Source organism: Butyrivibrio hungatei, from assembly GCF_900101605.1.
Lineage (GTDB): Bacteria > Bacillota > Clostridia > Lachnospirales > Lachnospiraceae > Butyrivibrio > Butyrivibrio hungatei_B.
This window is the reverse complement of sequence record NZ_FMUR01000021.1, coordinates 1-56,455: the sequence shown is the minus strand read 5'-3', so window position 1 is coordinate 56,455 and position 56,455 is coordinate 1. Positions and strand designations below refer to the sequence as shown.

The following is a 56,455-nucleotide window of genomic DNA, read 5'->3' as shown; positions in this document are numbered from 1 at the left end:
CATGTAAGATGAATCATAATATGCATAAATTTTTTCTCCCTGCTTACTCAGAATTATACGAATAGAATCTTCACTATCTTTTTTCAGAACATAAAAAATACATTCATACACATTATCTAAATTAAGATCTGCATATGTTATATCCTGTATTTCCGATTGAGAATGTTCTATTTTTTTTAAAAAGTCACTAAAATGAATATCTTTGTAAATCGGATCGTTTCTGTACCTGGATACTGCATTCAGAATATTGTCTTTTTCCATGATTTCTGAGTAAAATTTTGGATTATTATTCGGGAAGGTATACTTCGCATTGTCTTGAGATGGCACATATGCTGAGATAATCTCATATTTTTCTATCGGAATTACATTATCAGGCGCAAATGATGTAAGAAAATATGCATCAGGCACTACATTCCTTACAGGTGTGAAATTTATATCATATTCTCCGGTTTCCGGATCTTCATGTATAGTACTTCCGGAATACAATACTTTTGTTATGAGCATATTATCGTTTAATGAAAAAAGACGGAATTCCTCTCCTCCCATATGAGCCCAATATTGCAGTATTCCATTCCCACTTGGATATGCATATAACTCACTGTGACCAGTGGATATCTCATCAATGCACTTAACTTTGTTATCAGTATATGTGAATACAAATGCATGAAAAATAGCTTCGCAGCCTCCATAGTGTACAATTAATTCAGGTGTCGAATCTTTGTCGATGTCATATATATAATATGATCCTCCCGAACAACCATATTCATCAACTCCGCACTTATCAAGAACTTTAAGAAAATTAATATATGCCGATTTGTAATCACTATATGTAACTTTTTCCGCGTCACTAATCAAAATTTTAGCTAAACTTCCTACACCCTCCTCCGATAATATAGACTTTAATTTACTCATAGAAAAATCATCGCCTAACGACTCTTGAATAAAATCTCCACAAAACTGTTGCGGATAAAAATCGGTGTAATAATAGTCGGAATCAGTTTCACACAGAAAGACAGTAGTATAAGAATCCGATTTACCAATAACTGCAATATCTTTTTCTTCATCATTACTATAGTCAAAGCAATCTATATCCGTGATTTCACTGAAATGGTGATGCGTATTTATAGTCGCTTTTGTTTCATTATCTTTTATGATATCGATGAAGGTATATTGAGTTTCAATTCCTTGATCTATAAAATCATCATTATAAGCGCAGATCTGTACAAGACCCTGCTCAGGAACAAGCTCAGATTCTATTTCAATTAACTTAGTTTTAGAATCAGAATAAGCTTCAGATGATTTATCCTCAGATTCCGGATTTATAGGAGCTTTTTCGGCTGAAGCTCCACAACCTGTAAGCAATATAAGTATAGTCAGTGGTAATATTATGTTTATTCTCATTGTTTATCCTTAAAAAGATGAAGTTGAAGTTGCATTTCTTGTTTACAATATCTATTTATAAGCTCATCCCTCATCTCATGATACTCTTTCTCAGTCAATTCACGTTCCTGCGATGCGCTATCAGAATAATAGTAGACTTCTCCCCACTCATCATCACGGAAGCCGACTTCACAATAAGCACTTTCAATAGCTTCCAGGTTTCCGGCATTGTACTTGAAATATTCAGCGCCATATGATGAATTAGGATAAACAAAACTATGCTCAATAATGCCCTCTGCATATATTTTATAGCAATCCCTTTCGTTTCTTTCGAATACCGTATATGCTACGCCTTTTCTAAGTGTAAACATGCCGATTATATCCACATAATATGAATCATCTTCCGAACCGGTCGTTCCCAAAAGTAATTCGTCTACTCCATCTCCATCAATATCAACTTGTAAATATCCAAATTGATCGTTTTGGTTAGTAAAGGCATTATATACCGGAGATGTAACCCATAAGTACCGCGTAGCTTCATCCAAAAAAGTTTCAAAATCAGATGTTTCCATTACATCATGCAAGTAGTTTATCTTTTCAATAAATTCATCGTACGAATGGAATACTACTCCATCATTTTCTAATGTGTTTGCTGTACTCTCTTCATTGCTTGAAGTTCTCTCTGCTTCGTCTGTGATAAGTTCTGCCTTTTCACCCGAACACGCTGTCAAAATAAAAAAAAGTAATGCAGCTGTAAGTAATGCTTGTAATTTCTTACTCTTTTTTCTCAATTTATTTCTCCCACCTTACAATCACTGTACATTCAACCTAATCAACCTTTTACTCAGCTACTAAGGTCTCATAAACATCTTTATGATCGACAAAATCATCAGGATTCTTTGTCTCTGTTACAACATACTCTTTTTTACAAGCTCGGGATAATCGCTGTACTTTAGAGTAATATCACCAACAGCTGCGACAGCTCCAGTTCCTTGCCCGTCTCAAGATTAACGTTGAATAGTCTTAATAGTAAGATCCATATCAGCTAAAGATATATTATCGCCCGCCTTGTCAATTCTGAACCATTTCACATTATCCTCGGAAGCAGCTTTGATGAAAATATTATCTCCACAAATACATAATCCGTTATCGCCATGGAATGTAATATCATATTCCAATCCCGGAGTCACATCTGTTTGAGCAAGCACAGAAGCTGTATCACTTTCCACATCAGATGCATAATAAATTTTTTTATACAATATATCTGCACTTTTATCTTGCTCTGATAAAATACTCCAGTACAACTTGCCATTTTTCACGGTATAAAAGGATTCTTCTGAAAATTCATAGGGAAGCTTATTTTCTTCCATGGTATCAAGCTTTATATAATAATAACCTATCGGAATACTTTTATAATAACTATCAAAGTACTTCTGGAAAAATACTACATTTTTGTCATAGCACATCAGAACATAATGTTTACAACCACGCTGTGGAAGCTCTGTTACTGTCCCATCTTTTTGCATCACGGCATATCCATCCCCTGAGAAATCTCTCACAATAACATAGCCCACTTCATCCAATAGCCTAGTAATAGATCCATTCATATGTCTATAAGGTATACAGATGATTTCATTTTCGAGTTTATCAGCGATTGATCCCAAATCCGCTTCTTTAACCACATATTCCAGGCTGTCTTCGATAGAACAGATTAGCTCCTTATCGTCATAAGTAAAATAAAAATCTCCCTTGTAATAATCCACGTTGTCGTAGCTATGGGGAACCTTCTCTAACTCTATGCTTTTACCTAAAGTTTCATTCACGGCGTATAATCCATATCCATATTCTTCTACTTCTGAGTTATAACAAATACATATGGCAATCTTATCGGAACACGTAATAATATTTACAAAATCGCCTTTATCATCCAGTCCGAGGATTTCTTTTATTTTTTCCTCATGGAACTCCCCAACTTTTTCGCCTTTTTCATTTATTGAAAAGAATGTATCATTGGCGTCAAGATGATAGAATTCCTCCACTTCTGCTTCTTCGACAACCGATTCCTCCGTTGCGGCAGACTCTGTTCCTGAATTCTTATTTGACCTGCATCCTGCGGTTATCAATAAAATCAGAAAGGTTATACTAATAGCTGCTATGTTTTTCTTTTTCATGTTATTTCCTGTAATATTTCTGCAATCTATTTGTTAATCCTTAAAAGGATGAAACTGCAACTTTTGTTTATTATATTTACACTCAAGCTCTTCACCCATAACATCATATTCTTTTTCAGTCAATTTACGTGCATTACCATCTTTATTGGCATAGTAGCAACGGCTTCCTACATTATCATCAGAATAATCCGCGTACGAAGAAATACACTCTAAAAATTGCAATTCTCCTTTACTGTATCTATAAAATCCTTTGTCCATTGATGAACCACTACCAAACTCATTTTCTATAGTTCCATCTTCGCAAATATAGTATCTGTTTCTGCAACTTCCCTTGAAGACATGTAAAAGTTTTCTATTCCGAATAGTAAATAAATCGCATATATAATCATCACCACGCCATATATCAAGCTTAACATCCGGATCTCCTGTGCCCAAAAGAAGCTCATCCACTCCGTCACCATCAATATCCTTTTGCAAATACCACATACTTTTTGCATTAGGATCACCTTTAGCATAATAAGACAGCCCCTCTGAAAGTCCCAGATCCCATTTATCTACAATGTCATAGAGCGATTCCAGCGATTCTTCTTTCATATTTGTTTTTAAGCTTTCAACAAACTCCTCATACAAGCTATAATCAATTTCAGTTATTTCCTGCTTTTCTTCTATTTCTTCATTTTCAAGTTTTTTTATGAATTCATCAAAACTAAGTGAACCGGAAAGATCTTCATAATCAAGGGAACTATAACCATCAACTAATTTTTTGAGTTCATTATCGCTCATTTCATGATCTGACCAGTTTTCATACCATGTTTCATATGCTATATAAAAGTCCGGCGAGCTCATCTCCCATTCTTCGGCAGTAATTTCACCATCTCCATCAAAATCTTTGATGTTGCATTCATAATAGGCAACACTATCACCCGGTTCAAATCCTTCAAGCACCGGAATATACTCTTTGCAATAAGTTGCATCCGAACCTTCAACCAAATTTCGGATAATGCTTTTTCCGGGAGAATACGCATGCTCATACTCATCACCTACAAATTCCCTCAAATTGTATAACAGAAATCTGTGCGCATACCCTCCTTCATAGTAAAAAACTACATTAGTTCTGGATGAACTTATCACAAATTCAAACGGCGCTTTACCGTCTATATCAACAAGATCGTACTTTGCATCTTCATATTCCGGTCCCAATAACCTTGCAATAGCAGCATAGGCTTCTTTGTAATCACCGGCTTTGTATTTCCAGTTATCCGCATCAAACATCCCATATACTTCATCTGATATTGTGTATCCGGGCGACCACTTATCAAGTAAAGCTTCTATTCTTTTCATAGGGAAATCCTCATCTAACGTCCCCAGAATAACATCTCCCACATCACTCCATCCGGAAAATACATCGTAATGATATTCAGAAGTAGATTCATACAGAAGAATTTTGGTTTCATCCCCTGAATCACCGATCAGAGCAATATCTTTTATCCCGTCATCACTAAAATCAAAGCAATCAATATCGGTAACTTTATCCAAATAGCGATATGTATTTATAGTTTCTTTAACTTCATTGTCTTTAATTATGTCAATAAAGGTATAATTACTTTTCTTGCCATAAGCCTCAAAAACATCGTTATAAACACAAATCTGAGCATTGCCCTGATTTCGAACAAGCTCAGATTCCATTTCAACCAACTTATTATCTTTTGCTCCACATCCCATAACTATCAGTGTAAGAGCAGATGATACTGTAATCGCTGCTATAATTGTATTATCCATGGGGACCTCTTGTTTTATTTCTATCAACAATATTATGATGGTCGATATATTAAAAAATCTTTAAAAAAACTATTCTTTTTATTCCTACTAAAATCACTCACATATACACTAATTAAATCTCACCTTAATATCATTCGTTATCAAAGAAACAGCTGTTATTTCACATTTCCAATGTATCTTTTCCCAAAAAATCTTGATAAGGTATTTTGATACCAAACGGATAATCTGAATATGGCAATCCTGCGCCATTATCAGTAAAAAGCTCTTGATAAATTATCCCCTTATTGTCATAATCCTCCAGAAAATGAGAATTTACATTAAGATCAATCTGCGGAAGCTCTTTGACTGTCCCATCTTTTTGTATCATAACAGTATCTCTTTGATACTCACTTGCAGCAATAACATATCCCACTTCATTCAAGAGCCTCGTAATGGATATGTTTCTATCTTCCCTAGGTCTAATGACGTTTTGGTTCCCAACTTTATCAAAAAACCATCCAAGATCCGCCTCTTTTATCACGTATTCAAGGTTGTCTCCTATAGAACAGATCAGTTCCTTGTCGTCATACGTAAAATAAAAATCTCCCTTGTAAAAATCTACTCCGCAGGGTAAAACGTGTGAATCCGGATCAAAAAGAATCTCCTTTAAAAATGCTAATAATTGTTATGCTTTTCTTTTTCATATTCTTTCCATTATAATTTTTCCCATTATCGAAAAAAATTCTCCGGCACTTGATCTGTAGAAAAAAGCACAGATACGCAATGCCGGAGATAATAACTGTTATTGAAACAATATTGGTGCTTAAAGAAGCTTTAACAGTTTGTCTCTAACGCCCTTCATGCGCTCATCGGAAAGTCCAAAGTCCATCTCTTTGTACGTCCACGCCGCGCGTCCGATTCCGTACTTATCAAAACATCCACAGATGTCCTTGTACCACTTAAGTGCATCCTCGGGAGTTGCCTTATCTATAACTCCGTATTCTCCGCAGTAAAGCATGACATTTCGCTCATTCGCTATCTTAACTGCCTCCGCGAGATAATCATCAAAGAACTTTGCGCTTATAAGCTCCTGCTTATCATAAGCTGACATATCGCCAGTGATGTGGTCAAGCTCTCTGTCATTATTCTCAATATATGTTCCATACGAAGCGTCGTAGGGCATCCTGAAGTCATTATTCATCTTCTCGATCCAGTGGGCACCCTGATGTGTGAAAATAAGAGGCTCGTAGCAGTGGAAATTATATACAACGTTCTCATCATAAGGAGCCGCAAGGTCTTTAAGCGCCTCTATACTGTTGTTGTAATATCCGCCTACAAGAATCTTTACCTTCGGTGCGATCTTCCTGATCCTTCTGATACACTCGTATGAGATATCGTTCCATTTATCGCAATACTCTTTTTTGGTAACTTCGTTGAGAAGCTCAAATGCAAGCATATCCGAATTTTTGCCAAATCTCTGAGCAAACTGCTCCCAGAGCTTATAAAACCTATCCTGATATTTTGCATTGTCAAAAAAGCCAGATTCGTTCTCGCCATCGTCAAAACTGTAGCCAAATGTCTTATGAAGATCGAGAACTACATTAAGACCAAGCTTCTTGCATGTCTCGATTGCCCTCTGTATATAGTCAAAACCACTCTCTATATAGTTTCCGGCGTCATCTTCGACAAGCTCGTAGTCGACTGGAATCCTGATATGATCAAGCCCCCATGACTTTATAACTTTAAAATCATCTTCAGTAATGAAATTATCGTATCTTTCCTTCGTGTGATCGCACTGAGAAAGCCATCCACCAAGGTTTATGCCGTGCATGTAGCCTTTGAATTTTTTCATATCGATTAACCTCCACTTTGTATATCATACCATAGCTATTCAACAAATGGCGTAAAGTTGATCTTCTTATACGGATACTTTTCAAAGAATTCCATTTCGTAATCTCTATCAGAATTAGTTATATCATATGTCTTTCCTTCACTTTCGTAGTAAGTTCCCTTGCCGTTATCCCAATCAGTACCTTCAATTAGTTGTAACTCTCCATTGCTGTATCTGTAAATTTCATGCAAATTACTTGCTGCTCCACCGGATCCCTCATTTGCTATAATACCGTCTCCGCAAAGATAATAGCGATTTCTGCCCCATCCTTTAAAAACATGCAAAAGCTTTCCATCACGAATAGTGAACATATCATATATTTGATCGGGCCATACATCAAACCATTCTTTTTTATACTCAGAAGATTCAGGATCATTTTTTCCCAAAAGCAACTCATCTACTCCGTCGCCATCAATGTCCTCTTGCAAATATCCTGCTTTGTCACCCGAAGAATCATAAACATAATAATATAGTTCATCTGAAAGTCCCCGTTCATATGCAAAGTCATATACCGATTCAAATGAATCTTTTTTCATCTCTGTCTTTAATCTGTTTATTAAATCCTCATACAAGCTATAATCAACTTCAACTGCTTCGTAGTTATCTTTATCTGCAAACAAAGCACGATCCAGATCGTTCATCCATACCTCTGTTCCGTCTTTTATTTCCTCTGTCAGTCCCGCTCCATTTTCTCTTTCCGATATTATTTCATCAACTGCTTTGGCTGTATAAAGCTTAAGTCCCTTTTCTTCAAAATAATCCCTAAGTCTATAAGCCGCTTTAAACATGGCGGGCTTGGCAATATCTACATTAATATCGTGAATAGGTCGATCCAACGCCTTGCGATTTTCGTAATAATGTGTAAAAAAGTGTCCTCTCATGCTTCCGCAATAGATATCATCCGTCGCATCATCAGGAGTGTCATTTATATCTATCTGCCTTATCACATATTTATCCGGTGAAATCATACTCTTAGAAAATTCATTATATTCATTTGTATCTTCTGCAATATCGAGACTCTCTCCGTTATATACAATAGGCTCACTCCCGCAATTTTCACGTGTTTCATACTCTGTGCAAATGTAATTGTATTTTCCCTCAGCGTCTATATATTCTATACGACTTTCATCACTAACAATCTCTTCTTCACTTATTACGTATCCATACTCAGTTATATCAATGCAAGAAACAATGTAATCCTCCGTTACATTGTTTGCGTATACAGTCTTTAGCCGGCCGCCAATTTCCTTGATTATCAGACATTCCGTCCATTCACTTGTTCCCCTCATGCCAATATTCAGCACAAGTTCCTCATTTCCGTCTTTTCCGCAATCAATATATGCGTATTCAGCTCCTTGAAGCGTCACATAGAATTCGTCAGTAGCGTTGCAAGATTCAAGGACAGCCTTAATAGTCTCCGATAATGTAAGATCTTTTCCTTCACTATTTTTTAAAGAAAAATGTTTACCTACATCTGCACTGCAATCCATGTAGACTTTCTCTTCATCCTTAAGGAAACGCTCATATATTGCTGCATGTTCTTTGTTTTCTTTTTTAGATATATCCTCGTCACTTGAAAGCATCTCCGCTTCGTCATTAACAGGCTCTGCTTTTTTATCAGAGCACGCTGTCACTATAAAAAGACATAATGCAATCGGAATTATGCTTCGTATTTTCATATACTTATTGATTTTCATTTTCTCATTCTCACGTTCTACCTTTTACAACCGCCGCGCAAAGCATTAAGCCTGCGATTGTGCCATTTACCTTAATCTTATTGGTGATACACATATCTATAGCTTCATTAAGAGGAATAAATTTAAACTCGATATCCTCAGATGCTTCAAGCTTTTGCTCGCCTGTTTTCTTAATGTTTTTTGCCAAAAAGATATTTACAACATTTGTGTCTTTGGTAGGATAATCATATCCCGAAAGCAATTTAGTCCAATCATCCGATGTATAGCCGGTTTCCTCAAGCAATTCTCTCTTAGCGGCATCCAGCGCACTATCTCCGTCTTCTATCACACCTCCGGGAAGCTCGTATAATATTTCATCCACCGGATATCTGTACTCGCTTTTTATGAGAACATTATTATCTTCATCAACTGCCACGATCAGTGAAACACTCTTTTTCTCAAACACATAAAAATCATCCAAGCATGTCCCGTTTGGCAGCTGTACCTTGTCTTTTGCCAGTTTTACCCAGCGATTGTCAATAATATACTCTCTGTCTAACTGCTTCCACTTATCCATGTTGTCCCTCCTCACCTTCTACTTTTCTTTCTCCACAAAAGGTATAACTTTAAGCTTATGATACCTGTAGCTATGCAAAGATTCTTCATATTTAGAAGCAATGCTATCATCTTCAAAAGAATAGAAATCATCTTCCGAATAGTTTAATGTGTAAACCTCCTGTCCATCTTTATAGTAAGTTCTAGTACCGTTGTCCCAGTAAACACCTTCTATGAGTTCCATTTCTCCTTTGTTGTATCTGTAGAACATCAGTTCTCCATTGGCTGCACCGCCTGAACCATGATTCGCTATTACTCCGTCACCGCATATGTAATACCGATTTCTACACCAACCTTCAAAAACATGCAGCAGTTTTCCATCCCGAATAGTGAACAAGTCATAAATCTGATCGTTATCATTATAGTACCAAGGCTCACCACTTTCCGTAGTATCCTGGCTCGTGGTTCCCAGAATCAACTCATCAACTCCGTCGCCGTCAATATCGGTTTGCAGATATCCCGCCGTAATACCATAATCATCGTTTATGTAAGGATACAATTCATCTGAAAGCCCATGTTTCTCAACATAGTCATAAAGGGAATCCCAAGATTCCTCTGAAATCTCTGTCTTTAGTCTACAAATAAAATCATCGTATACGCCATAATCAACATCCGTTGTTTCCTGCGGTTTTTCATCAAAAAACTCTGTATTATCAAGTTTAGTCCAACTTACGCACTCTCCGTTTTTAATTTCCTCCGTTAGCCCCGCTTCCTTTTCTTTTGCCGCTATCAATCCATCAAACTCGTCAACAGTGCACAACTTAAGTCCTTTTTGCTCAAAAAACTCTCTGAAACGGCGCGCTTCCTCAAACGCATTCGAACTGCCAATATCTGCAGAAGCATCATGTTTACTCCACTTCAGGCTCTTAACATAATAATGTGTGAAACAATGTCCGGTCATAGTACCACAATATATGTCATCAGCCTTATTATCCGGAGTATCATTCAGATCGGCCCAATAAATCTTATATCCATCGGCATGAATTTTCCCCTTTGGTAAATATCCATATTTATTATCCGAATCATCCGTTTTAGGCTCATCCTCTTTTTCTCTGATGTCCAACGTTTCCCCATTATAAACAAAAGGGTATTCCTCTGTGCCAACCATTAAATCCGAAGAAATATAATGATTATTTCCTGAAGCGTCAATGTAATCCCTTCTTTCTTCATGCAAAAAATCAACAGAGCTTTCGATATACCCATACTCATTAACATTAAATTGCCTGTCATAATCAGGATTGCATTTAATATTATTTCCGTATACCGTCTTTAAGCGTCCGTCAATTTCCTTAATTACCAAGCACTCTTCAAACCATCTTGTCCCCATCATATTCACTTCAAGCGCAAGTTCCTCATTGCCATCTTTTCCGCAATCGACATATGCATATTCAGCCCATTCAAACGTCACATAAAAATCGTCAACGGAATTACAAGAATCGCGAACAGCCCTAACAACTTCCGAAAATGTCAGCTCCTTGCCTTCCGCATTTTTTAAAGAAAAGACTTTTCCCACATCGCCGCTGCAATCTATAAGGACTTTTTCTTCGTTTCCAAGAAATCTCTTATATATGTCTGCGTGTTCTTTTTCCTCTGCTGCCTCTGTGTTGCTTGCGGCCGTCTCCGCTGAATCCATGGTCTGTTGTGCTTTTTCTCCGGAGCACGCTGTCATGGTTAAAAGACATAACACCAACGGTATTATTCTGCCTAATCTCATTTTGTCTACTTCTCTTTCTCAATAATAGGTATATAATCAATCTTTTGATACTTGTACTTGGCAAAATCAAGAGAATCAAAAGAATACATTCCCGCGACTGAATCATCCACTTCAGATTCCTTTGAGCCGTCGGTGTAATACATGTGTTCCGCCAACTCACTGTCGAGACACGTATAAAGGCCTTCTATCAGTTCCAATTCTCCTTCATGATACTTGTAAAAAGACCATACTGTTTCAGATGCAGAACTTGCACCCTCATTTGCTATCGCACCGTTCTCACACAGATAATAGCGACTTCTTTCCGCGCCGGAAAAAACATGGCTAAGTTTCCCACCTCTGATAGCAAACATGTCATAAATAACACAGTCAAACGGAGATGAATACTGCTCATTGTCGTCGTTTCTGCAACTTCCAAAAAACAATTCGTCAATTCCATCACCATCTATATCTTTTCTGAAATATCCAACCGTAACATCATCGTCAGCAAGTTCCCAACTCAAAACGTATGAAAGCCCCGTCAGCTCTGGTGTTAGTCCGTTATAATTGTCATCTTCTATGTTTTTCTTTAAGCGGCTAATCAATGCATCATATGCCAAATAATCTCCATCTTCCGATATCGATCTGATATTCATAGAAAAAGAACTGCAATCAAACTTGTTCCAATTCAATAAATGCCCGTTCTTGATTTCATCTGTAAGACCGCTTTCCTTCTCTTTTGCCTCCAATATCTTCACGTAGTCCTTACGGCTGTATAACTTAAGTCCAAGTGATTCCGTATACTCAATTATTCCGCGACTGTCTTTGAAGATAGTATGATTAACCGCATCTTCCGAGGCATTGAAAACATAAGGTGAACTCTTTAAATACTTAGGAAAACTAATATGTCCGACCAGCTTACCGCAACAAATATCATCCTTTTCATTACTCTTAGTATTGTTTAAGTCCGCGCTGTCAAAAACATATCTGTCAGGATAAATCTCAGTTTTTGCAAAAGAAAAATAATCCTGCTCATTCTCTCTTTCTGCAGACCTTCTGATCAAATTTCCGTACGGAAACCTGTCGCTATCTGTCTTCTCAGTGGCAATATAGTGGTAGTTTCCCATCCCGTCCACATATTCCTTACATACACTCTCACAGTAAGGGCTATCCTTGCTTTCAATATATCCATACTCATTAATGCATATTTTCTTTTCAAAATATTCCAAATTGGAATATACCGTTTTAAGCTTTCCGCCTATTTCCTCAATGATCAGATATATTTCCCGCTCAAAATCTCCCCGGACGCCCACTCTCAAAGCTATTTCATCGTTGCCATCTTTCCCACAGTCAAGATATGCATATTCAACTTCCCCGAGGCTTACGGCTGACTCATCCACAGTATAGTAGCAATTAACGATGTTATTGATAACCTCTGACAAAACGAGTTCTTGCCCTGCATACCTCTTAAAAGAAAAGAGCTCTTCCGCGTCGCCGCTGCAATCTATAAGGACTTTTTCTTCGTTTTTAAGCAGCCTGTCATATATGGCTGCGTGTGATTCAGCTTCCGTCGCCTTAACCTGTTTTGTATTTATACCGAAACATTCCGCCACTGTTAAAAGACATAACAATGACGGAAGTATATTTTTTATCCACATATTCTTATTTCTTTCCAAATTTGTTTGACTTGAATACTAGGTTGTCTCCGGACTTAGTGAATGTGATGATTCTTTCAGGCTGCTTATACTTTTCATCCCAGTTTTCATTGTTAGGCTGATATTTGAGTGTATAAGTGTCACCTGACTTAGTTCCTGACACAAATTTACCGTCATATAAAGGCGAATCATCTCCCCACGGATTACAACCTATAAGGATTGAATCATATTTCTCATTATATGTCCAAAAAGGATAATCTTTCGGGTCAATGTTAATATCAAGTCCGGTATGATCTTTGGCATATTTAATGAGCTTATCCATTCTTACCACAGTATCCACAATAAGATCCAACTCTGTAGAACCGTAAAATTCTATCTTTTCTTCATCTGGAAGTTTGTCTTCATCTTCAGTAAGACCCTCAACTCGGTAAGCTATAACCCGATCCCATTTGATTTCTTCAGGGCTACTGTATTCAGGTCCAAGGAAGCCAAAACAATCGCTACAGGTCGCAGTAAACCTCTTTGTAAAATCGCTAAGTTCCTCATCAGATACAGGCTCGCCTTCTACCTCTGTAATTTCATCAGTAGAAGATTCTGCCTCAGCAGTTTCATCAGTTGAAGCTTCCGTTGTTTCCTCAGTAGTTTCATCAGACGCAAATTCATCTGAAGCAGTAACTTCCTCAGATGCCGATTCTTCTTTTTCACCTGAAGTCTCAGTAGTGCCTTCCAATGGAATCGGTGTACATGCGGATATAACAAAAGCAGTTGCGAGTATCAACAATGTAGTTCTTCTTTTCATTTTGCTTTTCTCTCTGTGTCTTTTATTATACAGATCAAATGTGTTCAGCCTGTTAAAAAACAGCTCACCTTATAAATATAAGATGAGCTGCGCATTTTTCTCCATATCAGAAAATCTTAATTAAATAAGCGTTTTCTTATTACTTTCCAAGTTTGTTTGACTTGAATACAAGTTTGTCACCGGACTTAGTAAATGTGATAGTTCTTTCAGGCTGCTTACATGATTCATCAAACATTTCATTACCGGGCTGGAATTTGAGTGTATAGGTGTCACCTGACTTAGTTCCTGACACAAATTTACCTTCAACTAAAGGTGTATCCTGTCCCCACGGGTTTTCACCTATAAGGAATGCATCGTATTTCTCATTGTATGTCCATGAAGGAACATCTTTCGCATCAATGGTAACATCAAGTCCGGTATGATCTTTGATATACTTAGTAAGATCCTTTTTTCTTACCACCGAATCTACTAGCTCGCCTTCTATATCAGTAAAGCCATAAAACTCCTTCTTTTCTTCATCAGTCAGATCTTCTGCTGTAAGTCCCGGAGTATAACAGCCTATAGCCTGATCCCACTTGATTTCTTCAGGGCTGCTGTATTCAGGCCAAAGGAAACCAAAACAATCGCTATTCACATCAATAAACATATTTGTAAATGTGCTAAGTTCCTCATCAGATACAGGCTCGCCTTCTGCCTCTGCTGTTTCATCAGTAGAAGATTCTGCATCTGTTGCTTCCTCAGTAGTTTCCTCAACCAAAGGCTCGTCTTCAACAGTAATTTTCTCAGAAGACGCTTCTTCTTTTCCGCCTAAAGCCTCAGTAATGCCCTCTAAAGACGGTGTACATCCTGTAACAACAAGCGCGGTTGTAAGTATCAACAATGCTCTTTTAATTTTCATAGTTCTTTTCCTCTCTTTCCAAAATCTCTTTTCATAAACCCTGTTATCTTTTAATCCCCAATATAATTAGGATGAGCAGCATGTCTCTTTCTTATTGTATCATTATTGCCATATGTCATGCTATAAACCTTATCGGTATTTGTATCAAAATCAAAGTACAAAGTGAATGTATCAAATTTGTATTTGAAACCATATCCCTGATAAAAACTATATGTCTCTGCAGGACTACCATAAGTAGCTATAATCTTATCTTTTGAATCACCAACTCCGACATTGCGGGATGTCTTTGCGCCCTGCTTATAAATGCAAAGATCGTAAGTTAACTCTTCGCCGTTATAAACAAATGTGTATAAGTTTATGTTATTCGAATCATAAACATATCTGGGTTCATCAGCTGTTGATGTATCTTTCTTTTCACACTGACCAAGGTTAGCCATAAGTGTTGACGCTCCGTCAAGGATAGAAAGTTTCTTGCCATTGTACATGATCTCAGCCTCAGAAACGCTGCCGCTATTCTGAGTTGTAGTTGCAGCTGGCGCAGGTGCTGCGTTATTTGTTGTCTGCACAGGTGCTGTAGTATTTGCAGCAGGTGTTGCATTGGCATTTGAGTTTGATGTTGTTGTATTTGTAGCAGTTGTTGCATTTGAGCTTGATGTAGTAGCCTGAGCTTTTCCGGTCGCAACTATATTCTTTGTAGAATCCGCGATATCTGACTTAACAGGATACATCTTTGACAAAGTATCATTATTATCATATGCATAGCTTACTACAGTATCGTTCTTGGTGTTGAAATAAAAGCATAAAGTATATGCATCAAACTTTACTGATATACCATAATCTTTATTCAAGCTAAAAGAGCTCTTATTGCACCCGTTATACGCATTGTTTATTTCGGCCAATGTTGAGCCTACACCAACGCCGCGTGCTGTAAGAATACCTTTTTTATAGACTGCGATATCAACAGGAAGTTCATTTCCATCTTTTATACCTGTTATAAAAATAATGCTTCCTCCATCATAGGAATAAAAAGGCTGTTCAGGACAAGATGTGTTTCTGCTCTGATACTGTCCGAGATTAGACATTATAGTATTGGTGCTGTTCAAAACAGAGTGTACTTTTCCGTTATATACAAACTCATGATCTGCAAGCTTAGCAGGAATCGCATTTGCTGCTTCGGTAGTTGCAGTTGTGTTTGAATCTGTAGTTGAAACAGTAGATGCAGATGAACCAGTAGTAGCTGCGTCAGGGGTTGTTGCCGTTGCTACGCCGGTAGTAGTTGTGCCATTTGTGGTTGTCGCAGTTGCTGTACCTGTAGTTGTTAATGTCTCAGATGAATTCAATGTTGTAGCTGCTACTTCGGTTGAAGTTGCTGTTGTTGCTACATCGGAAGAAGCTGCCGTAGCCGCATCTATTGATGATGAAGCCGCTGATGCATCCTCGCTTGATGAAGCTTCTGCCGCCTCAGAAGCAATCATTGCCTCTCTTGCTGCCTGTCTAAGTTCAGCCTCAGTCAATTCCATAGCGCTGCTTCCTGAAGAAGCCGCATCACTAGATCCGCTGCATCCTACAAGTGAAAGCATCATAGCTGAAGCCATCAAAATGGCTGTTGATTTACATTTTTTCATAATTCCCTCCACATTTCAGTCAATGCTTTTAAGCATATCGTATATATCGTATATATACAATACACAAAATAATTGACGTATATATTATGAAATCATGTTTTTTCTGTGTTCTGTTTTTATAGGGCAAATATCATGCTTTTGCTGAAATCTGTGCGTGGAATTTTATTCTGACTCCATTGGCAAGTTCTTCGGTTGCGATCAGAGATTTGCGGCACTTTCATTGACTCTGGCGGCAGATTCCTTCTTTGGAGTCATGGATTTGTAGCTCTGGCATTGACTCTATGGTGCATTTTTGCCTGTAGAGTCATGCCTTTTAGCAAATACATTCCCTTGGAGAGCTTATTTATATGACCCTACAGCTCATTTTCTGCTTATAGAGTCATGCCTTTCAGTAAAACACTGCCTAAACAAGCATAAAAAACATGACCCTACAGAGCATTTTTGCTCCGCAGGGTCATACTCAATAAATTTCATGTTATAAATGCCTAAATATTCACACAAGAATACTCGATGTATCAAGTATACATCACGCATTCTCAGATTTGATACCGTCTGTCTTGATGATGAACTTCACGCTACTGTCGGTATCATCGGAAGCACCGCCGAAGGTGCTGTAGTTCTCGCCGGCTTTCTCGATAGCTGAAAGTCTGTCGGAGAAATCAGAAAGATCCCCGTCGAATGCTTCGTAGATCTTCTTGATTCCTTCTTTGTCAAATTTAATAACTCCGTCAACAAGTTCCTGAACACCGTCATCAAGCTCGCCAGTTCCGTCGTACAATTTGCCCACTCCGTCGTAGAGCTCTCCTGCTCCGTCGTCCAGCTTTCCTGCTCCTTCATCAAGCTTGCAAGCGCCGTCGTAAAGCTTGAATGCACCGTCAACTATTGTTGCATTATTATCCGTCAATGTATCAGCGCCTTTTCTAAGCTCTGTAGAACCGTCCTTAAGCTTGCCAAGTCCCTGGTCGAGCTGAACTGTTCCGCCATAGAGTTTCTCTATGCCTGCTGCCAGCTGTGCATTTCCGTTTGCAACCTGATCCGCACCCGCAACAAGAGCATCAAGCTGAGCAATCTTCTGAAGAGTTGCAGGGTCAAGATTTATAAGCGTATCAAGATGCGCTTTTTCTATAAATGTAAGAACTGCCTGAGTCTGAGCAAGATATCCTGCATATGCGGCTATCATAGGTGTCTGCTGCTTTGCAGTGTTTATTGCACCCATTGCAGTCTCTAAAGCAGCTTTTGTAGCGGTCAGTTCTGCATCTTTTGCCTGAAGTGCTTCTGAAATTTTCTGATCAAGTTCTGCCTGAGTATATGTCTTCTCAGAATTCTGGTTCTGATTCGGATTTCCACCTCCCAGCAAAATTGCAGAATTAATTCCCTGCCCCTGCCTTACTGTCATCTTGTTGCCCTGAAGCTGAGCAGCTAAACTTGCTTTATTCTGTCCCGTTGCATCTCCGGCATTTGCTCCCTCAGTCGAAATACCAGTTGCAAATTGGCCTTCTCCCTGATTTGCTCCCGCTGCATTTCCGTTACCGGGAACCTGATCGGCTCCACTCTGATTTCCTGCACCCGATGTATTTGCAGCAGGCGCTCCTGCGTTCGCATTTCCGGAAGCAGGTACTGAACTATCTCCGCCCTGAGCACCGGTGCCCGATGCACCTGCCGAACCTCCATTAGAATTTCCCGTGCCGTCTGTATTTGTAGCAGGCGCACCTGAAGCAGTCGCCCCTGATCCATTTCCGGTAGTTGCCGGGCTTCCTCCATCCGGATTGTCCGTTCCCGAACCGGAACCATTTTCACCCGTGGTACCTGTAGAAGGCTCTCCACCGCTTAAATTATTATCGGAATCATCTCCTGTCTGTGCAGGTTCAGGAGTAGATGCCTGCCTTGACGCATCATCAGGTTCGGTAAGCTCACCGCCACCTACTGTCATAACAAGCGCAGCGTCGTGAGGCTCATTTGGTACGCTACCTGTACTAACCTGTGAAAGAGCTGTCTTTCCAACATTTATTATTGCATCAAGCTTTGCCTTATCAACGCCGAGGGTCTGGCATGCGATAGCAGCTGCCGTCGCATCGGTTCTGCTTCCGATAAGATAAGCCTGCGTAACGGAATAAGCATTCTTTATTGAAGAAAGCTGTGATGAAGCTGCCATAAGGCTTGAAAGAGAAGAAGCCATCTGAGCAAGTTGCTTTACACCGCCATTAACCGCTTCAGTTCCCTGTGCAAGAGCCTTGGCATTATCAACAAGATTTGCATCTTCCATTCCCTGTCTGAGAGCAGATGAACCATCTTTTGCAGATTTCAGGCCTTCTTCCAAAGCAGCCGTTCCGTTTCTAAGATCATGCGCACCGTTTGTATATTTAACAAGTCCGTCGTAGAACTCCTTGCTTCCGTCACTAAGTTTTCCTGTACCGTCTTTTAATTCTTTTGTTCCATCCTTGAACTCTTTTGTTCCGTCATAAAGATCCGAAACTCCGTCTCTGAGCTCGCCCGTTCCTTTCTTAAGTTCCTTGGAACCGTCAACAAGATCATTCGAACCGTCGTTTAACTTATTCATGTCATCCTTGAGGTCATCGATTTTGTCTGAATTAGAAAGATCTGACATACCAAAATCTGAAAGCACGTCAGAACTTGCCATTGTCATAGTCATACCAAGTTCAAAGTCTGTTGTATCGGCTGTTATCTCGAAGCTGTTACTAAGCTTTTTCTCAAGATCCTCATCATCAAGCTCATCCCACTTATCTTCAGATATATCAAGGCTGTCTTTTAATCCCGGAACCGCAACTCCCATAACAATATAGTTTCCGCCGTCCGAAATAACCTTTCCGTTTGAGATATCAACATTTGAGAACTTGTCACCATCGAGGATCATTCCTGACATCATTACAAAAGGAGTGAATACCTCAACCTCTTTTCCATCCACATCTACAGTCTGCTTGTCGGTATTCTCATACTCGAAGCGAATTGTGACCTTACCGCTCTTTCCCGCAAGTTCTTCGGGCTTAATTTCTTTTCCGTCAAGGCTGTATGTAATCTTCATATTTACGGGAAGCTTTTTGTCCGTAACTCCCTGATAGTAAATATCAGAACCCTTGGCCTCCCATGTCAGAGTTCCGTCGCCGTTATCCTTGAATGTCTCATCGCCTTTGACATTCACAATGTCCTTAAGCTCAGTCTTATCAGCAAGTTCAGCCGTAGCACCTGCGTTCTTGAGCCACTCGCTTACGATAATATCGTTTGCGGCGCCGCTTGCATCCGCATTGACATATACCGTCTCAACTTTTCCGGCATCGTCAGAAGATCCGATGCTCTTTGTAAGGCTGTCCGAGAGTTTGTCTTCCTCGGCAGTAGTTGATATTCCTGCGTTCGCCGCATCAGCAGCGCTATCTTTTTTTGCACCACAGGCAACCGTCATGATTGCAAGCATTGTTGCCAGGGCAAGTGATAATGATTTGATTAGTTTTTTTCTGATCATAATTCTGTCCTCACGCTATTTTATTAACACAATCTGTAATTTTATCTTGTGACTTTGCACCCGGATTCACGCCAAGTGTAGTCTTTATTATTATCTTGTCGAATATCATGTACATCGCGGGAAGCACCAGCAAAACAGTGAACATGCTGATTATCGCGCCCCTCGACATAAGTCCGCAGAGAGATCCGATCATATCAACGCTGGATATAAGTCCAACGCCAAAGGTCGCCGCAAAGAAACTGAGCGCACTGACGATTACCGATTTCATGCAGGTAGTCAGTGTTATAAGAGTCGCTTCTTTTTTATCATGTCCTGCGTTTCTCTCAGACAGATACCTTGTAGTCATCAGGATTGCGTAGTCAACTGTAGCTCCAAGCTGGATGGTTCCTATAACGACCGATGATATGAAAGGGATCACCGTTCCCGTATAATAAGGAATTCCCATGTTTACAAAAATCGCAAATTCAATTACCGCAACCAATATAAACGGAAGTGACAAAGACTTAAGTACCAGTGCGATTATCAGGAACACGAATCCGATTGAAACCGCGTTTACAACCTTAAAGTCATGATCCGTTATATCTATAAGATCCTTGGTACAAGGCGATTCTCCAACAACCATCGCCTTCTTGTCATATCCTTTTACTATGCGCTGAACCTCATCAATCTGAGCGTTTATCTCGTTTGAAGCCACTCTGTAATCGGTGGTCAAAAGAACTACTTTCCAATCATCGCTTTCGAGCGCATCAAAATATTCCTCAGGAATAAACTCTTTCGGAAATGCAGGTCCCATGATAGCGTCGGTTCCGAGCACCGAGATGATACCGTCGGTATTCTTGAGCTCTTTTATCATCTTATTCATGGAAACACTGTCGAGATTCTTATCAACAAGGATCATATACGCAGAGTTCATGTCGAACTTCTCATCAATCTCTTTTGACCCCTGTATACTTCCAAGCTTGTCGGGAAGCGTATCCGTCAGGTTGTAGTAAACCTTCGTGCGGTTGTTTCCGTAAACCGCAGGGAATATGAGTGCCAGGAAGATGATGAAGAATACAAGGTAATGCTTTGCCACCATCTTCGGTATTCTTACGAATTCGGGCAAAAGAGGTTTATGCTTTGTCTTTTCAATCGCCTTATCAAAGATAAGTATCATGCTCGGCAAAATGGTAACGCATCCGACAACGCCGAATATTACACCCTTGGCCATTACTATTCCGAGATCCGTTCCAAGTGTGAACGTCATAAAGCAGAGCGCCAAAAAGCCTGCGATTGATGTAATTGAACTTCCGACAACAGACTTAAATGTTGCGGCTATGGCATTTGCCATCGCGTCGTTTCTGTTGTCATTCTTTTCAAGTTCTTCCTGATAGCTGTGCCACAGGAATATCGAATAATCCATGGTAACTCCGAGCTGAAGTACCGCGCTCAGCGCCTGCGTGATAAAAGAAATCTCTCCGTTAAACACATTGGTTCCCATGTTGTAGACTATCGCCATTCCTATGCTCAGAAGGAAAAACACAGGAATAAGATAGGAATCCATTGTGATTGAGAGAACTATCACAGCAAGTACAACCGCCATTACAACGTATATAGGTGTCTCCGAAATTGTAATGCTCTTAAGGTCGGCCACTATAGCGCTCATTCCGCTCATAAAGCACTGCTCATTCGAAATTTTCCTGATATTTTCTACTGCTTCCAATGTTGTGTCGGCGGATGTTCCGTCATCAAATACAATGAACATCATCGTCGCATCTCCGCTGTTAAACGCATCATATACATCGCTCGGAAGCATCGACATGGGTATCGACAGATCCATCAGAGAATCGTACCAGAGCACGTTCTCAACATGATCCACCTGCTCTATCTTTGCTTTCAGAGCCGCAACATCTTTTTCCTCCATACCTTCAGTCACATACAGGACAAAAGAGCCGGTTCCGAACTGATCTAGCAGGATATCCTGCCCCTTCATAGTCTCAATGTCCTTGGGAAGGTACGACAAAATATCGTAGTTTACTCTCGTATTTATATATCCGATTGCAGCCGGGATAAGGAGCCCGATTGCAACCAAGAGTATCAGATATCTTAATTTGACAATTATTCGAGAAATCTTTTTCATACTATTACTCCATTGAAATTATTGACTATCGGTCATTTATGGTATAACACTTTTATGACCATTAGTCAACATTTTAAAAGAGAAGATTTCCCAAACTTTATTATCTTTTGCTTACTCCTCTCGTCTTCCCCCATTCAACGCAAAAATCCCCTTTCAATAACCGATTAAAATGCCTGATTATCAAAAGAGGGATTATCTGATTTTACACTTTGTTAGTTATTGCTAACAAAGCTATTCTAGTACATTCATTTTTCCATGTCAATGAATCCACTATTTTTGTCTTAATAACTTTCCTAAATTTATGTTATATTTAATTTGAAAAGAGAAAGGTGAAAAAATGGGAAAAGCAGACCAAAACAAAAAAGCAAAACTGGAAAGACTACTGAACACTTCCTTTGAGCTTTTTACTTCAAAGGGACTTAACAAGACTTCCATATCGGACATTGTAGAAAGAGCAGGGGTTGCAAAAGGAACTTTCTATCTGTACTTCAAGGATAAGTATGACATCCGAAACAGGCTCATCGCACACAAGTCAAGCCAGCTTTTCATACAGGCTCACGAAGCGCTCAGCCATGAAAACCTGACAGAATTTGATGACAGGTTAATATTTATAATGAATTATGCATTAGATTCACTTGCGACAAATAAGGGACTTCTTTCCTTCATCTACAAAGATCTTAGCTGGGCAGTATTCAAAAAAGCACTCAATACAAATGTAAGCAATTCAGACGATGAATTTGGCACCATCTACAACAAGATGCTTGAAGAATCGGGTCACAAGTTCAAAGATCCTGAAGTTATGCTTTTTTTAATCATAGAACTTGTCGGTTCAACAGGCTACAGCGCCATCATGTACAACGATCCCGTTTCTCTGGAAGAACTTAAGCCGCACCTTGAGCAGACTGTAAGAGGGATAATACGGAATTATATTGTGGAATAAAAGGAAATGATTATTTGACGATAATGAACCGTGATGGTAATATATGAATTGAAAAAGGTGCTACCGATAGACGGTTAGCCCTGAAATATAAAATGGTTAAGAAATAACCGCTCTATGTTTGCGAGGCAGAGGGCGGTTATTTTTGTGTCTTGGAATCATGCTTTCCATGCATATAACCAAGACTATAGAAAGTCGCACACAGTGCAAGCACTGCGATAAGGTCAGTGATGGTGAGCATACGCAAGTTCCTCCAACAAAGATTTCTCATATGAGATTTCTATGATTAACGGAGGTCACAGTCATCCGATTGAAGGACTAACCGCCTACCGTAATAACTGGTAGCACCAAGACCTCATTATACAGAACAAACATTCGAACGTCAACGCCCCCAAATTCAATCATAAAGCGCACCTTGTACAACAAAGTATCCGCTAATATAAAAAATCTGTCATATCTGTTTTTCATCTTCCTAAGGCTCACGCCCACATATCCTCAGCAAATCCCTTCACACGCTTACAACAAACCTCTTAAATTCACTCTCCGCATCTTCCATATATTCCAGCATTCCGCCATGAAGCTCCATGATTTTTTTAGCCACAGAGAGTCCCAATCCGCTTCCTCCGTTCTTTCCTTTCATATATGGTTCAAAAATATGCGCCTTCAATTCTTCATCCAAAAACGGGCCGTTATCGGCAACAACAACCTCAACTCCACTGCGCTTTTCGGTCATAGTGACCTTTATGGTTGTATTCTCAGGATTATGTCTGACAGCATTGTTTATAAGGTTGGAAAAAACTCTGCGCATCTGCGAGTGATCATATTTACAGATCACGGTGTCAGGTATCTCCAAATTAAGGACAAGTTTTTTCTCTTCGAATTTATAAAACATATCCGCAAGAATTCCTCTAAGAAGTGCCGCAATATTGCCCTCTTCGGGAATGATCTTATAACTTGCACTTCCAAATTTGGAGTACTCCAGCATATCCTCAAGCTGCACATTCGCAGCTTCTATCTGCTGTTCTATTACAGTCAGGCAGCGTTTTAGCTCCTCGTCAGATATATCTTCTTTCTTAAGTAATTTGGCATATCCCATTACCATCGTCATTGGAGTCTTGAGATCATGAGCTATTCCTGCGTAGAGCTGTCTGTTATGCTCATCATTTTTTTCCCTGAGCGTCTGAGCTTCTTTTAAGCCCGCTACCATGTTGTTGAAAGCTTCTTCCATCTCGCCGAACTCAAAACTATCCTTTGTTTCCAGTCTGACATCAAGATTGCCGCCACTTACCTTATTCATGCTGTCTGCGATTCTTCGTGCAGGTTCTGAAATATATTTCTTTGCGATATGAGAAATCACGCCGAATATAATCAGGATGAAAACCACACTTACAACAGTAATCTGTATATTACCCCCATCTCCAAGTCCTTCTTTACCGGACCATCCTTCAATAAATCCCTTTATAAAATCACTTATTCCGTCGAAAAGAAGCATCAACAGAATAACAATCGCGATCAAAAATCTAAGAAATGCCTGAAGTTTCCTGCTATATTCCTTTTTCATTTTTCTTCCATCCTATATCCCAGCCCTCTGATAGTGTGGATATACTCCGCGCCGTCATCCGATATCTTGCTTCTAAGCTTACTTATCGCGACCATGATGCTGTTGTCATCGGGGAATTTATCGCTTTCCCAGGCTGCCTCGTATATTCGGTCTTTGGTAAGCACATGTCCGATATTGCTCATGAAGCACTCAACCATGCGGTATTCCAGCGCTGTCAGTTCTATAGCTTCACCATTTTTATAAAGCCTCTTAAGATCAACATCCAATCTAAGGCTCCCACATACAAGTTCCACAGTCTTGCCCTGCCCATCATATCCGTAGCATCTTCGAAGTGTGGACAATACTCTTGCCGCAACTTCCATCGGGTCAAAAGGTTTAACTATATAATCATCCGCTCCGATATTAAGCCCCTTTATCCTGTCAAGAACATCGCCCTTGGCAGTAAGGAAAAGAACAGGTACATGGCTCTTTAGTCTTATCTTTTCAACAAGCTCATAACCATCCATAACAGGCATCATCACATCGGTTATTATCAGATCAAAGCTCCTTCTGTCAAACATCTCATAGGCGCTGTTTCCGTCATATGCTTCGCTCACTTCCATGCCATGCATCTCAAGACACACCTTGAGAAGTCCCGCTATCTGAGGCTCATCGTCAACTACAAGTACTTTGTATTTTTCTTTTTCCAATTTTCATTCTTCCTTTTATCAGTATTATCGTAACCAGCAGAACTGCCGTAAGAAGCACAGGCAACGTATATATAATATATCCGTTCAGATTATAGCTTAGCTGCACGCCATGCCTTTCAAAAGCATTCATGATACTCGCAGATGCGTTATGCATCATATGCGCACATATACTATACATAATATTACCACTATGCTCATAGATCAGTGCATATAATATTCCGCTGAAAAAGACTGAAAGAAATCCCTGAAGGTGGTAACCATGAAGTTCGGCAAATATCAACGACGTTAAGATTACTGCAATAGGGATATTTATTTTTTCTCTGACATAACCGTATAAGCCCTTCCTAAAAAAATATTCCTCCGCCACCGGTGCTATCAGGATTGTAACTATATGATCAAATGCTGTTTCATCAAGTACTACATCTTCTGTTACAGGAAAAATCCCGTTAAGTAAAAAACCGACAAAAGAGTTAAAAAGTATCATACCAATACAAACAGAAAAAACTGCTACCACGATCATCTTGATAAAGCTTCTGTCTTTCCTTAACTCCAAATCCTTGGATATTCCCTTTACATGCGAAAACCAAACAACAAACAAAACTGTTACAACTGTCCCAAAAGAGCCGCTGTAGTGATCAAGCTGTTCCTCAGTCAGCAGGAGCCTCCCTTCCGCAAAAACCTGAAATCCCAGTATTCCAATAAAAAACACCAAAAAATACAAAAAAATCACTCCAACTACCGAAAGCACTCTTTTCACCATTAGTTTCATCTCCTTTGTTTTGATAAAACCATGATAAATAAAATACATTTCCGTAGATTGAAGTGAATCTTAACGTAGCCTTAATTTGATCAATTTTTACAAGGCGCACTCATTCCGAGACAAGCCTTGCCACTCACACCTGCCCAATCTTCTTCATCAGCGCACAGTACTTCTTATCATATCCGTACCTGTCGCCGTAAAGCAGCGCCTTCATAAGAGTCGAATGCGCCTCCTTATCTTTTTTGCAGACCGCGGAAGCACTGTAATAATTCTTCAGATACTCGTGAATCTCCTTGTTGTCACGGTCAACGTTTACAATATACAAGCCAAGTAGCGTTTCAAAGCCCATGAAGCGCTTATCCTCCGCAAAGCCTCCCTTTTTCATAATTCCAAGATCGTCGCTGCTTCCGACCATGACGTTGGAACTAAGAACAGCCTCGTATGCAAGAATATTCTCAAAAGAGCCCTCATCTTCATACCACCTCGGAACAGGGATCTTCTTTTTTAAATTCTTTATGAGATTTATATAATGGCACTGTTCCGCAGTATAAAGGCTGTTGTACTTCTCCGAATTGGTATAGCGGGTATTCGGAAACGTGGTGTAATATCTGAGCACGCTGTCGGGCTCAATATGACCGTCCCAGATCTTTGCAAGATCCGAAGTCCTCCCCATCTGAAACGTACCGGGTATCGCACAGGAGCGCTTTCCGCCAGTGTTTCTTCCATCATACATACGCTCGTTTATAAAAAGAACTCTCTCATCAAAGATACGATACTCCGCATTGTACGAATTCATTATCTTCTTCCAGTAATTATAGAAATCAAGAAGCGTCGAATTCTTAAAAACATGGCCGGTTTCCATCTTTACGCAGTATTTTGTCTGAACCATCTTTATCGCCGTAGCGGTAAGTGTCTGCATCATGTTTATGTCGTTGATATCTTCATTCTTGGAATCATCAAGATGAAGATTAACTTTTGGCATCTTTTTCTTTTCAACAAAACAGATCCTGTCGCACAATTTCTTGATGTACGAAGGGACGGTTTCATCGTCCCAGGTTCCGAGAATAACGGATGCCCCTGGGAAAAATCTCTTTATGGAATACAGGCTCGCAACCGTGTTAAGATCAGAAGTAACGTCGATTCCGCCCGTAACAAGAAATGTGATCTCATCAGGCGAAACCTTAGTCGAAGCACCCTCATACTCTTCCGTAACCGTATTCTTATAATTTCTTACAACACTGCTCCATTTAAGGATGTTGAAATAGTCGGGATTTACTTTGTACTTCAGCTTGTAATTCATTCCAAGAGATGCAAGTTCTCTTTTTACAACAACATTGTCAAGAGTACCGTATTTCCTGCAAAGTTTAAGCCAGTCGCCGTAACTTAAGTTATACTTGTAAGCCGCCGAATTGTTGATATATAAGGCTTTGGGAAGCACAACCTTACTTATCGGAAATTCAACGCACACAAAATTGTTTGCAAGAAACTTCTCATATTCCTTTCGAAGAGACGAAGAATCATCCGTCACATTCATAAGTCCGACAAAGCCTGAAAATATCGGAATAAAGCTGTTCACATAAAAGTTATATGCGATATACTGCTCCGGCGTCAGGTTGCATCTGTATTCGCTCTTATAATCTCTTTTTCCCACGTCTTTATAAAGGTCTGCCGAAAAGAGCTTTAACAAATCGCTCCTAAGTCCCATATACCACCAGTCGGACACGCCAAAATTAAGCACTCCGCTCTTTGAAGTTGAAAGTGCCTCGACCATTATCCTTCTTGAAACAACCGACTCCGTGGTGACATACTTTGAAACTCTGTTATAGATATCAAGGAAATCAGAGCCTGTAAGGATCATATCGCTACGCATCTTTATGCAATATTTTCCGGTGCACGCTTCGATTCCGGCGCGGCTTGAGACAATTTCCCTGTTTACGTTGTTTCTCTGCTCATGCGGATATTTTCTGATATAGCCGCATGAACCCGGATCTTCGCTCTTTACAACGATATCCGCGTCAATCCCGTCCGCGCTCTCGCCCTCAAAAATTGACAGAACGATCTGCGCATACGGAAGGTGTTGTCTTATACTCCTTACCGTCTCAACCGTCGTATCCCGCACCATTCCCTGAACAACGACACTTATGTCCCTGCTGTCTATGATCTCGCTGTAATAATCAACAGCATACATCTTGTCAAATTTTCTTTTCCCGATCCCCGTAAGGAACCCCTGCTTATCAAAGCGGCACTTACGTAAAAGAGCTCTCAGTAAATATCCCGGGATATCCAAAAGATTTTTTACAAAGACGTGTGAGAGATACTTTATGTATTCTTTGGCATCATTGCAGCAATAAAAAGCATAAAGCCGCTCCCAGTCCTCATGTGTATAGCAGTTCTGCGGTGCGGCCTCTTTCCTGTAGATGCTGTTTTCAAGTGTCTTAAGCCCAATTTCCTCATTTCCGAGTATTATGAGATTGGCTGCGAAAGTCGCTTCACTTCTGTCGATATCCTCCCTGCCATATTTTTCCAGATCGTCCGGTTCATTAAAGCTGATGCTTTTTTTCACAAGTTTCATCCACAGATATGACTCGGCATCATATCTGAACGTTGACACGGAATTATCGGGATAATACTTCCACATCATATATTCTTCATCTTCTCTGGAAAAAAGCGGAACATCAAAAAGTCTCACCAGGTCCTTGGTATATCCAAAAAAGAAAATATCCGAAGGATGGTAAGCTCTTTTCATATCGGAAAAAATGTACCGCGGATTTCTCGAATAGAGCTCGCAGCATATCACCTTGTGCTCAAAAATCTTGTATTCGGTACATTCTCTGTTATATGTATTAAAAAAATCTTTGAATCCGTCATCACACAGATAGAAATCCGTTCGCAGTTTAAGCGCATAGACAGTCTTTACCTTCAAAAGACCTTGATAAGTCGACACGATCTGTCTGTTAATGTTGTTCTTGGGCGAAAAAGGTATGTTGAACTCATCAAATCCGCCCGGATCTTCGCTTAGGACAACATCATCATATTCAAGTCCGTCCACATCGGTTCCTTCCCATGTAGACAATATAATAAATGCTCCCGGGAGCATACGCCTGATGCTTTGAAGGCATATCGGCGTTTTTTCACGGTCAACCGCTCCCTGTACTACAACTGTAATATCTTTATTATCAACTAATCCCATGTCCCTTCCCAATCAATGATTCCTCAAAAGAAATCTGTACACAGATCAAGCTGCATGCAGGCACTTGCACCTTCAGCTCCCCCAAATCCGTGCATATCAGCTCCGACATTACAGAAGCTGATCCTCTTTCCATCATTTATCATCTCGTTATAAACAGGAGCAACGCCAAACTCGTTGTTTTCCCTGACATCATTGGCTATCATCCTGTATGCATATTTAACGAAGTCTGAGCCCCTCTTGAAATTATATATTCCAACGATTGCCTCGTTTGACATATCCTCTTTTTCCCTGACAAGCGTAACTTCTCCGTTCTCATCATATTTGACATAGCTCCACTTGGGCTGATTGGCCGGTGTCGTCATGATAAGTCCGTCATAGCCTCTCATTTCATCGAGATATGCATCTATATTTGTATCGATTACCTGCGCGCAGCCTGCAATCATAAGTTCATCGTCATTATCAATAAATTCTTCAGCAAGAAGCACCGTACATGCGTCTCCCTCAGTAGATGCGTCGGTAACTATGATCTCACAGTCCGGCGTTATCTCTCTGAGAATCCTGTCAAGTTCGAATCGTTCGATGTGATCTTCCCTGCAAACATAAATAAATCTATGCTCGCACTTAGGTCTGATATTCTGAGTCACATATTCGATCACGGGATGACCGAATATATCGGTAAGCGGCTTTGGAGTTTCATAATAAGACTCCGCATATCTGTTACTTCCGCCAACCATGGGTATTACTATATTAAGCATTAGTCCTTCCTTCGCTGTCTTTTATTTTTTCACATCTCCGATGCCGCGTCGCGGTATATCTTTTTCATGCGTCTGCTGCTGTCCTCCCATGAACTTTCGGGAATCTCTGCTTCGATTGGATCGTCAACAAGTCTGCAAATGCCCTCATAGATATCTTCTTCATCATAAGGATCAAAATAGATTGCCCTGTTGCCAAGTTCTTCATGCGCATGAGGCATATCAGCCACAGCTACCGGTCTTCCGCAATTAAGCGCTTCAATCGGAGATATCCCCGCACCTTCTACAAATGCCGGACAGATATATCCCTCCGACTCATTTATAAGAGCCGCAAGATCAAGTCTGTCTCTGCATCCTGCAAAAATTATCTCGTCTTCATACTCCTCAAATTCTTCGTAGAGATCGTCGTATAGATCGTCATTCCCCACGATCACAAGGCGGATATTTGTATCCCACCTGTCTTTATACATAATATAAGCGTCTATGAGTCTTAAGATGTTCTTTTCCGACCTGGTGTCACCGACACACAACAAAAACGGTGAGTAACCTATGTCGTACTTTCCCCTAACATCAAGCTCATCAAGTTCATCGTCGTCCATTATCCTGAACTCCGATGAAACCGCGTTTCCCACAACTTCAATCTTTTTCTGCGATACATCATATGTATTCGCAATGTCACGTCTGCTGATATTCGAGACTGTAACCACTTTATCCGCATGCTTTGCGCAGTACGGAGTCATAAGTTTGTTCTTCAGATACTCAATCTTATTGCCGTTGACCTTATTCTTTTCATGTTCAAAAGAAATATCATTTATGGTACACACCACCGGACATGGACTGTTAAAAGGCACGTAGTGCAGAGTGTGAAGAACATCCAGATCGTATTTATAACAAAAACTTGTTAATTCAAAAAAATTTCTTGTAAAAGCGTTATTACTTTTGAAAGGTACAACTTTAAATTTCCCCCTGTACCTTGATATATCGGCATCTTTTTCGACAAAAAGATAATACACGTCCCCCTTGTCAGGCTTGAGAGCATCCAATATCCCCCTGTAAAAACTCTCATCCTCGCTCGAATAGCCGAGCATATGTGCATCTATTCCAACTTTCATCTATATATCACCTTTTCAGATTATTTTATATTTATCATCTTTCATCACGAAAAATGTTAAGTAAAATTAGGACTTGGCAAGATTCGCACCGTAAGCTGTACATGTGGTATTGAGCTTATACAATTAGTCAGTTCTCAAATGTTTTGCTTTCACAGGCTTCATAGTCTTAACCATAAGGTCAATGGATTGTCCAAATAATTTCTTACGGCGCGAAACACTTCTGCTTGCCCAGTCGTGTCCGTCGAGGTATAAAAACTCGTTCCCCCCAAGTTTTTTTACTCTATATTTGAAATACCACATTACAAGTGCAAAAAAATTTTTCTCTCTTTCCTTCTGTGAAGCACTCTGATACTCTTTCTTTTATAAGCTGTTATTCTTAATGATTGTGTAACTTTTTAAAAAATTCATACACCTGTGAGCAAATATATGCAAATATTCAGTTTTACCAGATTGTTGGCTTTTTCTATAATCAAATTATATACAATTTGATTCACATTTGCAACATTTGTTTTAACGTTTATGAAATTTTCTTTGAGTTTTCTTCAAAAAAATCCCGAGGTAGCGCGTGCTTCCTCGGAATTCTATGAAACAACTAATTGTTAACGAACCTCTTTGAATTCAGAACCGCCCTTGCTGTTTCCGCCTGAAACCTTGATGGTACCGATCTTATTTGCACGGATACCGTCATTGAAGCAATCAGGGTTGGCAAAGCGAATACCTGTCTTTGCGGAAGCTTCCTGTGTATTTCTGTTATTTCTGATCCTTATATAAACATCCCAATTTCCGGACGCGATGTCTGAAGGAACAGAGAAAGTCCACTTATAATTCTTGGTAGCAAGCGATGTAAGGTCGTTTGCGTTAAATGAGTCAACGCTCGCAACATATGTCTTGTCGCCGTTCTTAAGGATTACTTCCGTATACTTCTTTGTAAGGAAGTTACCGAAACCAAGATTTTTCATGGAACCGCTCATTGTAAATGTGCCGTCCTTGCTCACCTCTGAAGAAAGCTTAGACTCTTTTACAAGAATTCTGTATCCCATATGATCACGCATGAATTTTCTGTATGAGTGACCGATGTATGGTGTAACATCTGCTGCGTCAAGTCCCTTAACAAGATCTGACTTGGAAACATCAACATTGTTAAGCTCACCTATAAGCACTTCATCTTCACTATTGATGTTATGAAGATATGAAAGGTGTGTTCTGTAAAGCTCTGACATGAACTCTGAACCCTTGTAGATTGGTGATCCGTGTGACTTCAAAGTTTCTTTGTCAACATATGCACACTCACCGCCGTAAGGAACTTCAGTAAGTTTCTCAAGCATATCTATGCCCTTGTCACGAGTGATATATGGCCATTCGTTTTCATCACCGAATGTACCGTAATCGGTAGATGTACCGAGATATCCGTCATTGTAAAGTCCAAGTCTTGAATTAAGCTTAAGGCTTCCGTTTGCAACAGCTTCATTAAAGCCTTCCGCATTATTTTCATATCCGTAGTATCCCATGAGATGCTTTGGTGCTCTTACAAGTACCTTGATGCTCGGATCGAGCTTATTGAGCCATCTGTCTATGATCGCATTCGAGAACTGAGGATCATAGTTGTTACATTTATCGATATCATACATTGATGAATGCATCTCGCCCCAAGGTCCGAACATTCCGCACTCAACAGCAAGCACTACATCTTTGTTCCTGTTGATGACTTCACTGAGCTGCTTAATGTGCTGACGGATAAGCTCCGTATTGTGATATACGGTAGAGTCACCTTCTTTTGTTAAGCCGGGCTCATTTCCGACTGTTTTATCACTTGAGTAGGAAAATCTAAGTACAAGTGATGTTCCGTTCTTTCTTGCATTTGAAAGTGTATTCTCAAATGCCTTAAGGAAATTCGGATGCTCGGTCAGATTCTTATTTCCGCCACAGCCGTTTGAACTGCTGTATCCATCCTTTTTGAAACTGTTTCCGCTTGAGAAATATCTCAGGTCATACATGACACTGTACATTCCGCCCTTGGGATTAAGTACAGGACATGAAGATGAGTCAACCTTAACCCATGTGTAAGGACATCTTCCTCTTTCGATGTTGTCAGCAAGTTCTGCCCCTGTATCTTCCAAGCGGATTGTAGATCCTAGTGATTCAGCTTTAACGTCTAACGATTCCGCTCCGATAGTACCGATTATCATACCGAATGTCAGAATCAAACTCATTAGTCTAGTCTTATTCTTTATCATAATCATCCCCTTTTTGTTTTTTCCGCACAGTCATTCATTTAAAGAACCACAATTAATGTCTGTGTAACTTTCTTAATAAACCTTGTTTATCTAAACAACCATGTGTAATTTCCCAACATATCATGTGTTTTAATGCTTCATACCAATGAATTATATAAGACTATCCTTTTAATTGCAACAATCACTTTAACAAATATTTTCATATTTTTTTGTGTATTATTAATGTTTACGTTCCGCACAGTTATCGCATTTCTTTCACACCTGCATCGTTTAAGTAAAAATTTTTTATATTGTTTTTACTCAAATATGGTGCATTTTTTTGTCGTATCTGTTATGATGTATATATAATGTTACATGTTTGTTACGTTTATACTTCGATATAATTAAAGAAAAACGCCATAAAAGGAGGGGTTGCAATGAAATCAGTATGTGAAGTATATAATAATAATTTTGGAATCCGTCTTTCAAAATTAAGAATGCAAAAGGGAGTTTCGGCTCGAGACATGAGTCTTTCTATAGGACAGAACGCCGGTTACATCAATTGTATAGAAAATGGCAGATCACTTCCTTCAATGAAAAATTTCTTTTTGATCTGCGATTATCTTGGTATCACACCAAATGATTATTTCAATTACCAAACTTCTTTTCCCAAAAAGTTAAGCAGTGCGGTAGATAACCTGTGTCATCTAGATGACGATAAACTATCTCACATCTCGTCAGTCATTGAATATATGGTAGCTAATTAAGTCACTCCGAAAGTAGCGCTTTTTGGAGGATTATGGGGATTAAAAAGGTCTGCGAACATCTCGCAGGCCTTTTTGAATGCACTCACTTCCCCGCCTCCCCCACCCAAACCAACAGGGCCGGGCTGCAGTCTTTTTGCTGCATTTCATCGAAATTATATTGGCCATGGGATTTGATATATGCTGCGCGAAGTTGTCTGAGCAGATGCACCTTAGAAATTCCATATGTCCATGCAGATTCGTTATACCCTCTTGTTTTTCTGAAGGTCAAATCACTTTCCTTTCTGCATGCTCCGAAAAGAACTTGCAGGACGCTCAAAAGCTAAATAGGTCATGGTCATACGGCGCGTAGCGCCTAAAACAAATAAAAGCACGATTTCCGAGCTCGTTGAGTTCGGAAATTCGTGCTTTATATTTGTTGTAAAAGTCCGCTTTGCGGACAATGACCATGACCGGATAATACATAGATGCGTCCTGCTTCAGACATTTTTCTCCGCATGCAGGAAAGTGATTTTTGACCTTTTGAAAAACAGACGAGGCTATAAAAATCATCTGCATGGACATATGGAGATTTCTTGGTGCATCTGTGAGTTTATGAAGCGCAGCATATGTTTATCCAATCCCACGGCCAATATAATGTTTTGAGATGCCGCAGCAAAAAGACTGCAACCCCGCCCCCTGTTGGGTGTGGGGAGGTTGGGCGCTTTGTGCATCAGCATTTCCAGATGTCCCTGTTGTACTCTTCTATTGTTCGGTCGGATGAGAAGAAGCCTGCTTTTGCTATATTTACGAGCATCATCTGTCTCCATCTGTCTCTGTCTTCGTACGCTTCGAATATCTCATCTTTTTTCTTGATATAGCTTTCAAGATCGAGAAGAGTCATAAACCAGTCTTTATTAAGAAGTTCGTTGTAGAGCCTCTCAAGATTTTCTTTGTGTCCCACTTTAAGACACTTCTTGCTGATAATAAAATCAACAGCTTCTTTTATCACGGGACTCTTTGTGTAATAATCTTTGGATACATAATCGGCTTTTTTATAATGCTTGATAACTTCGTCGGCGCTCGCACCAAAGATAAATATGTTATCGTCTCCGACAAGCTCGTGAATCTCGACATTTGCACCGTCGTCCGTTCCAAGTGTAACGGCTCCGTTAAGCATAAATTTCATGTTACCCGTTCCTGATGCCTCTTTTGAAGCAAGCGATATCTGCTCGGATACATCACAGGCAGGAATAAGCTTCTCGGCATATGACACATTGTAATTCTGAGCCATAACAACTTTTATGTACTTGTTCACGTCTTTGTCGTTGTTTATTATTTCCTGCAAAACAAGAATGAGATGAATGATGTCTTTTGCAATAACATAAGCAGGAGCAGCCTTTGCACCGAATATAAATGTGATCGGTCTCGTAGGCTTTTTTCCACCCTTTATCTCAAGATACTTGTGAATTATATAAAGAGCATTCATCTGCTGCCTTTTGTACTCATGCAGCCGCTTTACCTGAATATCATAGATTGATTCGGGATCGATCTCGATATTTTCATGCTCCTTGATATATTCCGCAAGCTCTTTTTTCTTGAGCATTTTTATCTCATCAAGTTTTTCGAGAGTTATCCTGTCATCCTTGTATTCAAGGAGTTTCTCAAGCTTTGTGGCATCTTTTTTAAAGCCGTCTCCGACAACGTCAGAGATAAAATCTGTCAGAGGGCTGTTACATGAAAAGAGCCATCTTCTGAAAGTTATTCCGTTTGTCTTGTTATTAAATTTATCGGGATAGATCTTGTAAAAATCTTTAAGTTCGCTGTTTTTAAGTATCTCGGTATGTATTGCCGCAACGCCGTTTACCGAAAATCCATAGTGGATGTCGATAAAAGCCATATGGACTTTCTTTTCTTTATCAATGATCTGAACTTTAGAGCTCTTGTACTTAGCTCTTACTCTCTTATCAAGTTCTTTGATGTAAGGAACAAGCTGCGGAACCACTTTCTCAAGATACTCAAGAGGCCATGTTTCAAGCGCTTCCGCAAGAATGGTATGATTTGTATATGCACAGGTCTTGCTCACCACGCTTATCGCCTCATCAATATTAAACGCCTTCTCCTCAACAAGTATCCTGATAAGCTCAGGAATTATCATTGTTGGATGCGTATCGTTGATCTGAATGACAGCGTGGTTATGAAGCTCGTGAAGGTCGTACTGACGCTCTTTCTGCTCTCTTAAGATTAAATGCGCTGCATTCGATACAAGGAAATACTCTTGATATATCCTAAGGAGATTTCCGGCCACATCCGAGTCATCGGGATACAGGAAAAGAGTGAGATTATTCTTAGTCTTTGTCTTATCGAAATTAATTCCCTCTTTTACAAGCTTTTCATCTATCGACTCTATATCAAACAATCTGAGCTTGTTGACACCGGATCTGTATCCGACGATATTCATGTTGTAAAGGCGCGACACTACTTTCTTTCTGCCAAAATAAATATCAAAAGTCGTATCTGTCTTCTCAAGCCAACTGTTTTTCTCTATCCAGTCATTCTTCTCTTCAACCTGGAGATTATCCTTAAACACCTGCTTAAAAAGTCCAAAATGATAGTTAAGTCCGATTCCCTCACCGGCAAGTCCGAGTGTTGCTATAGAATCAAGGAAACATGCGGCAAGCCTTCCGAGACCGCCGTTTCCCAGAGACGGCTCAGGCTCATACTCTTCGATCTTGGCAAGATCTTTGCCGTTTTTTGCCAATATATCTTTTATCCTGTCATAGACACGAAGATTAATAAGATTATTGGAAAGAAGTTTTCCAATCAAAAACTCCATAGAGATGTAGTATATTTTTTTCTCACCATTATTAAGTTCCGTAACATCCATCAAACGGCTCGTCATTTCCAAAAGCACATAATAAGCTTCACGATCTGTGCAGTCTTTTAACACCTTTCCAAACTGATCTTTTGCAATTCCTTCAAGCTGCTCTTCAAGATTAAGAATCAGTACATCTCGTTGCATATTGGTATGCTTTGACATATTATTATCTCCTTATTCATCCGTATTACGACACCACTTTTTATAAAACCTTACTTTTATATCTTAACTCTATAAATCCAAAAAGGCTACCGGCGCTAAAAGTACCGATAGCCTTCATATAAGTTTATATATTCATATTAATATCAGCGATCAATAGCCTTTGTTCCTTTGTGTCTCTTGATCTTGATACCGCTTCCGCCCTTGATGGTCTCTTTAACAAAAGAGTTCACGATGGCGATATAGCCCGTTCTGTTGTCCCTTGTATAATTGTCTTCAAATGATGCAAACTCCTCATCTTCATAAACAAGAGCAACAGCTTTTCCCTGTGCAGTCTTCATTATGATCGTCTCCTTAGAGCCGGACCATACATATGTATAATCATAATCTTCGCTGTCAAGGAAGTTCTGCATATCCTTTGTTATTCCGTCAATCGCATCGTCAATGCTCATGATAACCGATGAGTTTTCTTCCTCTTCAGAAGGAGTTGAAAGAGCTTCAACCTCTGCAGTAAGCGCAGAATCAAGCTTCTCTTCGGGAGTCTTGACTACCGGAGCAATTACAGGCTTAGCCACAGGTTCGCTCTTTATGCTCTTTTCCTCTTTAAATACAGGAGGAACATCATCAAATGCAAGTCTGTCTTCTTCAGCTGCTGCCGAGATCATTGCATCCATATCCAATGTATCGGTCTTCTCAGGTGAAGCCTTATATGTATCGCTGAACTTTCTGACCTTATCTGCCTCTCTGTCTACAGGCTCACTGCTTACAGAAAGAGACTCAAACGCATCTCTGCGATTCTCAGACTTAAATGCATCATCGCGAATGTCTGCACCCAATCTGTCTGAAGCGAATTTATCCTCACGTCTGTCGGAGCTAAACTTATCTTCACGTCTGTCTGATCCGAATCTATCCTCACGTCTGTCTGATCCGAGTCTGTCCTCGCGTCTGTCTGATCCGAATCTATCTTCACGTCTGTCTGAACCAAATCTGTCCTCACGTCTGTCTGAGCCGAGTCTATCTTCACGTCTATCCGCACCAAATCTGCCTTCACGTCTGTCAGAACTAAATCTGTCCTCGCGTCTGTCTGATCTGAATGCATCTCTTCCGTCCGAATCGCTGCTTACGGAAAGAGACTCAAATGAATCGCTACGCATCTCCGATCCCATTGTATCCATGCCCAATGAATCTGTATGTGCCGCAGAAACCTTGATCGGATAATCTGAATTAAATGCAAGATCATCTCCCTCAGCTCTCATTGCATCCATGTTTGCTCTTGCACGGGTTGTATAAGCTCTGGGTTCACGATCTGTGTCATCCATCTTAATCTCATCGCTGAATCTTCTTCCGGCGCCCGGATCTGAAGTCTTGGCACCAAAGCCAAAATCGTCGTTCTTGATCGCATCACTGAATTTCTCAGTCTTCTTCTCTGCGAAAGGCTTAACCGTATAATCAGACTCTTCAGCTTTTATGGCATCTTCATATACTCTGTCAGGTCTTGCCGGTGAAGGCTTAACCGTATAATCGAATTCTTCTACCTTTATCTCATCATCAAATCTTCTGTCAATTCTTGTAGCGGAAGGATCTGATGCCTTTCCGAATTCTTCCATCTTTATCTGATCGTCAAATCTTCTGTCGATTCTTACTCCCGATGATTTCTCGGAAGATGTTCTGTCAAACTCTTCCACTCTGATTTCATCATCAAATCTTCTGCCTACTCTTGGCTCTGAAGGTTTAGCTGCAGTTCTGTCGAACTCTTCGATCTTAATCTCATCATCATAGCTGGGATTTTCATCAAAATCGAAATCTTCTTCTATATCTTCGTCAAACGCAGGCTCTTCCACATGCTGAACAGGAGGCTTAACTTCTATGTCAGACCTCTCACTCTTAACATTATCCCTTCCGGAATTATTTATTTCATCGGAGAACTTAACCGTATCCTTGGGCTTTTCTTCCTTAGGCGCATTCTGAGCGGCCATCTCTTTTTCTTTTGCAAGGAACTCGCCTATATAATCGGGAATCTCTCCGGGCTTACTCTCTTCTTCAACTTCTACTTCTTTGCTATCTATAGGAATATCAAATACATTTTCAGGCATTTCTGCTTTTATTGCAGCCATCATGGCATCGATATCTGATAAGTTGACATCTTCTACTGGTGCATCTAATTTCGTGTTCGAATTTTTTAAAGACGAATTTCTCATATAATCACCACCTGACATATTTGGCATTGCTTTACTTATATTTACTATTTCTGCCCCCTCCGAGCGGTTCTCTACTCTGTCTGCTTTCATTTGAGTTCCTCCTTTGGAAGCATCTTTATTATTATTTATTTCTGAATCTTTCTGTGATGATGAAAACGTCTCGGGTTCAAAATCATCTTCATCGTCCATGTTTGCGAGAAGGCCGTCAACAAAAACCGTTGACATATCCTGTTCGTTCAAATAGTCCTTATTTCTCATGCCGTCCATGTCTCGTCTCCTTTCGAGCGTCATATATCAAACGATATTTTACCCCGTTTAAATATATTATCATTTATTTCTGTTAGATTTTACAGTAAATTTTCTATAAATTCTTGCTTATCGCGTATTCATTATTAGAAACATTTTGTGTAAAATCTTCCCCATACCAGCATATTACACGGATATTAATAGTACAACAACAAAACATTAACATTCTAACATGAACTGCCATAGAAATCAATGTTAAAACGTTAATGTCTTGTTTTATGGGCTTTTGCGGCCCTCAATATCCAATTTTTTCTATATTATAAAGCTTCTTTTATAACCAGATGTCTCGGAAGACCTCCCGCCATAATAGGCGTTACTTCTCCGAAGATAAGCGGACGGGCATATTTCTCAAACTGCTCCGTAAGGCCGCATCCGTCGGAAGTGATCCATTCATCCGGAACCATCTTCTCGTAATTTGCTATCGAATGAATATCGTATGTTCCGTAAGAACACATATACGGACATTCGCTGCTCCAGTTGTTTTCATTTCCGCCGAGCTGATACATCATTCTCTTCATTATTATCATCTTGCCGGTCTCACCCGCATTTGCTGCGTTAACCGCTTCAAAACCGCACTGATAAGCTTCTCTCACATCCGTAAGCGATGCCATATGCGATGCCGCTCTCTGGAGCGTGCTGAGCTCGACCGTTCTTGTTCTGAGTCCAAGTTCCGAAGAAAGCTTGTCTGCAAGCACCTTACATGCCGCACTCATCTGCTTGTGACCGAAAGCATCCGTTGCAACATCTCCTCCAAGCTCACATACATAAGTTCCGTCAGCAAGCTTGATTCCTTCAGATATCGCGATAAGGATCGGTTTCTTTTTATCCGAAAGTTCTTTCATATGCTTCATAAAAGCATCCATATCAAAAGGTTTTTCTGGAAGATATATCGCATCCGGTCCCGTACAGTCATCCGCTTTTGAAAGAGCTGCCGAAGCTGCAAGCCATCCTGCATTTCTTCCCATTATCTCAACGATCACGGTAGCGGGATTTCTCGTATCTGCTGCCTGGTTGTCTCGAATAAGCTCTTTTACACTTGTTGCGATATACTTGGCTGCCGATCCAAATCCCGGACAATGGTCCGTAACGGGAAGATCGTTATCTATTGTCTTTGGTATACCTATAAAACATTGGGGCTTGCCATGATCCTTGGCATAATCCGACAACTGCATTATAGTGTCCATTGAATCATTTCCACCGACATAGAACAATTTATCGATATTGTTCTTTTCAAGAACATCAAAGATCTTCTTGTAATCCGTATCGTCTTTTGAAGCATCCGATAACTTGTATCTGCATGTGCCAAGTACGGAAGCCGGAGTTCTCTTAAGAAGCTCAACATTGGTCGGATCCGACAGATATATGTCCAGATCGATGATGTTGCCGTTTACGAGTCCCTCGATACCGTGTAACATTCCAAAAACTTTTTGTGCTCCAAGTTCTTTTGCCCTTACGTAAGCCCCTGCAACAGAAGCGTTGATCGCTGCCGTAGGGCCTCCGGACTGGCCGATTATGACGTTATTCATGGTTCCCTCCCAACTATATTTATTTTCGACTTTTGACGCCTATATCATAAATGATAGCCATAAAACCACAAAAAGAACAAGTCTTGACTTTTTATCGCCTTTCTTTAGCTACCATTCCAAGCAAAATAAAGAACATAGGTGTCGCGCACACCATTGAAAAATTGGCAAATGAATATGCCATGTATGAAACAGCGGCTATGAAAGCTATTTCTCTATCTTTTTTACCCAGTCCCGTCTGTAAAAAACGCTCCACAACGCGGAAGATCATATATAGATAAGCCATAAGCCCGTGAAATCCCGTGCAGATCAGATAATCGAGATACTCACTGTGCGCAGAAGTAAGCGCAAGTCCGTTAAAGCGCGAAGCAAATTCAGCTGCGGCTTCAGGCTTGGCTGCAAGATAATCGTTAAGCGCATACATGTATCTGTTGGGACCCACACCTATAATCTTCTTATTAAGCGGAAGACTTCCGTACAGGTCAAAAGAAAGCTTCCATATATATCCTCTTCCGTTTGCAAGGTCTCCGTTTCTGCTGATAAAGAGCACGCATACCAGATAAACAAGTATCACACCGGCCACTATCCAGGGAGCGACTTTTTCATCAACAATCTTTTGATCGGGCAAAAATTTTCTTTTAAACGCAAACAGAACAGCTATAAGAGCAGATACCAGCATCATTGTGGTTCCGCATGCGATGATCGCAAAAAGAACTAGTGCGACATGTGCACCGTAAAGCACTCTCTCCAGCTTGTCTTTTGTCATAAAAAGCATGTATACCGATATGGGAACGATCACAGCCATATACTCACTGTACCAGCCATAGTTTCCAAATGTCGAAACGTACAGGCTGTTCTGCGCTTCATTTCCGCTTGAAAACATGGAAAGAGGATCGAAGCCCAATCTGTTCAAGATCGCAAGGATTGTCGGAAGCACAGATGAAGCCACGATAACATGCACTGCCCATGTGTTGTAAAAATAGTATCTGGAAATAAAGAAAAATGACAATATCATGAGGATTATGGTAAGTGCGCCCATGCCAAATCCGGGTACACCGTAGACAGATTCTTTTATAGAATCCGACAGCAATGTTGATAGCAGGACCACTCCTCCAAAGATGGCCATCGCAACATCAACCTTAGAAAAAGTCCTCTTTCGCAAACTTTTATCATTTATCTTTTGCAGATCATCTATTACAGATGTAATGACATAAAGAACAAGTGTAATACCACACAAAAATAAATAAGCATCTGTCTTATGTACGCTGATATTTTCGTAGGTACCCTTATTGTAGATCGGTATTACAAAAAACACCGAGAGCACGTAAAAAAGTGCGACGTAGTTCTTATATTTTTTCATAATCAACCCCAATTACTCATATTTCCCCACCATAAAAAGGAATAGGTCCCGCTTCATGTTTTGAGGCGAGACCTAACATTTTAGCTAGTATATAATATTACACAACTATCCGCGCTTTACAACCATTTGTTAACGTTCAACAGTATATAAACCACGAATAATAAAAATTTGCGCATCTGTTACTATCCAAGCTCAAATTATCTTGATGATTCGGTTGATGCACTGTCAGATGCCTTCTCTGATGTCTTGTTTGAAGTCTTATCAGATGCTCCTGTCGATGCGCTGTCAGATGCTGTATCGGAAGTTTTGTTTGAAGTCTTGTTCGAAGTTTTGCTTACTGTATCGCTTGATGAATCTGTAGAAGCGCTGTCTGATGCCTTCTCCGAAATCTCGTCTGATGCACCTGTCGATGCACTTGCAGAAGCACTGTCAGATTTCTTTTTATCCTTATCTGAAGCATTATTTGCTGTTCTGTCTGTCTTATTGTTTGCCGTATTGTCTGAAGCTTCGTCAGCAACCGGTACAGGTGCGGTTCCCGCAGGGCTCTTTACCACCGCATACATTACATTTGAAGATGTTGCCTGATCGACATTGGCAGTAACTACACTTGCATTGGTACTGATATTATTGAATATCTTATATGCTCCGCCCGCATAAACTGCAACGATGGAATAATCCATGCCTGCCGTCTGGAAGCTTGCAGGAATTCCGATACTGATCGTGCCTGCTGTTCCTTCGGTACTGCTTGTAAACTTACCTCCGGTCATCTTTCCGTAATAAACATTTATACAAGGGCCAACCGTTCCGCTAAATGAAGACGCAACATTACTTGCAACCGCAACAGCCGCAGTGCTCTTTGTCGCATCGGTATCAGCAACCTTTACAAAAGATCCTGTTCCCGGAACAGAAGGTGTAAGTGCCACGCCCTGAACTTTCTTTGCAAAATAATAACCGTCAACCGCTGACTTAACGCCTGCAACAGTCTTATTTACGGGAGCCGTTGCCTCTTTTATCATATTCTCAACTTCAGCCTGGACCTTCTTCTGTCTTGCCTCCTCAGCACGTTCTTCATCCGTCTTTTCTTCTGCCGAAACTGCGGCGATAGCCTCAGTAGCCGGTGCAGCAATGATTGCACCCATAAGACCTGCAACAAAAACATACTTTAAAAGCTTCTTAAAATCCATTGTACATTCCTCCTTCATTTAAGAAAAATAATAAGCAAAAAGTCAAAATAGAAATGCCTATATTCAAGATATTAATTCTCGAAAAAATATTTTTCAATTATTCAGAAAGAGTCTTTATAATGAATTTATATGAAGCTTTTAAAATTTATATTGTGTTTATAAAAAGTTTATTATATGTCAGTTTTCGCGTTTATTCACATTCTTTCTTTTTAATATCTCATATCCAAGCGATGCTATGATCAGGCATATTGCAACAGCGTTGCCAACAACCTTGTTATCCACGTGATTTGCGACATAGTATATCTCATCCCCTTACAACTTAGAACACTACTTTAGCGAATAGCGCTTCTCCTTAGTAAACAACATGGAAATGCCCACAGACATGTGCTAATCTAGTGTTGTGTCTTGCTGACTTTTGATCAATTGCGAAGTGAAATAATTTATCAAATTGCAGATGACAACTCCGCCTATCAGGCGCATTGCCACGACAACTTATACATCATAAGGAGAACACATTTTTGGAACAGATTCTGATAGTTGAAGATGATATAACGCTCAACAGCGGTCTATGCCAGGCACTTAAGGATTCCGACAGACAGCTTGTTTCCTGCGAATGCATCAGCGAAGCAAAAGAACAGCTGGCTCTCGGCATGGTCACTCTCGCAATTCTTGATATAAATCTCCCTGACGGAAACGGACTAGATTTGTTAAAAGAGATCAAAAAAAATACTCCGGACATCCCTGTTATCATGCTTACCGCAAATGACACGGACAAAGACATTGTGTCAGGCCTTGAACAGGGCGCAGACGATTACATAACAAAGCCATTCTCTCTTGCCGTACTTCGCGCAAGAGTTAATACGCAGCTTCGCAAGGCACACACCGGAATAAACACCGAAAAATTTACCGAAGCCCCTTATGACTTTGATTATAAGAACATGCTCTTTTCATGCAACAATCAACCTGTAGAGCTTTCAAAGACAGAACAGAAACTCCTTCGAATCCTCACCGACAACGCCGGCATGACTGTCAAAAGAGATACTCTGATAGACAGACTCTGGACAGTAGATGCAGAATATGTCGATGAAAACGCTCTCTCCGTCACGATAAAAAGGCTCAGAGACAAGCTCTCTGCTCAGGATAAGATCAAAACAATATACGGAATCGGCTACAGTTGGGTGAAACAGAATGGATAATATAATTCTTATAATCGGTATCTTCTTGATTCTCGCAGCCTGCATTATCGCAGTCACCGAAAGGCTTCGCTCCAAGAGAATACTTGATTCTATAGAAAAAATGCTTCATATGGCAATGAACGGTGAATTCCCCGCAGAAACCTTCGATGAAGGAAGGCTCTCCAAGCTTGAATCGGAGCTTGCAGCTTTTTTAAGTTCCTCTTCTATCTCCGCAAAAAACATAGAAAATGAGCGTGACAAGATAAAGTCACTAATCTCAGATATCTCTCATCAGACCAAGACTCCTATCTCAAATCTCATATTATACAGCGAGCTCTTGGAAAACAGCGAACTATCCGGCGTTGATCGCACAAATGCCGAAGCAATACATGCACAGGCCGAGAAGCTGAGATTCCTCATAGACAGTCTCGTCAAACTTTCAAGACTTGAAAACGGAATACTTGCATTGGAACCGCAAGAGACACCTCTGGCACCTATGCTTAACGAAATTCTTCATCAGTTTAAAGAAAAAGCCGCAGCCAAGAATCTGAAACTGGAACTTTCAGAAACTTCCGCAAGCGCAGCTATCGACGGAAAATGGACACACGAAGCCCTCGCCAATATCGTTGACAACGCCATAAAATACACAGATAACGGCAGCATCAAAATAAGCGTCACTCCCTACGAGATGTTCGTCCGCGTAGATATCAAAGACACCGGCATCGGCATTTCCGAAGAAGAACATCCAAAAATATTCAAGCGCTTCTACCGTGGAACTGAAGTTAAGCAAAAAGAAGGCGTAGGAATCGGACTCCACCTCGCACGTGAGATTATTTCCGGCGAAGGCGGCTACATTAAGCTGTCCTCCACTCCAGGCGAAGGATCGACATTCTCAGTATTCCTGCCTCGGTAATAATCTAAATAAACAATCATCCGCTGCCCTGTGTCGCCGAAATACCGTCTGTTACTTCATCTGAAAACACAATATTTACCGGAGGAATTGTATAAAAATATTCTTCACTTCATGATAATATCCCTATCGAAAAACGCAATCCGCGAAATATAGACAGGGTAAAGACTGCTATTTTCTCTGTCTAAAAGTCCCATCTGCCGAAAACAGACAGGGTAAAGACTGCTATTTTCCCTGTCCAAAAATCTCATCTGCTGAAAACAGACAGGGATAAACCCGCTATTTTCCCTGTCCAAAAATCTCATCTGCTGAAAACAGACAGGAAAGTCTTTATTGATTATGTCAAAACTGTAAGAATCTCCCCTCCATCAGAAAGATTCCGGAAAGATTTTTATGTAATAATCATTTATTATAAGTTACTGCTGTCACAGGTTTATTACTTGATAACAGCAGCACTACATTATAAAGGGAGGCCACATACAATGGGGAGAAACAGGCAATTTGACACAATTCTTTTTTACGAGATGAAAAAAATCCTGACCGCTCGCACCACACTTATCCTATTTATTTTCATTACGGCATATTCCGTTATTCAAGGAAAAATCCAGGCAAATCAACTTGATGATTTTGATATCGAAACCCGTGATCTGCAGCGCTCAATCGACGGACGCCCCATCGACGATGCGCTGATAGCTGAGACCGCGGAAGCTGCATATAAACTTGGAATGCCGTTTGAATGCTGGGATTATTCAAATTGTATTTACATGAATCTTTCGCACTGGCTAAAGCAAATTGCCGATGACAATTCCAAGCTCACAGACTACAATTCCGAATCCATTTATCAAACAAGAGACAGCTCCGTCAGCGAATCAATGAACTCGATGAAGCTTACAGAAAATGAAAAAGAATACTGGCAAACACAGGAAGAAAATTTAATCAAGCCAATCATCTGGCATTGCACCGAAGAAATAAACGGCCTTATTTCCACTTTAATCTCCCTCCCGCTCATATTGCTCTTTATGACTACTCTGCTACTTAGTCAGATCTTTGCAGGAGAGATAAAAGATAAAACGGATCCGCTAATCAAATGCACTGTCGGCGGCTGGGGTGACACATACCTTGCTAAAGTCACAGCCGCCTTTATCTGCACTCTTTTCCTAAATATCGTTATAGAGGCTGTCACAGTACTTACAAGCTTTTTTCTATGGGGAAAAGATACATGGAATATCCCTATACAGCTCTTTATGCCCCTTACTGCGTATTCTATGACGATAGGGCAATTTATCCGCGCACAGCTTGTTATGACCACGGCAACCTGCATACTACTGACCGCAGTCACATGTTTTTTATCGGAAATCCTTAAAAATCCTGTAGCGGTAATGAGCGGAGTATTCGGAAGCTTTCTTATAATAAACATAAGCTCGAATCGCATCCCTTACAGTCGGCGAACGTTTTCACAGCTCTTATGCCTGCTCTCGCCTATATACATGACTTCAGAATCGGCGCTGTGCGAATACAGGCTGATCGGGCGAAGCGGTCATTACCTTACGGCGCTGCAATTTGCTCCAATCCTGTACATAGTGCTATCAACCGCCCTGATTGCAAGCGGATATTTTATCTACACAAACAAAAAAATAACCCACAATGAGCATTAAAATATTTTGCTACAAGATCACATATAAGGAGAAAAAAATGGAAATCCTACGCGTTACAGACTTAAAGAAAACCTACGGAACCGGCGATACGGCGGTTGAAGCCTTAAAGGGCGTAAACCTCTCAGTCGATAAAGGAGAATTCATCGCGATTGTCGGAACATCGGGAAGCGGCAAATCCACTCTTTTGCACATGCTCGGAGGCCTGGATCGCCCGACTTCGGGAACAGTCTCGATTGACGGAAAAGACATTTTTACATTAAAAGATGAAGAACTCACAATTTTCAGAAGAAGAAAGATCGGCTTTGTCTTCCAGTCTTTTAACCTCGTCCCTGTTCTATCAGTCTACGAGAACATCGTGCTTCCCATAGAACTCGACGGAAACACGCCTGACAAGGGGTTCGTTGACACCATCATCGATACACTCGGACTTTCGGGCAAAAGAGATTCCTATCCCAATCAACTTTCCGGCGGCCAGCAGCAACGTGTTGCAATCGCAAGGGCACTCTCATCCGCGCCGCAAGTGATCTTGGCAGATGAACCCACAGGTAACCTCGACTCCAAGACAAGTCAGGACGTTATGGGGCTTCTAAAGGTTATGGGCGAGCGCTTTGCACAGACTATCATCGTTATCACACACAACGAAGAAATCGCGCAGACAGCGGACAGAATCATCAGGATTGAAGACGGACTTATCGCAAATAAAGAGGTGCTGACATGGCAAAAGAAAAACGCATAAACGGACCTATGGTCAATAACAAAAAAGTGATCCGAAGTATCGCCGCAAAAACCGTAATGGCAAATCCCGGAAAGAGCCTTGTGGTAGTTCTTTCCATCGCGCTGTGTACATTTATGTTTTCAGCTCTTTTCACCATAAGCGGAAGCCTTATCGCCAAATTCCAAGATGATACCAACAGACAGATTGGCACGTCATGTAACGCAGGCGTAAAGTATCTCAACGAAGAAGAATACAACCGCCTTGTTTCCGACAAAAGTCTCAAAAACGTAACCGGATCAATACATGTGGGAACCGCAGTAAATGACGAGCTTAGTAAAATATTTGCACAAGTGGATTACCACGACGAAGCAAGTGCGAAAAAAGACTTCTGCTACCCTGAGGTAGGAAGACTGCCTGAAAAGGAAAACGAAATATCCGTAAGCAGCCTGATCTTGCAGGCATTTGGCATAAAAGCCGATTCCAAAGAAGACTATGAGAGCCTCTTGGGAAAGAATCTTTCTCTCAAGCTCTCAGGCAAAGACAAAGAACAGACCATAGACTTCGTCATAGTCGGAATACACACGGGAGATCAAGTTTCCGCAGCACAAATGATCCTGGTATCAAAAGAGTTTCAGGAGAAGTTCTCTCCTACTCCCACATCATCCTACTATGATAATGACACATCCGTGAACCTTGATGGGGGCTACGGAAGGATCAATGCAGAAGTGGATTTCTTCTTCCCTCTCTTTTTCAAATACCAGATTGAAAAATCAATCAAAAGAAACGGGCTGCCCGAAGATACACAGTATGGTATTAACTGGGGAAGTGTCGGTTCATCTGCGGATTTCGGCACCATCGCATTTGTAGTACTGATGCTGTTTACCATATTCCTGTCAGGATACCTAATAATAAACAACATCTACCGCATCAATGTTTACACTGACATCCGCTCCTACGGACTTTTAAAAACAGTCGGAACAAGCAGTAAGCAGCTTAAAAGAATCGTAAACAGGCAGGCTTTATATCATTCAATTCCCGGAATCATCATAGGAATCGCAGGCGGAATAATTGCCGGAAGTCTCCTGCTTCCGATGTTTATGGATGAAATGGCCCTTTCTGAATCTATAGATTCCAAAGCCGTTATAAATATATGGATCCTTTTATTCTCCGCACTTTTTTCCTATGTGACCGTTCGTATCTCTGTCAGAAAAGCAACAAAGCTGGCTTCGGGAGTATCTCCCATAGAAGCGGTTCACTACGCGGAAAATAACAGTTTCCGCGGGAAGCGTCGCAAGCAATCGGCCACCTTTACAGCTACAAACTTTGCATTCAGAAATGTATTTAAAGAAAAGAAAAAATGCTTTTTCGTGGTGCTCTCTCTGGCTCTTTCAATGACTGTGCTCTGCACCGTGTACACCCTGCTGATAGGATTTGATGAGAATAAATATATAGCCAATTTTTTAATGACCGATTTTTCTGTTGCCGATGCAACTACTGATAACCGTGCTGTTTCAAATCACGTCTATGACGGAATTACACAATCTTTCCTTGATGAGGTAAAAAAACTTGCAGGCATTTCGGAGCTTGGAAACGTTTATGCAGAACCTTCCATCCAGGACTTAAATGACCGTGATTATGCACGTTTCAAAGAAAGACTGCTTGATAATGAAAAAGCATATGAAAATTCTGCACGGCATCTTTCCGCTTTATATTATGATGAGTCCGGAGAGCAAACAAACGATGACACTTATACTATAGCCAACATATATGGAATGGACGATTATGCATTAAGCACTCTTAAGATACTTCACGGAAATTTTGATGCCGAGAAATTTAAGACAGGCAAATATATTTTGGTAAACGAATATGATTACGATGGTAATGAGAGTAATTTCGTAAGCTATTTTCTCCCGGGTGAAACAATTGCCGTAAACAATGCAAACGGTGACATCAGAGAATATGAGGTAATGGCGACAATAGACATTCCTTTCGCCGTAAGAATTCAAGCTTATACCGATATGGACGTAAATTACGTTCTACCTACGGATGAATTCCATGATTTCTTTGGAGAAAGAGCTCCCATGAGAACTTTGATAGATGCAACAGACGATGCCGAACCAGCAATAGAGAGTTGGCTTGCGGATTATACAAGGAACGTTGAGCCATCGCTCACCTATACATCAAGATCTGTATTTAGAAAAGAGTTTTCATCCATGACGGAAATGTTCAAGATGGTCGGCGGACTTCTAACAACAATCCTTGCGCTTATAGGAATCCTTAACTTCATAAACACCATCGTCACTTCCGTGATCTCAAGAAGGCTTGAACTTGCCATGCTCGAAGCAGTCGGAATGACCAAGAGCATTCAGAAAAAGAGTTTATGCATCGAAGGCGTGATCTACGGCACTCTATCACTACTCTTTGGCGCAATACTAAGCAGCATCATCTCTTTACTGATGATAAAGCCCCTGGAGAGCGACCTGTTTTTCTTTTCCTATAAGTTCACACTCCTTCCGATCGTCGTTGTCCTTCCGTTCCTGATACTTGTCATGATCCTCATCCCTTACATCGTGTACAAACGCGCAATGAGGGAAACGATAATTGAAAGACTGCGACTGGCGGACGCATAAAGCAATTTAAAAAGGGCCGATCAAAATACTTATTCATTTTGACCGGCTCTTTGATTATGTTTTTTCTTTTACCAAGACGAAATCTAAAGATTCACTATCAAATGTCTCAAAAAGTGCCTTAAATTACGCTACCAATATATTATTTACCAAAACCAATATTGCTTCTTTACTCCAACATAAATTCCCAATAAAACAAGAATAAAGCTTGTTCCACCAAATCCCATAGCCAAATAATTATTCTTTGTTCTTATCTTTCCATCAGAAAACATATATTTACCTGCTTTTGTGATAGATATGTTTTCAAGCGTATCAAACTGTATTCTTTCGTATGTGTGCTTCGCTTCGTTATACAAAAATAGTTTTTTATCTTTTATGCAAAGCTTACGTACTGTCTCCGAATCAAAAGAAATAGATATTTCGCCACAGAGATTTTTCCCATCGTTAATCACAAACTCGCAGTCACCATACTTGTTGGTAGTCAAGTTGATACCTGTTAGTAATTCATTTTCATAATTAAGGATTTTATCGCCGTCAACATGTATTGTATATCCATCTCCAAGAACACTTATGCTTTTACTATTTTCATAAATATATCGAAGAAGTTCACTGCTTATCCTTTTACATTCAGCTTGTTTCAAAATCTTACTGTATCTTATATCTCCAAAAGCTTTGCTACCAGCAAATTCTGAATCAATTTCGTTTTCCTCAGTGGCCTGCTTGCCCGATGTATTGACAATAACAGTTGCAGAAATTGAAACATCTCCGTTAGATACTATCACCGAGGTATTTCCTACCTTATTTGCCTTAATACTTCCGTCATCAGACACACTTACAATCGATGGATCAAGGGACTTAAAGGTCAATTCCTGTGAAGCATCAGAAGGAAAAACTGTTGCGCTTATCCTGTCACTCTGCCCGGGCCTAAAAATAAAATAGTCTTTGCTTAGCTCAATCTTCTTTGTAGCAACTACAACATCAAGTTTTACATTTTCTGTAATCCCACATGCAGACACTGCAATAGTTACTTTTCCTTTTGAAATACCCTTTACTTCTCCCGATGAATTAACGGTTGCGATTGTCTCGTCGGAAGATTTATATTCGAGCTCTGCCCCAACTGTGTCTACCGGATAAACTCTGGCTGATATCCTCATCACATCGCCTACTTTTAGTTTTTCTTCGTAATCCGAAATTTCAATGGTAACAGACTTTTTCTTCTTTACTGTCAGTTGAAAAGAATTTTCTTTTCCCCCGCATTTTACCGTAATAGTCGTAACACCTTCAGATAAAGCATGAATCCTACCAAATCCGTTTACAGAAGCAACCGATTGATCACCTGAGCTATAAGTTATTTTTCTTCCCATTGCACCCACAGGCATAATACTAACAGATAATAACTGCTTTTCGCCTTCAATCATTTCTGTTTTATATTCACCAAGATCAATCTCATTTACTTCTACTTCAGAAACCTCTTCTTTTTCAACATTCTTTACCGTCAGTTGAAATGAACCGCTTATATCTCCACAGGTTGCCGTAATTGTCGCTGTTCCGGCTGAAATAGCAGTTATCCTGCCAAATCCGTTTACAGAAGCAACCGATTGGTTATCGGAACTATAAGTAACTGTCTTATCTGATGCACTAAGCGGAAGTATACCAACCATAAGAAGCTGCTTCTCACCAACATACATCTGATTGTTATAATTTCCAAGATCAATTTCTGTTACTTTAACCTGAGCTTGAGATTCATCTTCCTTAACTACTTTTTCCGCTTGTTCCTCTGCTTTCTTTTCTTCACTCTGGTTTTCTTTCTCCGCTTTTATTACAACTTCTTGCTTCTTTTTCTCTGTAAAAACATCTTTTTGTTCCGGATATTCACTTGCAGGTTCTGACACTTTCTCAACATCGCCTGTTGACTCTTCTATCTCATTCCTCACTCCATCATTTTGTAAATTATCCTCTTTCTCTTTTATCAACTCCGGTTCTTCTACTGCATAAACTAATGGTGTACCAACATCAAAAAAATTACTAAGAAAAAAGCCTGTCACTACAATAGCCATACAATGCTTACAAAGTTGTCTCTTCATCTTATTTTCTTGTCTTCACCCCTAATTTTTCTAAAGCATAATTAAAATATGTAACTTTATCATAGGTAATCCTGCACATCCCGGTCATTCCATTGACAACATCCACTTTATCACCGTTTCTGCTGACTACATAATCACTATCCATTTCGACAAGAACCTTAAACACCTGGTTTACACTGCCGTCTTTTCCTTCCTTACCGGAAACGTTGCTATCAATTTGCTTAACTGCCCCACCTATTGTTCCATATACATTTTGAGCCAGACCGTCAATCACAATCTGCACTTCATCGCCTACATGCATTCTTGCCATATCCGATGTAGATACAAATGCCTCCAAAATACTTGAAGTATTTGCAGGTGTAATGCTTGCAACCGTTTGTGTTGTTTGTACGACCATCCCATCTTTGTAATCTGCAAGCAAATGTATTCTTCCTGTTGCATTTGCTTTAATGGTATACTCGCTTTGTCCGGAACCTATCGCTGAAATCTGTGCATCTATCGCTTCTATATGTTGCTTTGCCTCGGCAATCGTTTTTTCCGCAGATGAAATCGCATCATAGTAAATCTGAGAAATCTTACCTTCATTCTTTTCAAGTTCCGCTTCAATCTGCTCATCCGAGTAATCATATTTGTCATAAACACTTGTATCCATTGTATTTTGCTTTACCTGTGACTTATACGACTCAAACGCACTGTAAAAAAGAACATCATCCGGATTACTGTCGCTAAAATAATTTGTATCATCCTTTATGGATTTTACAAGCAGCTGATTTTTCTCTATACTCTCTTGGTACGACTCTTTACTTAGTTTAAGCTGCTGCGCTTGAATATTGTAATCGGTACTTTTTACCTTAAACAGCTCATCGCCATCCTTTACCAGCATACCCTCTGACAATCTACAATCTGTTATCTCTCCGGTATATGTGCACATGACATAATTAGACTTTTCACTTGTTACTGTACCGGAAGCCTGTATCACATATGTCTTTGGGGTTCGAACACTCCACACCAACGCAGCTAAGCAAATAAAAGCAACTAAAATAACAATTGCATAACCAAAGGCCGGTGGCTCTTTATCATACATTATCCGTGAATCTCTGAGTTCATCAATTGTTTTTATTTTATTTTTCATATGAATATCAAGCCTTATTCTTCTGTCTTTGTCGGCATAAAAATATCCGCGCTAATCACTTCGTCATCTCTGTTTACAAATACAGTATAACTTCCGCCTTCTAATTCAATTTCATTTTCAAAAGCATACACTCCGAGCTTATCATAGGCAAACTTAAGCGTATTCTCTTTACCTGTATATCTGGCAAAAAGACAATTCTTTACTCGAAGCATTGAATCCATCCTGTAAGGCGACTGTACATTATTTATAAAATTGTCACTCTGAAGCATAAACTGCAAGTTAATATCAGCCTCTCCATTCTGATTCATCTCTACATTTGAATACTGGATTAAAGGACCAATCTGTTTTGCACCGTGTGTAGAGATAAAAACATTCATCTTGTTGATCTCATTATCAAAAGTTCCTGTATTTATCTTTGAAAGATTCATTTTACAAGAAAGGACATTTTGTAATCTTAGCGTTTTGTTTTCTTCTACTCTTATAGATCTCATACTTGCTTAATTCCTACTTTCATTCAAATCATTTTTGATAACGATAGAACCAGAAGTATTCCACCTAGGAACAACAAACTAAATATAGCTCCACCAAAAGCTTCAATGAGTTTATCCATAATTCCAAAAGTATAAGCGGTAAGCAAAATACTTTCTCATTTTTATTCATAACTTTCCATATATTTCTTTTGTGTGGGATTACCCTTTTTGATTTGCACATTATTGGGTAAATATTCAAGAGGTATATATTTATCGTAATCAATGTCTATAGCATATCCTGGGAACTCTACTTCTACATATATAATATTGTTAGCCTCTTTTGAAATGGCATATACAAACCCATTATTATCGGCTTTTATTGCAAGCACTTTGTAATCATTAAACCCTTCTGCATTATATACACCTATATAATCATCTGAGGAAATTAACGTTAATCTCTCAACTTCGTTTTTATAATCCTCATCAGTAAACTCTATATTCAGCCACCCTAAATAATTAGGATCAAACGGACAATAATACATCATAAAATAATTTTTTACATTATAAGAGCTATCAATTTTATCAGGCCAGATTCCTTCATTAAGATTATCTTTAAAATGTTCCATTGCATTCGGACCACTCTTATATAATTCATACTCTGAAACATCTTTAGAAATCATAACCGTACTTCTCTGTTTATAAGAAATAAACGCAATAATACCGACATAAGCACACCCTAAAAATACAAGAATTACAATTATACAAATAATTACAGTTCTTATCTTTTTATTTTCTTTAGTAGTATTCTTATTAGTCATCAATAATCCTCCAATTTCATCATCTAAAAATATTTCATATAATATTATACCGGTAAGTTGAATTGATATTTTATCAATTCAACTTACCAATTATTCCACTAGCAATTATTTACAATCAAAAGGCATTCAACATAATAATTGCATAAATCAACTATTATTTTCAAAAGTTCCAAATGATATCCCAAAGCCACTGATGTTCGTCAACTTGGTTTTTCACGTCTACGCCATCTGCTGCATGTTGATAAACTTCTGTATTCAATCCTGGAATTTTTTCCAACAATGAAAACTTATAATACACAATTGCATGACCATATATTTCTTTTGCAAGCTGAAGAGCTGATACGTCTTTCCATCCATATGTTCTGATGAGGCCCTTAGCCTGCTCATTGCAAATATTCTTATCAAGATACGCAGTTGACATACCAATGTTTATTCCTCCGTTGGTATATGTCATTTCCTCCTCATCCATCATGTAATAGCTGATCGGCATATCAATCGTTGCACATAAACTTTTTTTCATTCTATTTATCCTCCAATTTTCTCTCTTTTTGGCTTATTCATTCGCGACTGAATTTACCTGTTATATATCAGAACACACACGCAGCATAACTTAGGCCTATTCACTCCACTGTGAAGATATACCGAATGCATGTTGATATCCCCCACTAATAAAAATCATGTGTAAACCAGTTCATCTATATTCTCATTAACATCTGTTTCATCAAAAACGTTTTCTTCGCTATTTACAGTAAAGTTGCCCTGTTGCATCTCCCAAAGCTTCCAGTATTTACCTTTGCGTTTTAAAAGTTCTTCATGATTTCCCTGTTCAATTATCCGGCCTTTGTCCATAACAATTATCTTGTCACAATTCTTAACTGTAGCCAGTCTGTGAGCTATGATAAGCATCGTCTTTTTCCTAAATTTGTTATAGATCATGTCAAAGATAATGTTTTCAGTAGCAAAATCCAAGTTACTTGTAGATTCATCCATGATATAAAATTTGTTATCCTTAAGAAACGCTCTTGCTAATGCAATTCTTTGTTTTTCACCTCCGCTAAGTCCGTTTCCCGCCTCCTCAAGATATGTATGATATTGCATTGGAAGTTTTTTTATGAATTCATGAGCATCCGCCTTTTTAGCAGCCTCTTTAACCTCTTCAAGAGTTGCGTTCATTCTGCTGACACGGATATTGTCATATATACTTTTTGAGAATAGCTCTATATTCTGCGGAACATAAGAAATAGCCTTCCTAAGTGATGAATTCGAATATTCACTTATATCGGCATAGTGTTAGCATCTAATTAGTACATTTTAAAATGAGTTAATCCTTTAAATAGCATATAATACAAGAGGAGGAACTCATTATGCCAAGAAAAAACAAACAACACACAAAGCAGTTCAAGTTGGATGCTGTCAACTATCGCAAGGAACATCCTGATCTCACACAGGTTGAATGTGCTAAGAATCTCGGAATAGGTACCAGTACCTTAGCAAGGTGGGAAACCCAGTTCAAAGATAATGATGGTGATATCCCTACCAGAGGATCAGGTAA

41 protein-coding genes are annotated in these 56,455 nt (G+C 39.8%); 8 read left to right on the top strand and 33 right to left on the bottom strand.

Annotation, left to right across the window (positions count from 1 at the left end):
- From BLP87_RS14450 to BLP87_RS14380, 15 genes are all read right to left on the bottom strand, one after another.
- Positions 1-1,401: hypothetical protein (locus BLP87_RS14450; protein WP_143002156.1), on the bottom strand; the 1,401-nt coding region annotated here is incomplete at its 3' end.
- Positions 1,398-2,171, bottom strand: coding sequence for a hypothetical protein (locus BLP87_RS14445; RefSeq protein ID WP_074463303.1), 774 nt, complete (start codon positions 2,169-2,171; stop codon positions 1,398-1,400). The genes BLP87_RS14445 and BLP87_RS14450, both read right to left, overlap by 4 nt.
- A 216-nt stretch (positions 2,172-2,387) precedes the next feature.
- Positions 2,388-3,551 carry a hypothetical protein gene (locus tag BLP87_RS14440; protein WP_074463302.1) on the bottom strand — a complete coding sequence of 388 codons (1,164 nt, stop codon included), beginning with the start codon at positions 3,549-3,551 and terminating at the stop codon, positions 2,388-2,390.
- Between the two features lie 33 nt (positions 3,552-3,584).
- Positions 3,585-5,330 carry a hypothetical protein gene (locus BLP87_RS14435; RefSeq protein ID WP_074463301.1) on the bottom strand — a complete coding sequence of 582 codons (1,746 nt, stop codon included), beginning with the start codon at positions 5,328-5,330 and terminating at the stop codon, positions 3,585-3,587.
- 160 nt (positions 5,331-5,490) lie between these two features.
- Positions 5,491-5,850 carry a hypothetical protein gene (locus BLP87_RS14430; protein WP_074463300.1) on the bottom strand — a complete coding sequence of 120 codons (360 nt, stop codon included), beginning with the start codon at positions 5,848-5,850 and terminating at the stop codon, positions 5,491-5,493.
- Positions 5,851-6,132: 282 nt separating this feature from the next.
- On the bottom strand, positions 6,133-7,161 hold the full coding sequence (locus BLP87_RS14425; RefSeq protein ID WP_074463299.1) for a glycoside hydrolase family 5 protein: 1,029 nt from the start codon (positions 7,159-7,161) through the stop codon (positions 6,133-6,135).
- A gap of 35 nt (positions 7,162-7,196) precedes the next feature.
- Positions 7,197-8,897 carry a hypothetical protein gene (locus BLP87_RS14420; RefSeq protein WP_074463298.1) on the bottom strand — a complete coding sequence of 567 codons (1,701 nt, stop codon included), beginning with the start codon at positions 8,895-8,897 and terminating at the stop codon, positions 7,197-7,199.
- Positions 8,898-8,907: 10 nt separating this feature from the next.
- A complete protein-coding gene (locus BLP87_RS14415) occupies positions 8,908-9,453 on the bottom strand; it encodes an NUDIX hydrolase (protein ID WP_074463297.1) in 546 nt (181 codons plus the stop codon).
- A gap of 18 nt (positions 9,454-9,471) precedes the next feature.
- Positions 9,472-11,205: a hypothetical protein gene (locus BLP87_RS14410; protein WP_143002154.1), complete on the bottom strand. Its 1,734-nt coding sequence runs from the start codon at positions 11,203-11,205 to the stop codon at positions 9,472-9,474.
- A 5-nt stretch (positions 11,206-11,210) separates the two neighbouring features.
- Positions 11,211-12,839 carry a hypothetical protein gene (locus BLP87_RS14405; RefSeq protein WP_143002153.1) on the bottom strand — a complete coding sequence of 543 codons (1,629 nt, stop codon included), beginning with the start codon at positions 12,837-12,839 and terminating at the stop codon, positions 11,211-11,213.
- Positions 12,840-12,843: 4 nt separating this feature from the next.
- Positions 12,844-13,635: a hypothetical protein gene (locus BLP87_RS14400; protein ID WP_074463294.1), complete on the bottom strand. Its 792-nt coding sequence runs from the start codon at positions 13,633-13,635 to the stop codon at positions 12,844-12,846.
- Between the two features lie 139 nt (positions 13,636-13,774).
- On the bottom strand, positions 13,775-14,533 hold the full coding sequence (locus BLP87_RS14395; RefSeq protein WP_026654048.1) for a hypothetical protein: 759 nt from the start codon (positions 14,531-14,533) through the stop codon (positions 13,775-13,777).
- Between the two features lie 50 nt (positions 14,534-14,583).
- Entirely contained in the window at positions 14,584-16,158 is a 1,575-nt protein-coding gene (locus tag BLP87_RS14390) for a hypothetical protein (RefSeq protein WP_074463293.1), read from the bottom strand.
- A gap of 526 nt (positions 16,159-16,684) precedes the next feature.
- A complete protein-coding gene (locus tag BLP87_RS14385) occupies positions 16,685-19,633 on the bottom strand; it encodes an ICP22 family protein (protein ID WP_074463292.1) in 2,949 nt (982 codons plus the stop codon).
- Positions 19,634-19,643: 10 nt separating this feature from the next.
- Positions 19,644-21,752 carry an efflux RND transporter permease subunit gene (locus BLP87_RS14380; protein ID WP_074463291.1) on the bottom strand — a complete coding sequence of 703 codons (2,109 nt, stop codon included), beginning with the start codon at positions 21,750-21,752 and terminating at the stop codon, positions 19,644-19,646.
- A 337-nt stretch (positions 21,753-22,089) separates the two neighbouring features.
- Between BLP87_RS14380 and BLP87_RS14375 the strand changes: the two genes are divergently transcribed.
- The gene (locus BLP87_RS14375; protein ID WP_074463290.1) at positions 22,090-22,692 is read left to right on the top strand and encodes a TetR/AcrR family transcriptional regulator; all 603 of its coding nucleotides are present in this window, start codon (positions 22,090-22,092) and stop codon (positions 22,690-22,692) included.
- A 505-nt stretch (positions 22,693-23,197) separates the two neighbouring features.
- Here the strand turns inward: BLP87_RS14375 and BLP87_RS14370 are convergent.
- The 7 genes from BLP87_RS14370 to BLP87_RS14340 form a co-directional block, all read right to left on the bottom strand.
- Positions 23,198-24,250: a HAMP domain-containing sensor histidine kinase gene (locus tag BLP87_RS14370; protein WP_074463289.1), complete on the bottom strand. Its 1,053-nt coding sequence runs from the start codon at positions 24,248-24,250 to the stop codon at positions 23,198-23,200.
- A complete protein-coding gene (locus BLP87_RS14365; protein ID WP_074463288.1) occupies positions 24,247-24,939 on the bottom strand; it encodes a response regulator transcription factor in 693 nt (230 codons plus the stop codon). The genes BLP87_RS14370 and BLP87_RS14365 overlap by 4 nt, the downstream gene beginning before the upstream one ends.
- Positions 24,905-25,699, bottom strand: coding sequence for a CPBP family intramembrane glutamic endopeptidase (locus BLP87_RS14360; RefSeq protein WP_027209520.1), 795 nt, complete (start codon positions 25,697-25,699; stop codon positions 24,905-24,907). Before BLP87_RS14360 ends, BLP87_RS14365 begins: the two co-directional genes overlap by 35 nt.
- 133 nt (positions 25,700-25,832) lie before the next feature.
- A complete protein-coding gene (locus BLP87_RS14355; RefSeq protein ID WP_074463287.1) occupies positions 25,833-28,889 on the bottom strand; it encodes a WavE lipopolysaccharide synthesis family protein in 3,057 nt (1,018 codons plus the stop codon).
- A 23-nt stretch (positions 28,890-28,912) separates the two neighbouring features.
- Entirely contained in the window at positions 28,913-29,644 is a 732-nt protein-coding gene (locus tag BLP87_RS14350) for a glycosyltransferase family 2 protein (RefSeq protein WP_074463286.1), read from the bottom strand.
- Between the two features lie 29 nt (positions 29,645-29,673).
- A complete protein-coding gene (locus tag BLP87_RS14345; RefSeq protein ID WP_074463285.1) occupies positions 29,674-30,753 on the bottom strand; it encodes a glycosyltransferase family 4 protein in 1,080 nt (359 codons plus the stop codon).
- A 599-nt stretch (positions 30,754-31,352) separates the two neighbouring features.
- Positions 31,353-32,987: a DUF4832 domain-containing protein gene (locus BLP87_RS14340; RefSeq protein ID WP_074463284.1), complete on the bottom strand. Its 1,635-nt coding sequence runs from the start codon at positions 32,985-32,987 to the stop codon at positions 31,353-31,355.
- Positions 32,988-33,403: 416 nt separating this feature from the next.
- Between BLP87_RS14340 and BLP87_RS14335 the strand changes: the two genes are divergently transcribed.
- On the top strand, positions 33,404-33,733 hold the full coding sequence (locus BLP87_RS14335) for a helix-turn-helix domain-containing protein (protein ID WP_034462185.1): 330 nt from the start codon (positions 33,404-33,406) through the stop codon (positions 33,731-33,733).
- Positions 33,734-34,442: 709 nt separating this feature from the next.
- On the opposite strand, the gene BLP87_RS14320 is transcribed toward BLP87_RS14335, so the two are convergent.
- The 5 genes from BLP87_RS14320 to BLP87_RS14300 all read right to left on the bottom strand — a co-directional run bounded on the left by BLP87_RS14320 (position 34,443) and on the right by BLP87_RS14300 (position 43,317).
- Complete coding sequence (locus BLP87_RS14320) at positions 34,443-36,749, bottom strand: glycogen/starch/alpha-glucan phosphorylase (RefSeq protein WP_083334638.1); 2,307 nt, start codon at positions 36,747-36,749, stop codon at positions 34,443-34,445.
- 143 nt (positions 36,750-36,892) lie between these two features.
- Positions 36,893-39,211 carry a hypothetical protein gene (locus tag BLP87_RS14315; RefSeq protein ID WP_074463281.1) on the bottom strand — a complete coding sequence of 773 codons (2,319 nt, stop codon included), beginning with the start codon at positions 39,209-39,211 and terminating at the stop codon, positions 36,893-36,895.
- A gap of 296 nt (positions 39,212-39,507) precedes the next feature.
- Positions 39,508-40,776: a 6-phosphofructokinase gene (locus BLP87_RS14310; protein ID WP_074463280.1), complete on the bottom strand. Its 1,269-nt coding sequence runs from the start codon at positions 40,774-40,776 to the stop codon at positions 39,508-39,510.
- Between the two features lie 91 nt (positions 40,777-40,867).
- Positions 40,868-42,133, bottom strand: coding sequence for an O-antigen ligase family protein (locus BLP87_RS14305; protein WP_074463279.1), 1,266 nt, complete (start codon positions 42,131-42,133; stop codon positions 40,868-40,870).
- A 197-nt stretch (positions 42,134-42,330) separates the two neighbouring features.
- The gene (locus BLP87_RS14300) at positions 42,331-43,317 is read right to left on the bottom strand and encodes a hypothetical protein (RefSeq protein WP_074463278.1); all 987 of its coding nucleotides are present in this window, start codon (positions 43,315-43,317) and stop codon (positions 42,331-42,333) included.
- Positions 43,318-43,835: 518 nt separating this feature from the next.
- Here BLP87_RS14300 and BLP87_RS14295 point away from each other — a divergent pair.
- From BLP87_RS14295 to BLP87_RS14275, 5 genes are all read left to right on the top strand, one after another.
- Positions 43,836-44,513 (top strand): response regulator transcription factor, encoded by a 678-nt coding sequence (locus BLP87_RS14295; RefSeq protein WP_074463277.1) that lies wholly within the window; start codon positions 43,836-43,838, stop codon positions 44,511-44,513.
- Positions 44,506-45,405: a sensor histidine kinase gene (locus tag BLP87_RS14290; RefSeq protein WP_074463276.1), complete on the top strand. Its 900-nt coding sequence runs from the start codon at positions 44,506-44,508 to the stop codon at positions 45,403-45,405. The genes BLP87_RS14295 and BLP87_RS14290 overlap by 8 nt, the downstream gene beginning before the upstream one ends.
- A gap of 479 nt (positions 45,406-45,884) precedes the next feature.
- Positions 45,885-47,057: a hypothetical protein gene (locus BLP87_RS14285; protein ID WP_074463275.1), complete on the top strand. Its 1,173-nt coding sequence runs from the start codon at positions 45,885-45,887 to the stop codon at positions 47,055-47,057.
- 37 nt (positions 47,058-47,094) lie between these two features.
- Positions 47,095-47,793 (top strand): ABC transporter ATP-binding protein, encoded by a 699-nt coding sequence (locus tag BLP87_RS14280; RefSeq protein ID WP_074463274.1) that lies wholly within the window; start codon positions 47,095-47,097, stop codon positions 47,791-47,793.
- Entirely contained in the window at positions 47,772-50,402 is a 2,631-nt protein-coding gene (locus BLP87_RS14275) for an ABC transporter permease (RefSeq protein WP_074463273.1), read from the top strand. The genes BLP87_RS14280 and BLP87_RS14275 overlap by 22 nt, the downstream gene beginning before the upstream one ends.
- Before the next feature lie 143 nt (positions 50,403-50,545).
- Here the strand turns inward: BLP87_RS14275 and BLP87_RS14270 are convergent, their stop codons facing one another.
- From BLP87_RS14270 to BLP87_RS14245, 6 genes are all read right to left on the bottom strand, one after another.
- Positions 50,546-52,483: an Ig-like domain-containing protein gene (locus tag BLP87_RS14270; protein WP_083334637.1), complete on the bottom strand. Its 1,938-nt coding sequence runs from the start codon at positions 52,481-52,483 to the stop codon at positions 50,546-50,548.
- A 1-nt stretch (position 52,484) separates the two neighbouring features.
- On the bottom strand, positions 52,485-53,615 hold the full coding sequence (locus tag BLP87_RS14265) for an HlyD family secretion protein (RefSeq protein WP_074463271.1): 1,131 nt from the start codon (positions 53,613-53,615) through the stop codon (positions 52,485-52,487).
- Between the two features lie 14 nt (positions 53,616-53,629).
- Complete coding sequence (locus tag BLP87_RS14260; protein ID WP_074463270.1) at positions 53,630-54,106, bottom strand: hypothetical protein; 477 nt, start codon at positions 54,104-54,106, stop codon at positions 53,630-53,632.
- Positions 54,107-54,267: 161 nt separating this feature from the next.
- Positions 54,268-54,903, bottom strand: a complete 636-nt coding sequence (locus tag BLP87_RS14255) for a hypothetical protein (RefSeq protein ID WP_074463269.1) — start codon at positions 54,901-54,903, stop codon at positions 54,268-54,270.
- Positions 54,904-55,063: 160 nt separating this feature from the next.
- Positions 55,064-55,423 (bottom strand): hypothetical protein, encoded by a 360-nt coding sequence (locus BLP87_RS14250; RefSeq protein ID WP_074463268.1) that lies wholly within the window; start codon positions 55,421-55,423, stop codon positions 55,064-55,066.
- Positions 55,424-55,578: 155 nt separating this feature from the next.
- Complete coding sequence (locus BLP87_RS14245) at positions 55,579-56,181, bottom strand: ATP-binding cassette domain-containing protein (protein ID WP_083334636.1); 603 nt, start codon at positions 56,179-56,181, stop codon at positions 55,579-55,581.
- Between the two features lie 86 nt (positions 56,182-56,267).
- On the opposite strand from BLP87_RS14245, the gene BLP87_RS14240 reads away from it, so the two are divergent.
- Positions 56,268-56,455: transposase (locus tag BLP87_RS14240; protein ID WP_143002152.1), on the top strand; the 188-nt coding region annotated here is incomplete at its 3' end.

Coding starts and splice junctions, on each gene's coding strand:
- BLP87_RS14250 (WP_074463268.1), bottom strand. CDS start 55,423: ATGAAAAAAAGTTTATGTGCAACGATTGATATGCCGATCAGCTATTAC.
- BLP87_RS14380 (WP_074463291.1), bottom strand. CDS start 21,752: ATGAAAAAGATTTCTCGAATAATTGTCAAATTAAGATATCTGATACTC.
- BLP87_RS14375 (WP_074463290.1), top strand. CDS start 22,090: ATGGGAAAAGCAGACCAAAACAAAAAAGCAAAACTGGAAAGACTACTG.
- BLP87_RS14305 (WP_074463279.1), bottom strand. CDS start 42,133: ATGAAAAAATATAAGAACTACGTCGCACTTTTTTACGTGCTCTCGGTG.
- BLP87_RS14420 (WP_074463298.1), bottom strand. CDS start 8,897: ATGAAAATCAATAAGTATATGAAAATACGAAGCATAATTCCGATTGCA.
- BLP87_RS14290 (WP_074463276.1), top strand. CDS start 44,506: ATGGATAATATAATTCTTATAATCGGTATCTTCTTGATTCTCGCAGCC.
- BLP87_RS14340 (WP_074463284.1), bottom strand. CDS start 32,987: ATGATAAAGAATAAGACTAGACTAATGAGTTTGATTCTGACATTCGGT.
- BLP87_RS14320 (WP_083334638.1), bottom strand. CDS start 36,749: ATGTCAAAGCATACCAATATGCAACGAGATGTACTGATTCTTAATCTT.
- BLP87_RS14400 (WP_074463294.1), bottom strand. CDS start 13,635: ATGAAAAGAAGAACTACATTGTTGATACTCGCAACTGCTTTTGTTATA.
- BLP87_RS14285 (WP_074463275.1), top strand. CDS start 45,885: ATGGGGAGAAACAGGCAATTTGACACAATTCTTTTTTACGAGATGAAA.
- BLP87_RS14255 (WP_074463269.1), bottom strand. CDS start 54,903: ATGACTAATAAGAATACTACTAAAGAAAATAAAAAGATAAGAACTGTA.
- BLP87_RS14385 (WP_074463292.1), bottom strand. CDS start 19,633: ATGATCAGAAAAAAACTAATCAAATCATTATCACTTGCCCTGGCAACA.
- BLP87_RS14265 (WP_074463271.1), bottom strand. CDS start 53,615: ATGAAAAATAAAATAAAAACAATTGATGAACTCAGAGATTCACGGATA.
- BLP87_RS14410 (WP_143002154.1), bottom strand. CDS start 11,205: ATGAGATTAGGCAGAATAATACCGTTGGTGTTATGTCTTTTAACCATG.
- BLP87_RS14405 (WP_143002153.1), bottom strand. CDS start 12,839: ATGTGGATAAAAAATATACTTCCGTCATTGTTATGTCTTTTAACAGTG.
- BLP87_RS14310 (WP_074463280.1), bottom strand. CDS start 40,776: ATGAATAACGTCATAATCGGCCAGTCCGGAGGCCCTACGGCAGCGATC.
- BLP87_RS14390 (WP_074463293.1), bottom strand. CDS start 16,158: ATGAAAAAATGTAAATCAACAGCCATTTTGATGGCTTCAGCTATGATG.
- BLP87_RS14355 (WP_074463287.1), bottom strand. CDS start 28,889: ATGGGATTAGTTGATAATAAAGATATTACAGTTGTAGTACAGGGAGCG.
- BLP87_RS14425 (WP_074463299.1), bottom strand. CDS start 7,161: ATGAAAAAATTCAAAGGCTACATGCACGGCATAAACCTTGGTGGATGG.
- BLP87_RS14415 (WP_074463297.1), bottom strand. CDS start 9,453: ATGGATAAGTGGAAGCAGTTAGACAGAGAGTATATTATTGACAATCGC.
- BLP87_RS14370 (WP_074463289.1), bottom strand. CDS start 24,250: ATGAAAAAGGAATATAGCAGGAAACTTCAGGCATTTCTTAGATTTTTG.
- BLP87_RS14435 (WP_074463301.1), bottom strand. CDS start 5,330: ATGGATAATACAATTATAGCAGCGATTACAGTATCATCTGCTCTTACA.
- BLP87_RS14350 (WP_074463286.1), bottom strand. CDS start 29,644: ATGCTTAATATAGTAATACCCATGGTTGGCGGAAGTAACAGATATGCG.
- BLP87_RS14270 (WP_083334637.1), bottom strand. CDS start 52,483: ATGAAGAGACAACTTTGTAAGCATTGTATGGCTATTGTAGTGACAGGC.
- BLP87_RS14335 (WP_034462185.1), top strand. CDS start 33,404: ATGAAATCAGTATGTGAAGTATATAATAATAATTTTGGAATCCGTCTT.
- BLP87_RS14345 (WP_074463285.1), bottom strand. CDS start 30,753: ATGAAAGTTGGAATAGATGCACATATGCTCGGCTATTCGAGCGAGGAT.
- BLP87_RS14280 (WP_074463274.1), top strand. CDS start 47,095: ATGGAAATCCTACGCGTTACAGACTTAAAGAAAACCTACGGAACCGGC.
- BLP87_RS14395 (WP_026654048.1), bottom strand. CDS start 14,533: ATGAAAATTAAAAGAGCATTGTTGATACTTACAACCGCGCTTGTTGTT.
- BLP87_RS14440 (WP_074463302.1), bottom strand. CDS start 3,551: ATGAAAAAGAAAAACATAGCAGCTATTAGTATAACCTTTCTGATTTTA.
- BLP87_RS14275 (WP_074463273.1), top strand. CDS start 47,772: ATGGCAAAAGAAAAACGCATAAACGGACCTATGGTCAATAACAAAAAA.
- BLP87_RS14360 (WP_027209520.1), bottom strand. CDS start 25,699: ATGGTGAAAAGAGTGCTTTCGGTAGTTGGAGTGATTTTTTTGTATTTT.
- BLP87_RS14315 (WP_074463281.1), bottom strand. CDS start 39,211: ATGGACGGCATGAGAAATAAGGACTATTTGAACGAACAGGATATGTCA.
- BLP87_RS14260 (WP_074463270.1), bottom strand. CDS start 54,106: ATGAGATCTATAAGAGTAGAAGAAAACAAAACGCTAAGATTACAAAAT.
- BLP87_RS14300 (WP_074463278.1), bottom strand. CDS start 43,317: ATGGATTTTAAGAAGCTTTTAAAGTATGTTTTTGTTGCAGGTCTTATG.